Genomic DNA, 57,671 nt, shown 5'->3' on the forward strand with positions numbered 1-57,671 from the left:
ACACACGAAGGAGTCCATCATGAGCACCCTTACCAACAACCTGCTGCGCACCGCCGCCATCGTTTTCGCCATCGCCGCCGGCAGCGCCGCCGTCGCCCAGACCACGTCGTCGGCCACCAGCCCGACCAGCACCGCTTCTGCCGCCACCAGCGCCAGCACCACCAAGGCCGCGACCAGCAGCACCGCCGCGCAAAACGCCGTCGCCGCGACCGCGGTCTCTGCGAGCAAAGCCCAACAACCGACCGGCCTGACCCGCGCCCAGGTGCAAGCCGAATTCCTCGAAGCGCGCAAGAACGGCACGCTGCTGCAAACGGAAGCGGACTTCGACGTCGCGCAAACCCGTAAGCACGTCGCCAACTAAGCGCGCGTCGAGATCACCATGACCACGCATCCAGCGCCACGCCCCCTCGCAGCCGCCATGCTGGCGTGCGCGATGGCGGTGTTGGCCGGATGCGCGGACATGGGCCACATCGAGCCGCAAGCGACCGCGCTCCAGCCCGCGCAACTGAATCCCGGCAAAGCCATTGCCGCCGCAAGCGCCGACGTGACGTGGCCCGCGCAGCATTGGTGGGAAGCGCTGCATGACGAACAGTTGAACAAGCTTGTGAGCGCTGCGCTGGTCGACAATCCGGGCCTGCGCGCCACACAAGCGCGCGTGCGCCAGGCCGAGTCGCTGGCCGGCGTCGCCAAAGCCGGCACTTTGCCGCGTATCGACGCCTCGGCCAGCATCGACCGCGAACTGTATTCCGCGCACAGCACCGTACCCGCTCCACTGGCCGGCAACTACGCGTGGAAGAACACCGCCACCCTGTCCGGCTCCTACGACCTGGATCTGTGGGGCCGCAACCGCGACGCGCTGGCCGCAGCGCTCGACGAGGTGCGCCTGGCGTCGGCCGAAGCGCAGATGGCGCGCCTGACGCTGGAGACGGCCATCGTGCGCAGTTACATCCAACTGTCGCTCGACTACGCGTTGCGCGACAGCGTGGCCGACAACCTGGCGCAGCGCCAGCGCATCCTCGAGATCACGCGCAAGCGCCACGCGGCGGGACTGGTGAGCGACATCGACGTCACGAACATTGAAACGACACTGCCGGCGGGACGGCGCGACCATGAGCAGATCGACGAATCGATCGCCCTGTTGCGCAACCAGCTGGCGGCACTGATCGGCAAAGGACCGGGCGACGGTGAAACCATCGCCCGGCCGAAGCTGGCCCTTGAAGCGGGACACGGCGAAGCGGTGCCCGACACGCTGCCGGCGGAACTGGTGGGCCGGCGTCCCGACATCGTCGCGCAGCGCTGGCGCGTGGAAGCGGCCGGCGCGCGCATCGCCGACGCCAAGGCCGACTTCTACCCGAACATCAATCTGGCGGCCTTCGTCGGCGTGCAGTCGCTGGGCTTCTCGCGCTTCCTCGACAGCCACTCGCAGATGCGCGGCATCACGCCGGCCATCAGCCTGCCGATCTTCGACGGCGGCCGGCTGCGCGCGCAGCTGGGCAACCAGACCGCGCTCTACGACGGTGCGGTCGAACAGTACAACGCCACCGTGGTGCAGGCGATGGCCGATGTGGCCAACGCGCTGGTGCGCATCGCTTCCGTCAAGCAGCAGGACCTGCTGGCGCAGCGCGCGCTGGCGTCGGCGCGCCGCCAGCAGCAGCTGGCCGAACGGGCCTACGACGCCGGCATAACCGACTCGCTCAACGTCATCAACGCGCAGCTGACTTTGTTAAACGAGCAGCAGCAAATGGCACAAGTGGCGAGCAAACAACTGGATAACTACGCTTTGTTGATGTCGGCGCTTGGCGGGGGTATAAAAGTGGATTAAGCGGGGAGCTTCCAAGTACAATCAATCCTTCAAAAATTATAAGAGGAGCAAGGCAATGAGCAGTTTTGAAGCGACTAAAAAACGCCTGAAAAACATCCATGCCCGCATGCCGGACTTCCCCGAGGATCTGATGCGCCTGATGCGCATGACCTACCACATCCAAAAACGGATGAAAGATTTGAGCAACGCCGCGCTGCGCAAATATGACCTGGTGGACGCCAGCTACATGGTGCTGGCGGTGTTGTATGGTTCGGACGACGAGACCTCCACCGCCTCCACCCTGGGCGAGGCTTGCATGGAGAAGCCCGCCAACCTGACGCGCGTGTGCAACGACCTGGAAGCGCAGGGACTGATCACGCGCGGCAACCGCCCGGGCGACCGCCGCTGCGTGATGATCTCGCTGACCGACACCGGACGCGCGCTGATCGCCAAGGTGCTGCCGGAGGTATGGGCCGCGACCACCCACGCCTACGACGGCTACAACGCGGAAGAAGTCAAACAACTGGAAGCCCTGCTGAAACGGCAGTTGAACAACCTCGAAGCACTTACATAGACGAACCCACACCATGAACCCTCCCTCCGCCGCCTCCCCCACAAAGGAAAACCAAGCGGCGCGGGGAGCGGTGAACAAGGGAGCGGCGTGGTTGCGCTCTGAAACCGCCGACTGGTTCAACACCGAAGGCCAGCGCTGGGTCTTCGTCGCCAAGGCCATGCTGGCCGCCTTCTCCGCCCTGTGGCTGGCCTTTCGCCTCGGCCTAGACTCTCCCTCCACCGCGCTTGCCACCACCGTCATCCTCGCGCTTCCCAGCAGCGGCATGGTGCTGGAAAAGGCCTTCTACCGTTTTCTCGGCACCTTGGTCGGCTGCGCGGCCTCGCTGCTGCTGGTGGCGCTGTTCCCTCAATCGCCGCCGGTGCTGTTCGTCGGCGTGGCGCTGTGGGTAGCGCTGTGCACCGGCGGCGCCGCCATGCACCGCAACCAGCAATCGTATAGCTTCGTGCTGGCCGGCTATACCGCCTGCATGATCGTCGTTCCCGCCATCGACGCGCCGGCCCACGTGTTCACGCTGGCCGTCACCCGCGTGACCGAGGTCGGACTGGGCATCATCTGCGCCGCCGTGGTGCATGACGTGATTTTCCCGCGCCGCCATTCGCACGCCGTCATGCGCACCGTGCAGACGCGCTACGCCGGCTTCATCACCTTCTGCCAGCAGGTACTGGAGCGGCGCCTGTCGCCGGCGGAAGCGGAGTTGAACCACTTGAGGTTCGCCGCCGATATCGCCGCGCTGGAATCGGGCCGCGCCGCCGCCTTCTTCGAAGCCGACCACGCCCGCTCCCATACGCGCCAGCTGCACGCCTTCAACGCGGCTTTCATGACGGTGCTGACCACTTTCTATACGCTGCACCGCCTGACCCACCGCTTGCGCATCAACGCCACCGGCCCGGTGCTGGAGCTGGTGGAGCCGATGCACGCGCATCTGGCGCGGGCGATGAAGCCCGACCTGACCGCCGGCCAACTGGCACGCATGCGCGTGGAACTGGCGGAAGACATCGCGACGGCACACGCGCGGCTGGCGGGCGAGCCGCTGGACGGGCGCCCGCGGCAGATCGACTTCGACACGGCGGTCGAACTGCTGGATCGCTTCGTGCGCGATCTGGAGGAGTTCGCGGCGCTGTATCACGGCCTGACGCGGGAAAAACGCCAACAGGTCAGCGATCCCGGCGCCTACACGCCGAAGACGCCGCCCGCCATCGTCGTCGCCAGCGGCTTGCGGGCCGGGGCCACCCTGCTGATCGCGGCTGCCGCATGGTACTGGCTGGCCTGGCCCTACGCCGCCAACGCCATCCTGATGGCGACCATCTTCTGCGCGCTGGCGTCGTCGTCGCCGCGACCGACGGCGCTGGTGCAGCAGGTGCTGACCGGCTTCCTGATCGCCGCGCCCCTGGCCTTCCTCACCGAGTTCCTGCTGATGACGCGGGCCGACGACTTCGGCCCGATGGTGCTGGTGGCCCTGCCGCTGCTGGCGCTGGGCTCCTATTTGAGCACCGGTCCCAAATGGGCCGGCGTGGGGATCGGTATCGGCATGTTCTCCGCCACCCTGCTGGTACCGGCCAACCAGATGCGCTACGACGTCGAAGCCTTCATCAGCAGCGAGCTGTCGCTGACGATGGGCGTGGTGGTCGCCTATGTGATGTTCAAGGTGGTGCTGCCCGAGCACACGATGGGCCACAAGCGCCATGTCGCCGCCGCGCTGTGGCGCGAAGCGCTGAACGCCTGCACGGCGCCGTTGCACCGGCTCAAGCGCCGTTTCGACAATCGTGTGCGCGATCTTCTGAGCCAGTTGAACGCCGCTTCTGGGCCGGCGCCGGGCGAAGCGGCGCGCTCGGTGGTGCGCCAGGGCCTGACCTTGCTGGAGCTGGGCCACGCCGTCATCGAACTACGGCAGTTGATCGCCGCTTCGCAACCCGGTCCCGCGCGCCACGGCCTGCAGCAAGTGGTGCTGCACCTGGCCGACTACATGCGCGCGCCCACACCGGCGCACGGCGCGACCGCGCTGGAATCGCTGCTGCACGCCGGTACGGCCGTGCGCGCGGTGCTGGCCGACGCGGCGCCCGAACGCCGCCTGCCGCTGCGCACCGCGCTAACCGACCTGCATTCCATTTACACGTCCTTGCTGGACCAGCTATCAACAGGAGAACCCCATCATGCCGCGTGAGATCGACTTTTTCGGCGTACTGCTGCCCGGCGTACTGCCGCTGTTCCTCGTCAGCCTGCTGCTGCAGGTCGCGCTGGACAGTGTTTTGAGCCACGTCGGCGCGTACCGCCAAAGCTGGCATCCGGCGCTGGTGCGCCTATGCCTGTTCGTCTGCATCTTCGGCGCCCTGCTGCTGACCCTATACAAATAATCCAAACCATCTTCGAGAGCTAATGTGAGCGCATCTAAAATCTTCCGCTTTTTCCTGACCATGCTGTTATTGGCGGCGGCCCTGTGGGTCGGCCGCACCGCCTGGGACCAGTACATGGAATCGGCATGGACCCGGGACGGCCGCATCAAGGCCGACGTGGTCACCATCAGCGCCGATGTCGCCGGCACCGTAACCGACGTAATGGTGCGCGATAACCAGATGGTCAAACAAGGCGACGTGCTGTTCGTCGTCGACAAGGCGCGCTACCAGAACGCGCTGGCGCAGGCCAACGCCATGCTGGCGTCGCAGCAGGTCGAAAAGGGCCGGCGCAGCAAGGAGGCCAGCCGCCGCGCGGCGCTGGACAGCTCCATCATCTCCGCCGAGAGCATGGAGACGGCCCAATTCGCGGTCGGCACCGCGTCGGCGCAATACCAGGCGGCGCTGGCCGCGCGCAACCTGGCGCAGCTCAATCTGGAGCGCACCGTGGTGCGGGCGCCGGTGGCCGGCTATGTCACCAACCTGAATGTGCACGCGGGCGATTTCGCCGCCGTCGGCGCGGCCAGGCTGGCCGTCATCGGCAGCGAGTCGTTCTACGTGGTCGGCTATTTCGAGGAAACCAAACTGCCGCTATTGAAGGTGAACGACCCGGTGCAAGTGCGCCTGATGAGCGGCGCGGCGCAGCTGAGCGGCCATATCGAGAGCATCGCCCACGGCATCACGGATCGCGACGCCAGCGTGGGACGTGAGCTGCTGGCCGACGTCAACCCGACCTTCAACTGGGTGCGTCTGGCGCAGCGGGTGCCGGTACGCATCCATATCGACCAAAAGCCCAAGGACCTGGCGCTGGTGGCCGGCACCACCTGCACGGTGGTGATTCACGGCTAAGGAAGACTAGCGCGAACCGGCGACGTCCAGGATCGCGCCGCTGACGTAGGACGACTGCGGCGACAACAGCCACAAAACGGACTCTGCGACTTCCTCCGACCGGGCCGCGCGCCCCAACGGCAAGCTCGAAGCCGTCCGCGCCACGCGATCGGGCATGCCGCCGCTGGCGTGGATCTCGGTGTCGGTGACGCCGGGCCGCACGCAATTGACACGGATGCCCTCCTCCGCCACTTCCTTCGACAGGCCCAGTGTCATCACATCAATGGCGCCCTTTGAGGACGCGTAGTCGATGTAAGTATTGGCGCCGCCATGCCGTGCCGCGCCCGAGGAGATGTTGACGATGCCGCCACCCTGCCCGCCACTGCGCGTCGACATGCGCTTGACCGCCTCGCGCGCGCACAAGAAGGCGCTCATGATGTTGGTGGTGAAAACGCGCTGCATCCGCTCGGCCGGCATCTCCGTCAGCTTGCACTGCTGTTCCAGCACGCCGACGTTGTTGACCAGCGCGGTGATCGGCCCCAGTTGGGCGTCGACCGCCGCGAACAGGCGCAGCACGTGGGCTTCGACGCTCATATCGCCCTGCACCACGATCGCCTCGCCGCCCTCGCCTGCGATCTGCGCGCGCAGCTGTTTGGCCGCCTCGCCGTTGCTGACGTAGTTGATGCAGACGGCGTAGCCACGCCGGCTCGCCATCAAGGCCGTCGCCGCGCCTATGCCCCGGCTGCTGCCGGTCACCACCATCACCTGTTTCATCGCTCGCCTTGTAAAAAAGCCCGCTGTCGCGGGCTTGTGGTCTGGGTTACTTCTCCGGACTGGTGTTTTTCAGCGCGTAGGTCACGTGCTGCCACCAGTGATCGCGCGAATCGACGGTCCGCAGGCATTTTTTGTCGATCTCGCCCTTGAACATCGGGTCTTCGCACTTTTTGGTCATCAACGCATAGCGCTGATTTTCCGCATTGGCCAAGGCGACCACCAGCCAGAAGACGAGGCCCGCCAACACCACCACCAGGCTCCATGCGACATGGTTGATATACGCCCACTCGAACAGCGTCTCGATGGCCGGTGACGATTCCTTGTAGAGATGCATCACCTTGCCTTCGGCGGCCTTCCGTTCGTCGCTAATTTCTTTCATTTTCTTACCCGTTCCAAATTAAAGCGCATCTTTGCGCGGCGGGTGACACGTCAAACCACGCCACGAGCGGAGATTACCACTTTTCAGGCGCGAGGTGGCCGTTCGCGCCTGATCGGCGATTAAAACCCGCTTAAAACTCGTAGCGCGCCGAGAGTTTCAATTGGCGGCCGTCGGCGGCATAAATGCCGCCGTGGATGCCGTTCACGCAGGAATACGCCTGCGAGTAGTAGTGCTTATCGGTCAGGTTCAGGCCGGCCAGCGCAAACTCCCATTGGCCTAACTTGCGGGCATAGCGGGCGTCGACGGTGGCAAAGCCGGGAATTTTTCCGGCGCAGCTGTTATCGAAGTCAGAGCCGTAACGCTGGCTGGCGACCCACTGCGTGCCGATATCGGCGGATTGACCATCCGCCGGCGTCCAGCTCAGGCGCGCGCTCAGCGTATTCTTCGGTACCAGCACCATTTGCTTGCCGCTGTTGACGCCCTCGCGGAACTTGGCGTCGACGTACTGGTAGTGCCCGTTAACGGTCCAGTCGGTGGCGATGCGCTGTTCCGCATCCAGCTCGAAGCCCCGGCGTTTGGTCGGGTCGAGGTTGACGTTGGCGAACGTCGTCGGATCGAAGAATATCTCGTTGCTCAGGTTATGGCGGAACACGCGCGCCGTCACCTTGCGCGACGTGTCGGCATAGCTGGCGCCCAGCTCCACATCGCGCGATTTTTGCGGCAGCAGTACCTCGTTGAACCTCGGCGTGAAGGCGTTTTCGTCGGAATTGGCCAGGCGGTAGCTCTGCCCCGCCTTGCCAAACACGGTCAGGCCGCGCAATGGCATATAACTCGCTTGCAGCTCCCATGCGTTGACGCCTTGCGTGACGTCGTAAGCACCGCCGCCGAAGTCGATCGGCGTGCTGTAGCTCTTGTCGAACAATTCACGCCGCACGCCAGCGGAGATTCGGCCCTCGTGGGCGGGGTCGAAACGCAGCTCGTCGCGCAGGTAGATGGCCTTCGATTTTTGATCCGCGTCGGCCATCGACGAGCCGCGTGTGTCGCGCTCCCATTTGGTTAGGTCGACACCAGCCACCACTTCATTCAGCATGCCGCCGATCTGGGCCAGGCGGCGCACGCGCGGCGAAAATTGGGTCTGCTTGCTGTCGTAGCTGCTGATGAAAGGCCTGCCTGACAAATAAGCCGATTCAACGGTCTTCTTGCGATACGACAGATCGGCCGCCAGGTCGTAGCCGGCGATACGGTACTGGCTGAAAACGGTGAAGCGGTCGCTGTCGAGCGAACCGTAGTCGTCGGGCGTGGTCGCCTGGCGCGGATTGGCGTTGAATTGCGCCTCGGTCAGCGCACCTGGCAGGCGCATGTCCTGGCGCGCGCCTTCGTAGCGGAAGCCCACGCGGCCGGCGTCGTTGAACCACTGTGCGCCGCCGCTGAACTGCGTTTGCTTGAATTCGTTGTTGTTGCGGTAGTTGTCGGTGCGCTGATGGCCCAGGGTGGCATCAGCCGCGAAACCGTCCCACGCCTGCGCCGCAGACACGCGCGCTTCGCCGGCGTTGAACCGTCCGCTCTCGACAAAAACGCTGCCACGGCGGGTGTTTTTACCCGGATTCTTGGTGACGATGTTGATCACGCCACCGGTGGCGCCATCGCCGTACAACACGCTGGCGCCGCCGCGCGTGATTTCGATACGGTCCACCGTATCGACCGGAATGGTCGACAGGATGGCGGTGCTCAGTTCATTCTCCGACAAACGCACGCCATCGAGGACGATCACCACGTTCTGGCTGCTGTTGGTGCCGAAGCCGCGCAGATCGAGATCGAAGTCCGGGCTGCCGTTCAGGCTTTGACGGCCGTAGACGCCGCCGATCTTGCGGATCGCCGAATTGACGTCGCTGACACCGGCGCGGCGGATATCCTCGGCCGAGATCACCGTGGCGCCGATCGGCGCCAAGGCCGGATCGGCGTCGAAGCGGGAACCGGTGATGACGACCGGCGCCAGCACCTGGGCGACTTGCGCGCCGATGGCTTCCTGCGCGATGGCGATGGCCGGGGCAATGGCGGCGGCGGTGAAGCAAAGGGAGACGGCGGCGGCCAGCAAACGTGGCGCCGAAGGCGGAACAAACGCGAAGGAATTCATGGTAAATCGTTTTCAAAAGAGACATCCGCGCCTGCGTCCCCGCAAGTCGGAAGTGTACGGAAGCCACGCGCCGGTCGACGGCGCGCGCTTCCCCCTGTCTGGCCGATGTCCGGGCTGGCCGGCGCGGTCGTCGGAGCATATCTCGACAAGGCGCAGGCGTTACCGTTGCGGGGGCAGCACACCTTGGCCGGTTCGCGGAGTGCGGAAGCGGCCCTGTGTTTCCCGTTTAACCCGCATGTGAACACATGCGCGGGCACCAGAACCCGGGCATTATACGCCTGTCAACGGCGCCCCTCCTCGATAGGGACCGGCTCCCACGTCATTCAGCAATTCGATATGACCTATCTACATTTCATGCATTGATTGCCAGGCCCACGTCCCAATAGTATAGATATCAACACCATACCCGGAGCAATGCCATGAGCACCACCCAAGCCCTCCCAACCTACTTCCTGTCCCACGGCGGCGGCCCTTGGCCGTTCATGATGGACACGATGGGCCACCTGTACGCAAAACTGGATGCCTCGCTGCGCGACATTCCGCGCCAATTGGGCGTCACGCCGAAAGCGGTGCTGGTCGTCACCTCGCACTGGGAAGGCCGTGACTTCATGCTGTCGTCGTCGGCCAAGCCGCCGATGTTGTACGACTACGGCGGCTTCCCTCCGCACACCTACGAGGTGAAATACAGCGCCCCGGGCGCGCCCGAGCTGGCGGCGCACATCAAGCAATTGCTTGACGCCGGCGGACATCCCACGCAGTTGGATGGGCAGCGCGGATTCGACCACGGCACCTTCAGCGCCATGTACCCGGTGTATCCGAACGCGGATGTGCCGATCGTGCAGTTGTCGCTCAAGCAGGGACTCGATCCGAAGACGCATCTGGAGGTTGGCCGTCTACTGGCGCCGCTGCGCAAGGAGGGGGTGCTGATCATCGGCAGCGGCCTGAGTTACCACAATCTGCGGGCGTTCAACGCGCAGGGCGCGGCGGCGTCGCATCAATTCGACGGCTGGCTGCGGGCGGCGATGGCGTTGCCGCCGGCGGAGCGCACGGCGGCGCTGATCGATTGGGAAAAGGCGCCGGCCGCGCGCATGGCGCATCCGCGCGAGGAGCATTTGCTGCCGTTGATGGTGGCGTTGGGGGCGGCCGAGAGTGAGCCGGCGTCGGTGCCGTATCACGAAGATGCGTTTATGGGGGCGCTGGCGGTGAGTAGCTTCCGCTTCGGCGGCTCGTAGATGGCCGATTACGGCGTTCCGCCTAATCCGCCCTACGTGTCTCCGTGGCCCCCTCGCGGGCGCTGGTCTTAGGTTCCGCGCTTGCCTTTGGCGTATTCGGCGGCCTTGGCTTCGGCGATGGCGGCTTTCTCCGCCGCTTTGGCTGCGGCCTCCACTGCGTAAGTGTCGAGGCGCTCCTTGCGCGACGCCGGCGTCTCCAGCGAGATGCGGCCCAATGTGCCGCTGCGGTAGTCGCCCAGGAAGGTGTGCGACGCCTTCTCGAAATCGAGGTCGCCGCCCTTCTGGCGGAAGCCGCGCTTGGCGGCCACGCCCTCCACCACCGCGATGCCGTCGAACTTTTCGATGTCCTTGAAGCCGTAGCGCGCCACCAGCAGCTGCGGGTAGTACTTCAGCAGCTCATCGGCCAGGAACACCGCCACCTCCTCCTCGATCAAGGCGTTCGAGCCGATGGCGTGGCTGGCGGCCAGCATCAAGCCGTCGCTAGGCAGCGCGATCTTCGGCCACAGCATGCCGGGCGTGTCGACCAGGATGGTGTTCTTGTCCAGATAAAGCTTCTGCTGCTGCTTGGTCACCGCCGGCTCGTCGCCGACCTTTGCCACTTTGCGCTTGAGCAGCGCGTTCATCAGGGTCGACTTGCCGACGTTGGGAATCCCCATAATCATGATGCGCAGCGGCTTGGTTGGCACGCCCCGGTGCGGCGCCAGTTGCTTGGCCAGTTCCGGCACGCGCGTGACGTCGGCCGGCTTCTTGGTCGTCATCGCGAAGGCCGTCACGCCCTCTTGCGCGTTGTAGTACTGTACCCACGCCGCCGTGGCGGCGGGATCGGCCAGGTCGATCTTGTTGAGGATCTTCAGGCACGGACGCTGGCGGAACTTGCGCAGCTCCTCCACCATCGGATTGGTGCTGGCCTCCGGCAGGCGCGCGTCGACCACCTCGATCACCAGATCGGTGTTCTCCATCTGCTCCGCCGCCTTCTTCTTGGCGGCGTTCATGTGCCCCGGGTACCATTGTATCGACATGCTCTGACCTTCAAAATCGTTCTGACAATCCGCTATTTTACCTGCTGGCCCGGCCGGGATTCGGATATCATGGGTCGCTTTTCCTTTTTTCTGACCATATAAACAATATTATTTTCACCGGAGTGCTGAAGATGAGCATAGCTGCACCGTCCAACCCGAGGGAGATCACCCTCCGCGGCATTATCCTGGGCATCCTGATTACGCTGGTATTCACGGCGGCACAGGTCTACCTCGGCCTGAAAGTGGGCCTGACCTTCGCCACGTCGATCCCGGCGGCCGTCATCTCGATGGCGCTGTTGAGCGCCTTCAAGAACGCAACCATCCAGGAAAACAACATTGTCCAAACGATCGCCTCGGCCGCCGGCACCTTGGCGTCGGTGATTTTCGTGCTGCCGGGCCTGCTGATGATCGGCTGGTGGGCGCACGTGCCGTTCTGGCCGACCTTCGGCGCCTGCGCCATCGGCGGCGTGTTGGGCGTGATGTACACGGTGCCGCTGCGCCGCGCGCTGGTGTCGCAATCGAACCTGCCGTATCCGGAGGGCGTCGCCGCCGCCGAGGTGCTCAAGGTCGGCACGGCCTCGCGCGCCGGCGCTGCCGAGGGCAAAGCCGGTCTGCGCGCCGTGGTGCTGGGCGCGGTCAGCTCGGCGCTGTTCGCCGCTGGCGCCGCGGTCAAGGTGATGGCCGGTGAATTGTCGTTCTACTTCCGCACGGGCGCGGGCGCCACCGGCATCGGCGCCTCCGGTTCGCTGGCGCTGATCGGCGCCGGTCACCTGATGGGCATCACGGTCGGCCTGGCGATGCTGGCCGGCCTGGTCATCGCCTGGGGCATCATGGTGCCGCTGATGACGTCCCTGAGCCCTGCCGCCGCCGGCGTTGTAGCCGCCGACCACGCGCTGGGCATCTGGAAAACCGAAGTGCGCATGATGGGCGCGGGCGTGATCGGCATCGCCGCGATCATCACCTTGGCCGGCCTGGCCAAGCCGATCTTCGGCGGCCTGAAATCGGCCATGGACACGGCACGCCGCGCCAAGCTCGATGGCGCCGTACTGGAACGCACCGAGATGGATATGCCGATCTTCATCGTCGGCCTGGTCACGCTGGTGGCGATGGTGCCTGCCGGCTGGCTGCTCACCAGCTTCCTGCAGGGCGGACCGCTGTCATCGATCGCATTCCCGCTGGTGGCCGTCGGCATCGGCTACATCCTGGTCGCGGGTATTCTCGCCGCAGCCGTCTGCGGCTACATGGCGGGCCTGATCGGCTCCTCCAACTCGCCGGTGTCGGGCATCGCCATTTTGACGATCCTGGGCGCCGCGCTGAGCGTGGGCATGGTCGGCCGCAGCATCATGGGACCGGAAGTGGCGCAGGCGCTGATCGCCTTCGCGCTGTTCGTCACCACCGTGGTGCTGGCGGTGGCCGTGATCGGCAACGACAACCTGCAGGATTTGAAAACCGGCCAGTTGGTCGACGCCACGCCGTGGAAGCAGCAGGTCGCGCTGCTGATCGGCGTGTTCGCCGGTTCGTGCGTGGTGCCGCCGGTGCTGGAGCTGCTCAATCACGCCAACGGTTTCGTCGGCGCGCCGAATATCGATTCAATCTCGGACCAGCCGCTGGCCGCGCCGCAGGCGTTGCTGATCTCGACGCTGGCCAAGGGCGTCATCGGTGGCAACCTGCAATGGAACCTGCTCGGCTACGGCGTGATGGTCGGTTTGGTGCTGGTGGCGATCAACTTCGTGCTGAAAAAATCCAGCAACGACAAATACAGCCTGCCGCCGCTGGGCGTGGGCCTGGCGATCTACCTGCCTAGCGCGGTGATCACGCCGGTGGTCATCGGCGCGGTGGCCGGCTACTTCTTCGAGCGCGCGTGCGGCAAATCGGCCGGCGGCGAAACGGCCAAGCGCCTCGCGGTGCTGATCATGTCCGGCTTCATCGTCGGCGAGAGCTTGTTCAACGTCGCGCTGGCCGGCCTGATCGTGCTGTCGGGCGAAGGCGAGCCGCTGGCGATCCATACCTCGCTGAGCGAATCGCACTCGATGATCATCTCGCTGGTCGTCGCCGCGTTCGTGGTCGTGGGCCTGTACCGCTGGTCGTCGAAGAACGGCCACGCGGTCAACGCCAAATAGAAAGTAGCAACCCGCAACTCCGGGGTCAGGTCCTCCATTGCTACACAAGCTGAGCCGTAAGGGGCACATCGCCCGCCCTACGGCACAGGACGTGTAGCAATGGAGGACCTGACCCCGGAGTTGTTTTTGAGAGCTCGGAAAAGTCTTAGCGGGATCTTGCGCCCCGGATAGACGAATTTTCAAGTTGGAACTATAATTAGCAAATTCTTAACGCCAACCGGGCCCTCCGCATGCGCCGCAACCGTCTCCTCCGCCTTACCGCTTCCCTGTGCTTGGCCGCACTGTCGCATGGCGCCGGCGCGGCCGACGACTTGCCCGCCGTCGCCGCCTTCTTCCAGACACCGCAGATCAGCCATGTGAGCCTGTCGCCCAACGGCGCGTATGTGGCGATCACCACCATCCTGGCCGACGGCACGCCGGCGCTGGTCATCCGCGACACGGCCGCCCCCGAGGAAGCCAAGGTCGTCAGCCAGCTCGACCCGACGATGGCGGCGTTCTACGACGTCCACTGGGTCAACGACAAGCGGGTCGGCTACACCGTCAAGAACCTGCACATGGGCGCGCGCACCAATCTCGACGAGTTCGCGGTCGACCGCGACGGCGGCGCCAGGAAGCATCTGATCAACGGCAACTGGGGATTCAAGCCCGAGAAGGCGATCGGCACCTTGATCGCGCCGCGCATGCTCACGGCCGACTACGCCTTCCACAGCGTCACTTATGACGGCTCCGACGACATCATGGTCGAGAAATACACCTGGAACAGTGCCGACCTCGCGCCGGCGTCGTCGCGCCTGTACCGGCTCAATACGCGCAGCGCCTCGCTCAGCTCGGCCTTCGAGGGGCCGCAGCCCGAATCCAGCAAGAGCTGGCTGACCGACGGCAACGCCGTCCCCCGCATCGTCATGTCCGAGGTCAAGGGCCGCTGCATCACCTCCTACCGCCAGCCGGCCGATACCAGCTGGGAGCAAATCGACAGCGGCACGTGCTTCAAATCGAAACGCTTCACGCCCTTGTTCTTCGACGGCGCCGACACGCTGTTCGTGCAGGCGGTCCACAAGGACTTGGCGGCACTGTTCCGCTACGACCTGAAAACCAGGAAGCTGGCCGCCGAGCCGATCATGGAAACCCCGGGCTTCGATTTTTCCGGCTCGCCCGTGATCGACTACGCGTCCAAACGCCTGGTCGGCATCCATTTCACCACCGACGCCGGCGGCACCGTCTGGCTCAATCCGACGCTCAAGGCCGACCAGGCCAAGATCGACGCCGCCCTGCCCGGCTTCATCAATACCGTCGAGTGCGCCCGCCAGTGCCTGGCGTCGCCGGTGCTGCTGGTGAGCTCGACGTCGGATCGCCAGCCGAGGCAGTACGCGCTCTACACCCGCGCCACCGGGCAACTGGTCGGGCTGGGCAGCATCCATCCGGCGCTCAAGGCGGCCCAGTCCGGCGCTCGCACCTTCCAGCGCTACACGGCCCGCGACGGGCGCGCCATCCCGGCCTATGTAACGATGCCGGCGGTTAAGGCGGCCGGTCCGCAAGCGGCCGTGGTGCTGGTGCACGGCGGCCCCGGGGTGCGCGGCAGTTCATGGGAATGGGACAACGAGGCGGCGTTCCTGTCGTCGCGCGGCTACGTTGTCATCCAGCCGGAATTCCGTGGCGGCGCCGGCTTCGGCGCGTCCCACTTCGAGGCCGGCTGGAAGCAATGGGGCGGCGCCATGCAGGACGACCTGGCCGACGCCGCCCGCTGGGCGGTCAAGCAGGGCTGGGCCGATCCCAAGCGCATCGGCATCATGGGCTCCTCCTACGGCGGCTATGCGACGTTGATGGGGCTGATCAAGGACCCTCAGATCTTCCGCGCAGGGGTCGAATGGGCGGGCGTGACCGACCTCAAATTGATGTTCACCTCGTTCGACTCGGACGCCTCGCAGGAGAACCTCGGCTACAGCATGCGCACGCTGATCGGCGATCCGGACACCGAGGCCGAGCTGTTCCAGAAGAACTCGCCGTTGCTGCGGGCGGCCGAACTCAAACAACCGTTGCTGATGGCGCACGGCGGCGACGACCGCCGCGTGCCCGTCGATCACGCCCACCGCTTCGCCGGCGCGGTCCGCAGCCACAACGACAAGGTGACCCAGCTGATCTACGATAACGAGGGTCATGGCTGGCGCACCGAAAAGACCCGGGTCGATTTCTGGGGACGGGTGGAAACCTTCCTCGACAAAAACGTCAAGCAGGCCCAGTAGCAAACCGTCCCGGCCGGGACCGCAAAGAGGACGGTTGCGGCAAGGTGATCTTGCGCCAGCGCACAGACAAATAGTTCCGCACGGCATAGGATCATCAAACCCTCAACCACCTTGGTCATCACATGCGACGCTCCTCTCCCCATCTATTGGCCGCCGCACTGTGCGCAGCCACGCTGCAGCACGCCGCCGCTGCCGACAATGCCCCTGCCGCCGCCAACGACATGCCGGCCGTCGCCAGCTTCTTCCAGACCAGCCAGGTCAGCCACGCCGCACTCTCGCCCAAGGGCGGCTACGTGGCGATGGTCACCATGCTGCCCGACGGCACGCAGGCGCTGGTGATCCGCGACACCGCCGACCTCAAACAGTTCAAAGTCGTCAGCCGGGTCGATCCGGAGACGGCGGTGTTTCACGCCACCCACTGGATCACCGAAAACCGCATCGGCTTCACGCTGAAGAACATGCGCCTGAACTTCGAGACCAATCTGGACGAGTTCGCTATCGACCGCGACGGCGGCAACCACCGGCATCTGATCAACGGCAACTGGTCGCACAACAACGACGCGCCGCCGACCGGTTCGATGCTGACCAGCCGCGTGCTGACCGCCGACTACGCCTTCCACGGCGCCGCCAACGACGGCTCCGACGACATCCTGGTGAAAAAATATCGCTGGAACCATACCGACATCGGCCCCGCCTCGTCGCGCCTGTACCGGCTCAACACCCGCACGCTCAAACTGAGCAGCACGTTCGAGGGCACCCAGCCCGAGGCCAGCGATCAATGGATCACCGACGCCAACGCGGTGCCGCGCGTGGTGCTGTCCGAGGTCAAGGGCCGTTGCATCGCCTCCTACCGCAAGCCGGACGCGACAAGCTGGACCCAGATCGACAACGGCGTTTGTTACGAGAACCGGCGCTTCACGCCGCTGTTTTTCGACGGCGCCGACACGCTCTACGTGCAAGCGTCCCATAAAGGCTATGCCGCGCTGTTCCGCTACGACCTGAAGACCATGGCGATGGACAAGGAGCCGACCGTGGAGGCCGAGGGCTTCGATTTCCGCGGCACCGCCGAGATCGACTACCCGACCAAACGATTGATCGGCATCCACCTGGAAACCGACGCCGACACCACGGTCTGGTTCAACGCGCGCATGAAAGCCGACCAGGCCAGGATCGACGCCGCCCTGCCCGGCACCATCAACACCGTGCTGTGCGGCGCGGACTGCCTCGCGTCGCCCGTGCTGCTGATCCGTTCGGCCTCCGACCGCCAGCCGCCGCAATACGTGCTCTACACCCGCGCCACCGGCGCCGTGATCGGCCTGGGCGGCATCCACCCCGACCTCAAACCGGCGCAGATGGGGCCGCGCAACTTCCACCATTACACGGCGCGCGACGGCAGTTCCATTCCCGCCTATGTGACCATGCCGGCCGTCAAGGCGGCCGGGCCGCGGCCGGCGGTGGTGCTGGTGCACGGCGGCCCGCACGTGCGCGGCGCCACGTGGGAGTGGGACCAGGAGGCCGCCTTCCTGGCCTCGCGCGGCTATGTGGTGATCCAGCCGGAGTTTCGCGGCAGCACAGGCTTCGGCCATGCGCACTTCGAGGCCGGCTGGAAGCAATGGGGCGGCGCGATGCAGGACGATCTGGCCGACGCCGCGCAATGGGCCGTCAAGCAGGGCTGGGCTGATCCCAAACGCATCGGCATCATGGGCGCCAGCTACGGTGGTTACGCCACCTTGATGGGACTGATCAAGGACCCGCAGATCTTTCGCGCCGGCGTGGAATGGGCGGGCGTGACCGATATCAAGCTGATGTTCACGTCGAGCGAGTCGGATGCGTCGCAGGAGGACCTGGGCTACAGCATGCGCACCCTGATCGGCGATCCCGACAGCGCGGCCGACGCCGACATGTTCCGCAAAAATTCGCCGCTGCTGCGCGCGGCCGAACTCAAGCAACCGCTGCTGATGGCCCACGGCGCCGGCGACCTGCGCGTGCCAATCGTCCACGCCAGCCGCTTCCGCGACGCCATCAAGGCGCACAACCCCAACGTCACTTCCCTTATCTACGACGACGAGGGCCACGGCTGGCGCAACGAAAAAACCAATATCGCCTTCTGGCGGCAGGTCGAAGCCTTCCTCGACAAAAACCTCAAGCAAGCCCAGTAAGCGCGAACGCACGGCCGGGACTTAGATCTCGGCCAGCGCCTTCAAGTGCGCGACCACGCTGCGGCCCAGCGCCGACAGGTTGTAGCCCCCCTCCAGGCAGCTGACGATGCGGCCCTTGCCGTACAGGCGCGCCACCTCCATCACCTGTTCCGTCATCCACGCGTAGTCCGCCTCGACCAGCCCCATGCCGCCGATGTCGTCCTCGCGGTGGGCGTCGAAGCCGGCCGAGATGAAGATCATCTCCGGTTTGAACGCGTGCAGCGCCGGCAGCCACTGGTCGGTGACGATCTTGCGCACGGCGTCGCCCTTGGTGGCCAGCGGCACCGGCACGTTGACCAGGTTGGCGGTGATCGGCTCGGGCTCGGTGTACGGATAGAACGGGTGCTGGAAGAAGCTCACCATCAAGGCGCGCGGCTCGTTCAGGAAGGCTTCCTCGGTGCCATTGCCGTGGTGGACGTCGAAGTCGACGATGGCCACCCGCGCCAGGCCGCGCGCATCGAGCGCGTGCTTGGCCGCGACGGCGACGTTGTTGAACAGGCAGAAGCCCATCGGCTCGATCGGGCGCGCGTGGTGGCCGGGCGGACGCACCGAGCAGAAGGCGTTGTCGATCTCGCCATCGATGACGGCGTCGGTCGCGGCCACGGCGGCGCCGGCGGCGCGCTGCGCGGCCAGCCAGCTCCAGGCGTTGAGCGAGGTGTCGCCGTCGATCGGATAGGTGCAGCCCGGCGCCGGCACGTTGTCGCGCACGATGGCGATGGCGTTGCGGCTGTGGTTGCGTTCGAGGTCGGCCAGCGCCACCAGCGGCGCCTCGCGGTGCTCCAGCAGGTCGCTGATGTGCGATCCGATCAGCTGGTCCGCGATGGCTTGCAGGCGCGCCGGGGATTCGGGGTGCCACTCGCCCATGTCGTGGCGCTGGCAATCGGGATGGCTGTAAATGGCTGTGGTCATGTCTATGGTTTTTACGGGGCCGCGAATGCTCTCTCACTACGCTATATCCGCTGCGCGGTTTCTCGCATAGAATCGTTCAAACGCCGCGCCTGATTCTGCTGATCCCAGGCGCTAATCTACCATACATATCATGTACACAAAATTGCACGCGGTGGCACGCCAGGTCGGAGACATCATTGTCGGCAAGGACTTGCAGATACGTCAAGCACTCACTTGCCTGCTGGCCGGCGGCCACCTGCTGGTCGAGGACGTGCCTGGTGTGGGCAAGACCACCTTGGCGCATGCGCTGGCGATCTCGCTGGGGCTGCGCTTCAACCGCATCCAATTCACCAGCGACCTGCTGCCGGCCGACGTCAACGGCATCTCGATCTACGAACGCGAAAAGAACGGCTTCGTGTTCCATCCCGGCCCGATCTTCACCCAGGTGCTGCTGGCCGACGAGATCAACCGCGCCACGCCGAAGACCCAATCGGGCCTGCTCGAGGCGATGGAGGAGCGCCAGGTCAGCGCCGACGGCGTCACCCGGCCGCTGCCGCTGCCGTTCTTCGTCATCGCCACGCAAAATCCCACCCACCAGATCGGCACCTTCCCGCTGCCGGAATCGCAGCTCGACCGCTTCCTGATGTGCCTGTCGCTGGGCTATCCGGACGCCGCCGCCGAGCGCGCGCTGCTGATGGGCGAGGACCGACGCGTGCTGCTCAAGACGCTGCCGGCGGCGATGACGCCGCCCGAGCTGGCCGCCGCCCAGCTATCGCTCAAGCAGATCCACGTGTCGCCGTCGCTGGTCGACTATGTGCAGGCGCTGGCGGCCGCGTCGCGCCAGAACGGCATGTTCGCCGAAGGCATGAGCCCGCGCGCGGCCATCGCGCTGCTGCAAGCGGCGCGCGCCTGGGCCGCGCTGGAAGGACGCAACCACGTACTGCCGGAGGATGTGCAAGCGGTGCTGGTGCCGGTCTGCGCGCACCGCCTGCGCCCGCTCAAGGCGGCGCACGGCGTGGCGCTGGCCAGCCGCGACCTGGTGCTGCAGTTGCAGAAATCGGTGCCACTGTAGTGAATTCCGGCCTGCAAGCGCTGTACCGCAAAGGCCGGAAGGTTAGCAACCGATGGCTGTTCCAGCTGCGCGACAGCGAGCCGGGCGAGGTCACCCTGACGTCGCGCCGCGTCTTCATCCTGCCCACGCGCGCGGGCCTGTCCTTCACCCTGCTGCTGCTGATCATGCTGATCGGCGCCCTGAACTACAACCTCGGCCTGGGCTTCGCGCTGACCTTCTTCACCGGCGCCTGCGCGGTGGCCGACATGTTCCTGACGGCGCGCAACCTTGCATTGCTGAAGCTGGCCCCGGGCCGCGCCCAGCCGGTGTTCGCCGGCGAGGAAGCGCAGTTCGAGCTGCATTTGACCAACCCCACCAAGCTCGACCGCTACGCCATCTGGCTCGGCTTCCAGACGCAGGGCGAGCCGCGCCAGGTGACCGACGTGGCGGCCGGCGGCGCCAGCGCGGTGGTGCTGTCGCTGCCGACGCGCGAGCGCGGCTGGCTGGCCGCGCCGCGCATCCAGCTGACGACACGTTTTCCGCTTGGCCTGTTCAAGGCGTGGAGCTACTGGCAGCCGGAGCTGCGGGTGCTGGTGTATCCGACGCCGGAAGCGCCGGCCCAGCCGCTGCCGTCGCGCGGCGCCGCCAGCGAGGACGGCCATGGCACCGTGGGACTGGATAATTTCGCCGGCATCCGCAGCTACCAGCAGGGCGACCCGATGCGGCACCTGGCGTGGCGCCAGATCGCCCGCCACGATCCGGCGCTGGGCGGGCAGCTGGTGACCAAGCATTTCGAGGGCGGCGCGGTGGCCGAACTGGCGCTGGACTTCGCCGACCTGCCGCTGCAACTGGACCTGGAACTGAAACTGTCGCGCATGACGCAATGGGTGCTGGAGGCGGAGCAGCGCGCCCTGCCCTACACTTTCCGCTTGGCGCAGCACGCCTACGGCCCGGCGCTGGGCGACGCCCACCGCGCCGCCTGCCTGCGCGCGCTGGCGCTGTTCGGCCGGGAGGGCGGCGCATGAGCGAGCGCATGAGCGAAACTCAGCGACGCGGCCCCAAAGTAGAACTCGGGAGGCGCCTGGCGGCCCTGCCGCGCGACAAGGCCGACACCCTGCTGCTGCTCATCGCCGCGCTGATGGTGCTGGCGCCGCACTTCGCCCACCTGCCGCTGTGGGTCAGCCTGGCCGTCTGCGCCACCCTGCTGTGGCGCGCCGCCATCACCTGGCGCGGCAAGCGCATGCCGCCGCTGTGGCTGCTGGTGCCGGTCGCCGTGGCGGCGATGGCCGGCGTCTACCTCACCTACCGCACCCTGCTGGGCCGCGACGCCGGCGTCGCCATGCTGACCCTGCTGCTGGCGTTCAAGCTGCTGGAGATGCGCGCCAAGCGCGACCTGTTCGTCGTGATCTTCCTCAGCTTCTTCGTGCTGCTGACCAGCTTTTTCTATTCGCAGACGATGCCGACGGCGCTGTTCATGGCCGCCACCATCATCGTGCTGCTGACGGCGCAGCAATCGTTCCAGTACACCGGCGCCGTGCCGCCGCTGGCGCGGCGCCTGCGCACCTCGGCCAAGCTGTTCCTGCTGGCCGCGCCGCTGGCGCTGCTGATGTTCGTCGGCTTTCCGCGCGTGCAAGGGCCGCTGTGGGGCATGCCGGGCGACGCCCACAGCGGCCGCAGCGGCATCTCCGACAGCATGGCGCCGGGCACGCTGTCGTCGCTGGCGCAGTCGGACGAGGTGGCCTTCCGCGTGCGCTTCCTCGACCAAGCGCCGTCGCAGAACCAGCTGTACTGGCGCAGCATCGTGCTGGGCGACTACGACGGCCGCACCTGGACCCGCGTGCCGCGCCGGCGCGGCGCGCAAAGAGCGGCCATCGCCATCAGCGTGCGCGGCCAGGCCGTCCGCCACGAGGTGACGATGGAACCGACCGGCAAGCGCTGGCTGGCGCCGCTGGAGTTGACCGGCCCGCGATTCAGCGTACCGGGCTTCAACGTGCGCGAGTCGGACGAGATGGAACAGTTCACGATGGAACCGGTGGCCCGGCGCGTGCGCTACGCCGCCAGCGCCTATGTCGATTTTCAATTGCAAGCCAACGAGCAGCCGGAGAACCTCAAGCGCTGGCTGGAACTGCCGCATGGCTTCAACCCGCGAACCCTGGCGCTGGCGCAACAGCTCAGGCAAGCAGTGCCGCCGACGGCCAACGGCCAGCCGGACGCCCGCCAGCTGTCCCAGCAAGTGCTGTCGATGTTCCGCCGCGACACCTTCAGCTACACCTTGCAGCCGCCGCTGGCAGGGCGCGACATGGTCGACGACTTCCTGTTCACCGGCAAGGCCGGCTTCTGCGAGCACTATTCCGGCGCCTACGTGGTGCTGATGCGCGCGATGGGCGTGCCGGCGCGCGTGGTCACCGGCTACCAGGGCGGCGAGATGAATCCGCTCGACGGCTACCTGACGGTGCGCCAGTCCGACGCCCACGCCTGGGCCGAGATCTGGCTGCCGTCCCACGGCTGGCGCCGGGTCGATCCCACCGGCGCGGTCGCGCCCGAGCGCATCGCCCGCAACCTGGCGCGGGCGCTGCCGGCGCCGTCCGCCTTTGGCTTCGGCCAGTTGATCGAACTGCAAAACGATCCCGGTTCGTGGCTGGCGCAACTCAGATTCCGCTATGCCGCGTTGAATAATTCTTGGAATCAATGGGTCCTGGATTACAATCCAGAGAGGCAGCGAAGTTTCCTTACGGAACTAGGTTCCGTGTTCGGCAACTGGCGCAGCGCAGTCGGCGCGGCGCTGGTCTGCGCGCTGGCCTGGCTGCTGCACTGGCGGCGGCAACGCCGGCCGGCCGCGCCGCTCGACGGACTGTACCAGGCCTTTTGCCGGCTGCAGGCGCGTCACGGTTATGCGCGGCGCCCCGATGAAGGCCCGCTCAGCTATGCTGCCCGTCTGCGGGACATGCCCGCCAGCGCGGACAAACACGCGGCGATGGAGACATTTTTAACCCTGTACGGCGCGCTGAAATACGGCGGCGCCGGGGCCGAACAACGAACGGCGTCGCTCAAGACGCTGAAAACACTGTTACCTTTATGCCGATGAAGACTCTGATTACCCCCCTGCTGGCCGCCGCGCTGCTGACCGCCTCCGGCGCCGGCCACGCCCAGGTCGACCGCTACGGCTACAAACTGCCGCCCAGCATGCAGCAAAAAGCCAAGAAGAAAAAAGCCCCGCCCGTCAAAAAGAAAGCCGTGCCCGCCATCGATTATGTCGGCGAATACGTCAACTTCGGCGAGTGGAAGGAAGTGCGCGCCTTCCTCGACGACGTCGCCAACCGCAACGGCTTCGACCGCAAGGAGCTGGACACCCTGATGGCCCAGGTCCGCTATGTGGACGCGACGGTGCAGCTGGTCAAGCCGGCGCCACCGGGCAAGCCGAAGAACTGGAACGCCTACCGGGCGCTGACGATCGAGTCGACACGGGTCGATGGCGGCGTTAAGTTCTGGAACGACAACGCCGAGGCGCTCAGCCGCGCCGAGGCGCTGTACGGCATCCCGGCCGAAATCATAGTCGGCATCATCGGCGTCGAGACCGTGTACGGCCGCGTCACCGGCCGTTTCCGGGTGGTCGACGCGCTGACCACGCTCGCCTTCTCCTATCCGGAGGCGCCGCAGCGCGCGGCACGCATGGAATTCTTCCGTGGCGAGCTGGAGGCCACCTTGGTGTTCGCGCGCCGGGACGGCATCGACCCGCTGTCGCTGCGCGGCTCGTTCGCCGGCGCCATGGGCATGCCGCAGTTCATGCCGAGCAGCCTGATAAAGTACGCGGTCGACTTCGACGGCAGCGGCCACATCGACCTGCTCGGCTCGAGCACCGACGCCATCGGCAGCGTGGCCGCCTTCCTGGCGGCGCACGGCTGGGAGCGCGAGAACGGCGGACCGCTGGTGTACGCTGCCACGGCATCGCCCGCCAAGGCATGGGAGCCGATGCTGCACCAGGGCCTGACGGCAAAATATCCGCCGCAGGACTTGATAGCTGCGGGGGTCACCACCACTGTACCTGTGCCGGAGCAGCAGACCTATGGTCTGGTGGATCTGCAAAACGGCGCCGACCCAACTGAATACTGGTTGGCCAACAGTAATTTCTTTGCAATTACCCAGTACAACCGCAGCTATTTCTATGCGATGTCGGTGATCGAGCTGGGCCGCGCGGTCCGGCTGGCGCGCGGCGGGCTGTAGAAACGGTACGCAAATCCGGGCGGGCGCGTGTAAGGATGGCGATGAGGGATGTAAGCAACCGTAACGGCTGTTGTTCGCCCAACTTGCACGCGGTATTGTTTAGTTGACACTTGGAAATTATTGATCCAAACTGGCTTCTAAAGCATCAATTCATAAGCATCTATACAACGGAATTGTCTTATAACTAACTTTAGTTGCTAAATAATAGCGTGCACCATAGCGTAGCACAGGAGTCGGTGTATAATTCTCACACAATGTTGCATCGGGACAACAATACTCGACTATGTAGTTTTTTTCTATTGCTGTCGGGTATTACAATGCGAGATGTTGTATAATTGTGTATATATTATGAAACTTGTTATCCCGGAATCGGTCCGTGTGTAAATTCGTTCCTTGGTAAGGATGAACATTAACGCAGCAAAGCGAGCTCCGAGTGTTTTACTTTGCAGGACAACTTTACAGAAGGAAAAGACGAAATCATGACAAACCAAGTCGGCATAGATATGAACAACGATGCGGATGGCGATGACCTGCTGCAATACAATCCCAACCGCCTGCTCGATACCCTGATCGAAAACCTGCGTTTGAAAAACGATGCCGCTCTGTCGCGCGCATTGGAAGTCGCACCGCCGGTGATCAGTAAAATTCGCCACCACCGCCTGCCAGTTGGCGCTTCGCTGCTGATCCGCATGCACGAAGTGAGCGATCTGAGCATCCGTGACCTGCGTTACTTGATGGGCGACCGCCGCAACAAGTTCCGCATCAGCGATAAGCAGTTCAAACCAAAGGAAGGCGAACCAGGCCAGGGCCAGGGTTAAGTTTTACCCCGGCACTGACCTGTAGCGTTTTACCTTGTATCCCTCCCCCCTCTTGCAGGGGCGAGGGATACATCTTTTTGCGCGCCGGTTTTATGCCGGCGAATTTAAGCTGCGAGTTTTAAGCCGGGAATACACCGGTCGACAGATAACGATCGCCCCGGTCGCACACGATGAACACGATGGTCGCGTTCTCGACCGTCTGCGAAATACGCAACGCGATCTCACAGGCGCCCGCCGCCGAAATACCACAGAAAATACCTTCCTCCGCCGCCAACCGGCGCGCCATGCGTTCGGCCGACGCCTGCGACACCGCCTCGACCTTGTCCACGCGCGCGCGGTCGTAGATTTTCGGCAGGTAGGCTTCCGGCCATTTGCGGATGCCGGGAATCGACGAGCCCTCTTCCGGCTCGGCGCCGATGACCTGCACGTTCGGATTCTGTTCCTTCAGAAAACGCGACACGCCCATGATAGTGCCGGTGGTGCCCATGGCGCTGACGAAATGGGTGACGCGGCCGTCGGTGTCGCGCCAGATTTCCGGGCCGGTGCCCTCGTAGTGCGCGCGCGCATTGTCCTGGTTGCCGAACTGGTCGAGGATGATGCCCTTGCCGTCCTTTTGCAGTTGCTCGGCCATGTCGCGCGCGTATTCCATGCCGCCGGTCTTGGGCGTGAGCATGATCTGCGCGCCATAGGCGGCCATGCTCTGGCGCCGCTCGATGCTCAGGTTCTCCGGCATCAGCAACAACATTTTGTAGCCACGCAACGCCGCCGCCATCGCCAGCGCGATGCCGGTGTTGCCGCTGGTCGCTTCGATCAGGGTATCGCCGGGTTTGATGTCGCCGCGCTCCTCGGCGCGCTTGAGCATCGACATGGCGGCGCGGTCCTTGACGGAACCGGCCGGGTTGTTGCCTTCGAGCTTGCCGAGAATAATATTGTTGCGGGCGACCGCGTCCGCGCCGGGCAGGCGGGTCAGCTGCACCAGCGGTGTATTGCCGATCGTATCTTCCAGAGTCTTGTAAGCCATCGTGTTCAATCTTCAGTGGTTTCGCCAAAACATGCATTTTAATCCGAGTTGCCGTTGCGCGTATTGCAAGGGATGGCCCGGCCCCTGCCTGAGGAGGTAAAGTGCCGGAAGTCTTTGGACTGGAGCGGCCGCATGCGCTAGACTTGCATCATCGCTGCATCGCACCACGCCGTGCCGACCACTCTTACGCCCCTGACCGCCATGTCCACCTCCCCGCTTGAAATGCTGCCCGACGCCACCCCTGAAACGCCTGCGGCGCTGCCGGCCGACCTGGAAAGCCGACGCCACCAGATGTTCCCGACGTTGTCTGACAGCGACATCAAGCACATGCTGCGCTTCGGCCATGTGCGCCATTTCAGCGACGGCGAAAAAATCGCCGAGGCGGGCAAGAGCAACTACGGCATGCTGCTGGTGCTCAAGGGCGGCGTCGCCATCACCCGCTTCGACGGCCTGGGCAACACCTCGTACATCACCACGCACATGCCTGGCCAGTTCTCCGGCGAGGTGGCGCAGTTGTCGGGGCGCCCGGCGTTGGGCAACGCCGACGCCGTCGGCGAGGTCGAAGTGCTGGTGATACCGCCCGAATCGCTGCGCGCGCTGCTGGTCGCGCACGCCGACCTGGGCGAACGCATCGTGCGCGCGCTGATCCTGCGTCGCGTCGGCCTGATCGAGCAGAACTCGGGCGGCCCGGTCATCGTCGGCCCGCGCGGCCACGGCCGCATCCATACCCTGCAGAGCTTCCTTGCCGCCAACGGCCATCCCTACAGCGTGCTCGATCCGGAGGTGGACCAGCAGGCGACGGAACTGATGGCCCACTACCAGCCCAAGCCGGACGAACTGCCGCTGGTGGTGTGCCCGGACGGCGTGGTCAAGAAAAATCCAACCACGGTCGATATCGGCCGCTGCCTCGGCATGCTGCCGGAGCTGCCGGCCGACAAGGTGTGGGATGTGATCGTCGTCGGCGCCGGCCCCTCCGGACTGGCGACGGCGGTGTACGCGGCGTCCGAAGGCTTGTCGGTGCTGGCGCTGGAAACCCGCGCCTTCGGCGGCCAGGCGGCGGCCAGCGCCCGCATCGAAAATTACCTCGGCTTCCCGACCGGCGTCTCCGGCCGCGCGCTGGCCGGGCGCGCGTATGTGCAGGCGCAGAAATTCGGCGTCGAGATCGCCATCCCCGCACCCGCCGGGCGGCTGATCTGCGACACCTATCCGCTGCAAGTGGAAATGTGCGGCAGCCTGCAGAAGCTGCAGGCCAAGACCGTGGTGCTGTCGTGCGGCGCGCGCTACCGCCGGCCGTCGCTGGCCAACCTCAAGCAGTTCGAGGGCAAGGGCATTTATTACTGGGCGTCGCCGATCGAGGCCAAGCTGTGCAAGACCGAGGAGATCGTGCTGGTCGGCGGCGGCAACTCGGCCGGGCAAGCGGCGGTGTTCCTGGCGGGGCACGCGTCCAAGGTGCATATGCTGATCCGCAAGGACAGCCTGGCGTCGACGATGTCGAGCTATCTGATCGAACGCATCCAGGCCACGCCGAATATCGAGCTGCACACGCACTCGGAGATCATCGCGCTCGAAGGCGACGAGGATGGCCTGAAGCAGGTGCGCATCCGCAATTCGAAAAGCGAAGAGGAATGCGATTACGACGTTTGCCGCGTGTTCCTGTTCATCGGCGCCGATCCGAACACGGGCTGGCTGGAGGACTGCGGTGTCGATGTCGACGGCCACGGTTTTATCCGCACCGGTTTCGATGTGACCAAGGCGCAGTGCAAGGCCAACTTCGACAAGGGTGTGTACCCGCGCGAGATGCCGGCGCGCGCCGCGCTCGAGACCAGCGTGCCGGGCGTGTTCGCCATCGGCGACGTGCGCGCCAGTTCCACCAAGCGGGTCGCGGCGGCGGTGGGCGAAGGCGCGGCCGTGGTGTCGCAGATTCACGCGTTTTTAGCGAATCTTCCAGCGGATAAACGCTAGCGAACCCGCACGGCCAACCAGGGTCGTACCCCGTACGGGGTACGACCCTTAAACGGCGACGCATGCGTATCGCGAAACGCTTGCCGGGCTTCACTTCAACCAGGCCTTCTCCAGCTGCTCGATTTCGAAATCGCCGTCGTCCACTAGCCGCTCCCACCCTTCGAACTTGGTCATGCCACGCGTGCGGGCGATCGACAGCAGCAGGCTCTGTCCCGGCACCGTGCGCTCCGGCTGCAGCTGATACACCGGATCGGCGAACGCCTGCGCCGGCGTGACGATCGTCCAGCCCATATCGACGAACTGCTGGATCACATCCTTCAACCACAACGCGTTAATCAGGTTGTGATGCTGTAGCAGCACCTGCGGAATATCGCGCCCTTCCAGCTTGCGCGACAAATCGCGATACGCGATCGCCCGCTGTTTGATATGCGCCAGGTACGCCTGTTTGATCGGCTCGATGTTCGCCTTCGGATCGGACCGCAGTACCTCGGTCAGTTTCGCGTCCAGGCGCCAGTCGCTGGTGTCCAGGCTCACATACCCATTGCGATAGCCTTGCTCCTTCAGGAAGCTTCGCATGCCGTCGCGCTTCTCCGGCGTATTCCCCTCGCGCAGGAAGGTAAACCGGAACCACTTTTGATACCCGGGCAAGGTGGACGTGATGCGGTCGCAATCGAGGATCTCCCGCTGGTACTGCGCCAGCGTCACCTTCGCGGAATTCAAATCCGGGTGCGTCATCGTGTGGTTGCCCAGCGCATGGCCGGCATCGCCCCAGGCCTTGGCCAGCGCATAGCCGGCCGGCTTGGTTGCGCCGAAGTCGCAGGTGACGAACAACGCCGCCGACACCTTGTGCGCGGCCAGCGCGTCGAGCATCGCTTGGTTGCGCTGCTGCGGCGACATCAACGGCGTCTGCTCCAGCTGCGGCCCGTCGTCGAAGGTGAAGGCCACCGACTGCGCCTGCGCCACGCCCATGCTCACACCAGCGAGCGTCATCATCGCGGCTATGGCGGTTAAGCGAATACGGCGACCAACCGTTACTAACATATTTCCTCCTTAAGGGCGATCTAATCGAACGCCGAACTCATCCATGCCAGAATGCAAGCAGAGGTAACACGCAAGGCCTCAACGCTCCATTTGTTTCCTCGACATCATACTTCAACCATGCGAGGACAAAATGCGACTTCCACTCATCCCCCCAAACGAACTGAGCCCCGAACAAAAAGAGCTGTACGACAGCATGCGCAAAGGCATCGCCAGCAACTTCAACGCGTTTCAAGTAGAGCGCGAGGACAGCGCCCTGATGGGCCCCTGGAATCCCTGGCTGCACGAGCCTGCCATCGGCAAGGCGATCTGGGACCTGACGCTGGCCATGACCGCCAACGCCGTCTTGCCGGACAACGTACGCCAGATCGCGATTCTCGTCGTCGGCGCCCGCTACAACGCGGCCTATGAACTGTATGCGCACGTCGCGGTGGCGGAGAAAGCCGGCATGTCGGCCGAGCGCCTGGCCGCGCTGGTGGCGGACCTGAAGCCGGTCGACCTGTCGAAGGAGGAGAACGTCGCCTTCGATTTCTCGTACGCGCTCAGTCGCGGCGGCACGTTGCCGGAGCCGTTGTACCGGCTGGCGATCGACACCTTCGGCCAGCATGGCACCAACGAGTTGATCTACCTGGTGGGCTTGTACGCGCTGGTGTCGACCACGTTGAACGGCTTTAACGTGCCGGTGCCAGAGCGTGAATAAGCGCGATACCAGCACCTCGGCCGACGCCCGGCTTAAGCCCGCCGGCGCGGGTCCATCGGAGTTCGGCAGTGTTGCCCTGGTGCTGCAAGGGGGCGGCGCGCTGGGCGCCTACCAGGCCGGCGTCTACGAACGCCTGCTGGAAGGCGACATCGAACCGAACTGGTTGTCGGGGATATCCATTGGCGCCATCAACAGCGCCATCATCGCCGGCAACGCGCGTCAGGACCGGGTCGCGCGGCTGCGCGAATTCTGGGAACTGGTCAGCGATGGCGGCGCCTGCGCGCCCGGCGCCAGCTGGAGCGCCCTGACGCTTGCCGACACGGCCCGCGCCTGGGTCAACCAGCTCGCGGCAGGCAGCGCGTTCGTGCGCGGCGTGCCGGGCTTCTTCGAGCCGCGCATGCCGTCCTTCCCGTTCGGCGGCAGCCAGGCCACCAGTTTCTACGACACCTCGCCGTTGCGCGCCACGCTGGAACGCCTGGTCGATTTCGATCGCATCAACGCGCGCGAGACGCGGCTTAGCGTCGGCGCGGTAAACGTCCGCACCGGGAACTTCGCCTACTTCGACAACGCCACCGAGCGCATACGGGTCGAGCACATCATGGCAAGCGGCGCGTTGCCGCCGGCCTTCGACGCGGTGGAAATCGATGGCGAAAAATACTGGGACGGCGGCATGGTGTCTAACACGCCGCTGGAATGGGTGCTGTCCAACAGCTCGGGCCTCGACACGCTGGTCTGGCAAGTCGATTTGTGGAGCGCCCACGGCGAACTGCCGCGCGACATGGCCAGCGTCGCCACGCGGATGAAGGAGATCCAGTATTCGAGCCGCACGCGCATGGCGACCGACTCCCTGCGCAGGGTGAAGAAGCTGCACACGGCGCTAAGCGAACTGCTGGCGATGATCCCGGCGGACATGGCGGCCAGTCCGCAAGCACAATTGCTGGCGGCGGCGGGCGACCCTGCGCGCTACAACATCGTTGAACTGGTCTACCGTTCGGCGACCTACGAGGGCCAGTACAAGGATGTGGAGTTTTCCCGCAGGACGATGAACGAGCATTGGCAGGCCGGCTACAAGGATGCCAACAGCACGCTCACGCACAAGGAAATTCTCCAGCTGCCCACCATCGACGCCAATCCGGCCGTTTTCGATTTCCTTACGAAGCCAGCCTAGCTTCTTTGAGGCGCCGCAGTTGCGCCGCCTGGTAGGCGCCGAAGGCGTCGTTGAACAGGCAGCGTATCAGCGGATCGTCGACAATGTCGGCGTCGGCCGGCGCGCCGCTGATCCGCATGTACATCGACGTCAGCGACTCCCCCAGCGCCAGGCCCGCGTATAGCTTGGCGATGGGGATTTCGGTCAGCCACGACGGCGCTTCCTCGTCGCCCGCCGCAGCGATGCTATCGCCTTGGATGCGGTAGCGGTACTGCCGCACGCCACCGGCGTGATCGTAGACCGATAACTGCCAGACGCACTGCGTCTCGAAGTAGCTGTCCGGCGGCAGTTCCATCTCCCGGTATTTACCGAGCAAACCCGCACCGCAGTAGTCCAGCACCAGCGAGGTTTGTGACTCTGTCAGCGGCGCGAAATGGCCGGCGATGTCCGAAGTCGGCGGCGGCGTGATGCCGGCGTCATACTCATAATCGACGTCCTGTTCGCCAACCGGCAGCACCCATGGCAGCGGCGCGGCTGGCGTTAGCGCCTGCGACGTCAATTCCATCGCGACGGAGGGATTGAGGCGGACGATGCGCGCATCCGGCAGCCAGGCGCCGACCTCGCGCTCGAACTGTTGATAAGTGATCGGGAACAGCGCGTGGTTGTACCAGGACCATGGCTCCTGCACGAACTGGCAGGAACTGGGGACGACATAACGGGGCTTGAGTGCGCGCAGCTGCTCCGGCCATTCCTCGGGCAGCTCCGGCTGGACGCCCTCGGCGCGCGACGGCGCGATCACGTCGATCTCGCGCATGGTCTGGAAGGGCCACAGCACCATGTCCCACGGCGCGTAGGCTGTGAGCTGTTCCAGCGTCTCCGGGTCCATCCACGAATCGACGACGTTCAGCACATTCAATCCGCCGGCACGAATGTGGAACATCGAGTCGACATCGGCATCGAGCGCCCTGCGCGGAATGACCTCGATCGGGCCAACCAGCACCGGTGAATCGACCGCCAGCGCGCGCACGTCGGTGAAGCCCAACTCACGGATCATGGCGAACAGTTCGTCGAACAGGCAGTAAAGATAGATCGGCGTGGCGCGCGGCAGCAGGTCCAGGCTCTCCATCGAACAATGGTCGTCGTGGAAGTGGGAGATGAAGACCGCGTCCGGCGTCAGCGTCTTGATCTGTTCATGGTCGAAGCGCACGGCGGGAAAGGCGTGGCAGTTGCGGCTAAACGGGTTTTCGAAAATCGGATCGAACAGTATCTGCGTGCCTTCGTGCTCGAAGACATAACCCGCGTGGAGTATCCTGGAAATCTTCAGGGGCGACATGTGCAGACTCCAATCAAAATGTCGCGCTATCTTACCAGACATAAAAACGCAAAAGCCCGCAGCGCGGGGCTGCGGGCTTTTGCTGGAGTACCGGATTTATTTGCCGGTGGCGGCGATTGGCGTGGAGCTCGCTTTGGGAGCGGCTTTGTCGGCCTTGGGCTTGGCTGCGGCCGTTGCGCCCTCTTTCGACTTTCCGTTCACCTGCAGGCCGGCCTCGGACAGCTTGGCGGCGTTCTTGCCGCCGACGCCTTTGACGCGCTGTTCAAAGTCGGCCCAGTCCTTGAACTCGCCTTTTTTTCGTTCTTCGAGGATCGCGGTGGATTTGGCGGGGCCGATGCCCTTGATCGAATCGAGCGCGGCTGCGTCTGCTTTGTTGACATCGACTTGTGCGAACGCGAAGCTCATTGTGGCGGCCAGCGTGGCAATACCCAGCATTAGTTTTTTGAACATGTCTGTCTCCGTGGTTGGTGTCGAGCAAGGGCGAAAATCGCACCTTGAATACCCTTAACGGGTGGGGACCCCAACGTGGTTGACGCTGCCGGTATGAGGTAGATCAAACTCTGACAGGGAGACACGTAGGGCGGATTAGCGTAGCGTAATCGGCCATGCATGCGTTGCGGTGACGCATGCATGGCCGATTACGGCGTTCCGCCTAATCCGCCCTACGTTTACGTGTATCCGTCGTTTAGCCCACCGCGTCGAACAACTCTTCGCGCGTGACTGTTGCCGTGCCGAGCTTGCCTACAACAATGCCGCCGGCGCGGTTGGCCGTCTGCACCGCTTCGTTCCATCCCGCGCCCGCGCCCAGCATGCACGCCATCGTGGCGATGACGGTGTCGCCCGCGCCCGAGACGTCGAACACTTCGCGCGCCTGCGCCGGCATGTGGAACTGGTCGTTCTCGGTGTACAAGGTCATGCCCTCTTCCGAGCGCGTGAGCAGCAAGGCATCCAGCTTCAACTCCGCGCGCAGTTGCTGCGCCTTCGCCGTCAATTGTTCTTCGCTGTTCCAGCTGCCGACGATGCGCTTCATCTCCGACTTGTTCGGCGTGAGCACGGTGGCGCCGCTGTAGCGCGAGAAGTCGTCACCCTTCGGGTCGACCATCACCACCTTGCCTGCGGCGCGCGCGGAGGCGATCATGTCGGCCACGTTCACCAGGCTGCCCTTGGCGTAGTCCGACAGCACGATGACGTCGTAGTCGGCCAGCAGCGCCTTGAACTGCACCAGTTTGTCGCGCAGGACGGTGTCCGTCGGCGCTTCCTCGAAATCGATGCGCACCATTTGCTGCTGGCGGCCGATGACGCGCAGCTTGATGATGGTGGAGATGGCGTCGTCGCGTTTCAGGTAGCTGTGGATGCCGCCGCCTTGCAGCAGCTGTTCCACTTCGGTGCCCGCTTCGTCGGCGCCGACCACGCCCAGCAAGCCGGCGTGCGCGCCCAGCGCGGCGGCGTTACGCGCCACGTTGGCGGCGCCGCCGAGGCGCGCTTCGCGCTTTTCGATGCGCACGATGGGGACCGGCGCCTCCGGCGAGATGCGGCTGACGTCACCGAACCAGTAACGGTCCAGCATGACGTCGCCGACGACCAGGATGCGCACCTTGTCCAGTGCGGGGGATTGAAAAGCGGTGACGGAAGTACTCACATGGTCCTCGTATATTAAATTTAAGCTCGTCTGAATCACGTAGGGCGGATTAGCGAAGCGTAATCGGCCATGTATGCGCCATCGGCGGCACATACATGGCCGATTACGGCGTTCCGCCTAATCCGCCCTACGTGTTAATTCATGACATTCAATTCTTCGGTGCGGCGCGGCGGGTAGGTCTCCCACCTGCTGCATCCAGGGCATTGCCAGTAGAACTGGCGCGCCTTGAAGCCGCAATGGCTGCATTGGTAGCGCGCCAGCTTCTGCGTGTAGCCGTGCACCAGGTTCTTCACCATCGACAGTTCCGATACCACGCTCGCCGGCGCATCGACCAGGCGCGCTTCCAGCAGCTTGTCCAGTCCCAGCAAGGTCGGCGTGCGGCGCAGTTCATCGACCACCAGCTCCTTGGCGGCATCCAGGCCGTCAAGCTCCAGCACCGCCTTGTACACCACCTCCAGCAGGTCGATCGACGAGGCCTGCTCCAGGTAGGACTTGATCAGGTTGACGCCTTCGAGCGGGCGGCCGACCTTGCGGTAGCCGTCCATCATGCGCTGCGCGACCAGCGCGGTGTGCGGCACGCTGATTTGTTCGACGCGGCGCCACGTCATCAACGCGCCTTCGACATCGTCCTTGGCCAGCTGCGCGTCGCCGATCAACAGGGTCGCGCGCACGTTGACGCGGTCGGCCTGCAGCGATTTCTCCAGCAGCGGCAGCGCATCTTCCGGATGCAGGTGCACCAGCGCGTCCTGGGCCAGCTCGCAGTAGAACTGCGCGATTTCCTTCTGGCGGGATCCGGCGCCCGATTCCTGCAGGCCGATGGCCGCTTCGATGGCGCGCGGCCATTCCTTCTCGCGCTGGAAAATCTCCAGCAGCGCGCGCCGCGCCGGCACCGCGTACTGGCTGTGGATCAGGCGATTGAAGGTTTCCTCGGCGCGGTCCAGCAGGCCGGCCTTCAGGTAGTCCATGCCCAGTTCATATTCGGCGTGCTCCTTCTGCTCCTGCGGCAGGTCGGGACGCGACAGCAAATTCTGGTGGACGCGGATGGCGCGTTCGGTCTCGCCACGGCGGCGGAACAGGTTACCGAGCGCGAAGTGCATGTCGGCCGTCTCCGGGTCCATGCGCACGATCTCGATGAAGGCGTCGACCGCCTTGTCCGGCTGGTCGTTGAGCAGGAAGTTCAGGCCCTTGAAATAACCGCGCGGCAGCGTGCGCGATTCGGACACCAGCTGGCGGATGTCGACGCGCGCGGCGATCCATCCCATGCCGAAGAAGAGCGGGATGCCCAATAACATCCAGAGTTCAAATTCCATGCTTGTTCTTGTAGTTGGTAGTGGTGCTTATTGTGTGGTGACGCCATCGGGCTGCGGCTGCGCGTTGACCTGCTGCGCCGACGATTGCAGCGTCGTGATGGTGGTTTTGTGTTTGTTCGTTTCGCGGCGGTGGCGGAACACGGTCGGCGTGAGCGCCAGCACGCCCAGGACGGCGCCGGCGACGAAGAAGCCGAGCAGCATCAGCACCAGGGGTCCGCGCAGGTCATAGTGGAGGAAAAAGTGCAGATCGACTTCCTGCGTATTTTTCAGGGCAAAGCCAAAAAACAAGACGAATAGGACGATTCCAATGAGGGTGGATACGAATTTCATCAGCCTGGTTCCTGTTCTGGATTTCTAAGAGCGCCAGTATGGCACTAGATACCGTTTCTATCAAACTGCGGAGCGCTTGCTATTAACCCGCACGGCGCGAACCACCGGGGTCGTACCCCACTGGGTACGACCCCTCTGTCACGGGTGCGGGTTAAAAGCTCGCACAACCATAAAAAAAGCGGCATCCGAGGACGCCGCTTTCTTGTCAAACCATCAGACGCTTCAGTCCTCGATGATCGGTTGCCCGACCATCGCGTCGACCCGCTCGCGCAATTGCTTGCCCGGCTTGAAGTGGGGTACCCGTTTTTCGGGCACCATCACTTTGTCGCCCGACTTCGGATTACGTCCGATACGCGGTGGCCGGCTATTCAGAGCAAAGCTGCCAAAACCGCGGATCTCGATGCGTTGACCGGTCGCCAGGGCGTTGGTCATCGCATCCAGAATGGTCTTGACGGCATACTCCGCATCTTTGGCCACCAGCTGAGAATAACGCTCAGCCAGGCGGTTGATCAACTCGGACTTAGTCATCGACTAGTTCTTAGTTCTTGTTATCGAACTTGGCTTTCAACAGCGCGCCCAGGCTGGTGGTGCCCGAAGCTGCGTTGTTGTCGGTAGCGGCCATTTTCTGCATCGCTTCCTGGGTCTCGACGTTGTCTTTCGCTTTGATCGACAGCTGGATCGAACGCGCTTTGCGGTCGATGTTGATGACCAGGGCTTCGACGGAGTCGCCAACCTTCAGGTGCGTACCGGCATCTTCCACGCGGTCGCGGGAGATTTCGGAAGCGCGCAGGTAGCCTTCGACTTCTTCGGACAGTTGGATCACGGCGCCTTTAGGCTCAACCGATTTCACGGTGCCGGTAACCAGCGCGCCCTTGTCGTTCATGGCTGCGAAGTTGTTGAACGGGTCGCCTTCCAGTTGCTTGACGCCCAGGGAAACGCGCTCGCGCTCGACGTCGATGGCCAGAACGATGGCTTCCAGTTCGTCGCCTTTCTTGAAGCGACGAACAGCTTCTTCGCCGGTTTCGGTCCAGGACAGGTCCGACAGGTGTACCAGGCCGTCGATGTTGCCGGCCAGGCCGATGAACACGCCGAAGTCGGTGATCGATTTGATCGCGCCACGGACTTTGTCGCCCTTCTTGTGGGTCACGCCGAAGTCATCCCATGGGTTCGCTTTGCACTGCTTCATGCCCAGCGAAATACGGCGACGCTCTTCGTCGATTTCCAGAACCATGACTTCAACTTCGTCGCCCAGCTGGACAACTTTGTTTGGAGCGACGTTCTTGTTGGTCCAGTCCATTTCCGACACGTGGACCAGGCCTTCGATACCCTGCTCGACTTCAACGAACGCGCCGTAGTCGGTGAGGTTGGTGACTTTACCGAACAGACGGGTGCTTTGTGGGTAACGACGGGACAGACCGGTCCATGGGTCGTCGCCCAGTTGCTTCACGCCCAGCGAAACGCGGTTCTTTTCCTGATCGTACTTCAGGACTTTGGCGGTGATTTCCTGGCCAACGGTCAGCACTTCCGATGGGTGACGCACACGACGCCATGCCAGGTCGGTGATGTGCAGCAGGCCGTCGATACCGCCCAGATCCACGAACGCGCCGTAGTCGGTGATGTTTTTGACGACGCCGGTCACGACCGTGCCTTCTTTCAGCGTTTCCATCAGCTTCTGACGCTCTTCGCCCATCGAAGCTTCGATGACGGCGCGGCGGGACAGAACGACGTTGTTACGCTTGCGGTCCAGTTTGATGACCTTGAATTCGAGGGTCTTGCCTTCGAATGGGGTGGTGTCCTTGACTGGACGGGTGTCGACCAGCGAACCCGGCAGGAACGCGCGGATGCCGTTGGTCAGAACGGTCAGGCCGCCCTTGACTTTGCCGTTGACGGTACCGACGACGATTTCGCCCGATTCCATCGCTTTTTCCAGTGCCAGCCACGAAGCCAGACGCTTGGCTTTGTCGCGCGACAGGATGGTGTCGCCGAAACCGTTTTCGAGCGATTCGATCGCCACGGAAACGAAGTCGCCTACTTTGACTTCCAGCTCGCCGTGGTCGTTCTTGAATTCTTCAACTGGGATGAATGCTTCCGATTTCAGGCCGGCGTTGACGATCACGAAGTTGTGATCCAGACGAACGACTTCAGCCGAGATCACTTCGCCCGAACGCATGTCTTGACGCGACAGGGATTCTTCGAAGAGGGCTGCAAAACTTTCCATATTAGACATTGTGACTTCCAGGTTGCCAACAAGGCTCGCGATATGCGACTTCAGTTGGGTTAAGGTTGATCAAAGTCCAGCAAGTGATTAGTGAGTAACTACTAACTCGTCCTGCCGGACCCGCCTTTACTACATTTTCAGTGGGGCTTGCCCACTGCCGCATACCACTGCAACACCTGTTCGACCGCTTGATCAGCGGTCATATTGGATGTATCCAGCACATGCGCCCCTTCCGCTGGCACCAGCGGCGCGATGGCCCGGTGGGTATCCCGGTCGTCCCGCGCCTGCAAATCCATCAGTAGGTCTTCCATATTAGCAGAAATTCCCTTGCCAATCAATTGCTTATAACGGCGATCGGCCCGAGCCGCGACGGACGCCGTCAAAAACACCTTCAACACGGCGTGCGGGAAGATCACCGAGCCCATGTCACGCCCGTCCGCCACCACGCCGGGCGCCTTGCGGAAACCCAGTTGCAGCCCCACCAGCGCGTGGCGCACGGTCGGGAACGTTGCAATTTTTGAAGCGGTATTGCCCACCTCTTCCGCGCGGATGGCGTCGGTGACGTTTTCCTGCGACAAAATGATGTCGCCGCCCTGGAAACTGCATTGCAGGTGCTCGGCCAGCTTGGCCAGCGCGTGCTCGTCGTTCAGGTCGGTGCCACGGCGCAGGGCCGACAGCGCCGTCAAGCGGTACAGGGCGCCCGAATCCAGGTAATGGAAGCCGAGCTTATCGGCAACGCGGTGCGCGACGGTGCCCTTGCCGGATGCGGTCGGGCCGTCGATGGTGATGACTGGGATTTGGGATGTGACCATTTTGCTCAGTTATTTATTTAGCAATCGCGGCAAACGCCGCGAAGTATTCAGGGAAGGTCTTGCCGACGCACTTGGGATCGTTGATGCGCATGACGTTGCCCTTGCGCGCGGCCCCGTCCAGCGACACCAGCGAGAAGCACATCGCCATACGGTGGTCGTCGTAGGTGTCGATGGTGGCGGCCGAAATCACGGACGGCGGCGTCACCTTGATATAGTCAGGCCCCTCCTCGACGATGGCGCCGACTTTGCGCAGCTCCGTCGCCATGGCCGCGATGCGGTCGGTCTCCTTCACGCGCCAGCTGGCGATGTTGCGCAAGGTGCTGGTGCCGTCGGCATACAGCGCCGCCACCGCGATGGTCATGGCGGCGTCGGGAATGTGGTTGAAGTCGGCGTCGATGGCTTTGAGCACGCCGTTCGACTTGGCCTCGATCCAGTTGTCGCCCATGGTGATCTGAGCGCCCATCTGCTCCAGCGCGGCGACGAAACGCACGTCACCCTGAATACTATCGCGGCCCACGCCTTCGACGCGCACGGGACCGCCGGCGATGGCGCCCGCCGCCAGGAAGTACGACGCCGACGAGGCGTCGCCCTCGACATGGATGGTGCCGGGCGACTGGTAGACCTGGCCCGGCTGCACGGTGAACGAGCTCCAGCCGTCCTGCTCCACCTTCACGCCGAAGCGGCGCACCAGGTTCAGGGTGATCTCGATGTACGGCTTGGAGATCAACTCACCTTCCACGTCGATGGTGATCGCGTGTTCGGTCGCCATCAACGGCGCCACCATCAGCAGCGCGGTCAGGAACTGGCTCGAGACGTTGCCGCGCACCGACAGGCGCTGCGCGTGGATCTTGCCCTGCTTGATGTGCAGCGGCGGGAAGCCCGGGTTGCCGGTGTATTCGACGTCGGTGCCGGCGGCGTTGAGCGCGTCGACCAGGTCGCCGATCGGGCGCTCGTGCATGCGTGGCACGCCGTGCAGCTTGTAGTCGCCGCCGATGACGGCCAGCGCTGCGGTCAGCGGACGGATCGCGGTGCCGGCGTTGCCCATGAACAGATCGGCCGATTTATTCGGCAGCACGCCCGCCACGCCCTTGACGTGGTGGATGGTGCCGGTGGCGGTTTTCTCTTCGGTCCACTGCACACCGAGCGAGCGCAGGGCCGCCAGCATGACGGCCGTGTCGTCGGAGGCCAGCAGGTCGACGATGGCGACGTCGCCTTGCGACAGCGCCGCCAGCAGCAGGATGCGGTTGGAAATCGACTTCGAGCCTGGCAGGCGCACCGCGCCCTCGACGTGGGGGACGGGTTGAAGATCGATGTACTCGTTACTCATGATGAATCCTTTAAATTACGTGCATGTGCAGCACCTGCAAAACCCGCACTGCGGCGAACCGGGGTCGTACCCAGTCCGGTACGACCCCATCGTCTTAGGGTTACAGCGCCGCCTATTCTGCTTTGTCTTTTGAAGGCGGCGCTTCGGCCGCCTCGATCGCGGTGATCCACTGGTGGCGGGCGCGCTGGGCGTTGCCGTACACGCTCTCCAGCGCGGCGCCGTCGCCAGCGGCCAGACGGGCGCGCAGGCCCGTCAATTGTGCCAGATAGGCGTCCAGCTCCGTCAGCAGCGCCGACTGGTTGGCCAGGCTGATGTCACGCCACATTTCCGGCGACGATCCGGCGATCCTTGTGAAATCGCGAAAACCGCTCGCCGCATACTGGAACAGTAAATCCGCATGCGGCTTGTTGGCGATGTCGTCCACCAGGGCGTATGCCAGCAAATGCGGCAAATGGCTCACGGCGGCGAACACCTTGTCATGTTCTTGCGGCGACAGGCGATGGATGACGGCATCGCAGGCACGCCAGGCGGCGGCCACGCGTTCCACATCTTCTGCCGCGTTCTCGTCGAGCGCCGTCAGCACCACCTTCTTGCCGACGTAAAGATCGTCGATAGCCGCCTCGGGGCCGTTGGTTTCGCGTCCGGCGATGGGATGACCCGGCACGAACTGCGACACCTTGCCACCCAAGGCGCGGCGCGCGGCCGCGACGACGTCGGACTTGGTGCTGCCGGCGTCGGTGACCACGGTGCCCGCCTGCAGGTGCGGCGCGATTGCCGACAGAATCGCCTCGGTCTGCGCCACCGGCGCCGCCAGCAGCACCAGATCGGCGTTTTCCAACGCCTCGGCCATGCCCTCGTCGCCGGCGCCGCCGATGACGTCGATGATGCCCAGCTCTTTGGCGCGCGCCAGCGAGGCCGTAGAACGGCCCATGCCGACCACGCTGCCGACGGCGCCGGCCTTCTTCAGCGAGCGCGCGAACGATCCGCCGATCAGGCCAACGCCAAAAATGACGACTTTGTTCAACATGCCCTACTCCGCCAGCGCCTTGGTCAGCGCGGCGATCAGCACCGCATTTTCCTGCGGCAGGCCGATGGACACGCGCAGCCACTCCGGCAAACCATAGTTACCGACCGGGCGCACGATAACGCCCTGCCTCAGCAACGACAGGTTGACGCGCGAGCCGGCCGCCGGATCGTTGCCGACCTTGACCAGCACGAAGTTACCGTACGACGGCACGAACTCCAGTCCCAGCTGCGTGAACGCCTCGGTGAACTGCAGGTAGCCGGCGGCGTTGTTGGCCGCGCTGCGCTTGAGGAAGTCCTTGTCGTTCAGCGCCGCGATGGCCGCCGCCTGCGCCATCGAGTTGACGTTGAACGGCTGGCGGATGCGGTTCATCAGGTCCGTCAGCGCCGGCTGGGCTATGCCGAAACCGACGCGCAGGCCCGCCAGGCCGTAGGCCTTTGAGAATGTGCGCGACACCAGCAGGTTGGGATACTTCTTGACCCACTCGGCCGATTCGAACTGGTTTTCCTCGGCCAGGAATTCGTTGTAGGCCTCGTCCAGCACTACGACCACATTCGCCGGCACCTTGTCCAGGAAGGCCTGGATGTCTGCGGCCGGGATGAAGGTGCCGGTCGGGTTGTTCGGGTTAGCGATGAAGACCAGGCGCGTATCCGCGTCGATGGCCGCCAGCATGGCCGGCAGGTCGTGGCCGTAGGCCTGGGCCGGCACCACGATATGGCGCGCGCCGACGCCCTGCGTCGCCAGCGCGTACACGGCGAACGAGTACTGCGAGTAGACGATGGCCTGGCCGCGCTCGACGAAGGCGTGGGCGGCGATCTCCAGGATGTCGTTGGAGCCGTTGCCCAGGGTGATCCAGTCGGCCGGCACGTCGTAGCGCTTCGACAGCGCCGCTTTCAGCTCGAAGCCGTTGGCGTCCGGGTAGCGTCCCAGATCGGTGGCGGCGGCGGTCATCGCCTGCACCGCCGATTCCGGCACGCCGAACGGATTTTCGTTCGACGCCAGTTTGACGATCGAGGCTTCATCAAGGCCGAATTCGCGCGCGACTTCGGCGATCGGTTTGCCCGCCTGGTAAGGGGCGATGGCTCTAACGTATTCTGGTCCGTAGTTCTTGGTCATGTTCTGTCTCTGTTTTATTTAGTTAGGTCAGGCTGACGGGATACGATCCCAGCACCTTGAAGAAAGCGGCATTGCTCTGCAACTCGTCCAGCGCCTTGGCCACGGATTCGTTCTGGATGTGGCCTTCCACGTCGACGTAGAAATAGTATTCCCAGTTGCCGTTGCGGGCCGGGCGCGATTCGAAGCGGGTCATCGACACGTTGTTCTGCGCCAGCGATCCAAGCAGGCGATACACCGAACCGGCGCGGTGCGGCGCGGCCAGCGCCATCGAGGTGCGGTCCTTGCCCGACGGGCCGGTTTGCAGATGGCCGATGACGGCGAAGCGCGTGCGGTTGTGCGGATCATCCTGGATGTTGGCCTTGACGGTGCCGAGGCTGTAGCGCACGCCGGCGCGCTCGCCGGCGATGGCGGCGATCGAGTGGTCGTCGCGCGCCATGCGGGCCGCTTCGGCATTGGACGAGACGGCGCGGCGTTCGACGTCCGGGTAGTTATTGTTCAACCAGATCTGGCACTGCGCCAGCGCCTGCGCGTGGGCGCAGATGGCGGTGACGCCGTCCATGTTGCCGGTGCCCGTGAGCAGGCTGTGACGCACGGCGATGGCCACTTCGCCGCTGATCGTCAGCGGCGTATGCAGCAGCAGGTCGAGTGTGCGGCCGATGGCGCCCTCGGTCGAATTCTCGACCGGGACCACGCCGAATTCGGCGGTGCCGGCCTCGGTGGCGCGAAACACTTCATCGATCGACGAGCAGGCCAGCACGTCGACGGCGGTGCCGAACTGCTGGTAGACCGCTTGTTCGCTGTAGGTACCGGCCGGGCCGAGGAAGGCGACGGTGACGCGCTTTTCCAGCGAGCGGCAGGCGGACATGATCTCGCGGAAGATGGTTTGCATCTCCGTGTTTCCCATCGGGCCGGGATTGCGGTCGGCTACGCCGCGCAGCACCTGCGCTTCGCGCTCGGGGCGGAACACGGGGGCGTTGGTTTCGGCTTTGACGTGGCCGACTTCCTGCGCCACCTTGGCGCGGCGGTTCAGCAGGTCGAGGATTTGCGCGTCGATGGCGTCAATCTGCTCGCGTAAAGGGGTAAGTTTATCTGTCATGGTATCGTCAATTCGTCAGCTATCGTCTGCGGCACTGTTCAACCCGCACTGCGGCACACTGGGGTCGTACCCCAAGGGGTACGACCCCGCCTGTCCGGGTTTGGCGTTAGGGCTCAATCATCGGCCCGCGAATTCATTCAAGTAATTCACGAGCGCCTGTACGCCCTCGATCGGCATCGCGTTGTAGATCGATGCGCGCATGCCGCCGACGGACTTGTGGCCCTTGAGCTGCAGCAGGCCGCGCGCCTTGGCGCCGGCCAGGAAGGCTTCGTTCTGGCTTTCGTCCTTCAGGTAGAACGGGATGTTCATGCGCGAGCGGCTTTCCTTGGCCACCTTGGTTTGGTAAAAATCGTCGACGTCGAGCGCCTTGTACAGCAGCTCCGCCTTGGCGATATTGACCTTCTCCATGGCGGCGACGCCGCCGTTCTTCTTCAGCCACTGGAACACCAGGCCGGCGATGTAGATGCCGTAGGTGGGCGGCGTGTTGTACATCGAGTCGTTGTCGGCGACCAGCTTGAAGTCGAACGCCGACGGACACGCCGGCAGCGCCTTGCCCAGCAAATCGTCGCGCACGATGACGATGGTGACGCCGGCCGGGCCGATGTTCTTTTGCGCGCCGGCGAAAATCACGCCGTACTTGGAGACGTCGATCTGGCGGGACAAAATATGCGACGACATGTCGGCCACGAGAAGCACGTCCGGCTGCGACGCCGGCAGGCCGGTGTCGAAGTCGAACTCGATGCCGTCGATGGTCTCGTTGGTGCACATGTGGACGTAGGCCGCGCCGGGGGTGAGCTTCCACTCCGACTGCGGCGGCACGCCGGTGGTCGACGACGCGGCGATATTGACGTTGGCGTATTTGGCCGCTTCCTTGATGGATTTGCCCGACCACGAACCGGTATGGATGAAATCGATGGTTGCTGGTTGCGGCTTGTGGCCGACCAGATTCAACGGAATGATGGCGTTCTGGGACAAGCCCCCGCCCTGCATGAACAAGATCTTGTAATTGTCCGGTACTGCCAGCAGCTCGCGCAGGTCGCGCTCGGCCGCCTTGTAAATCGAGATAAACTCCGGTCCGCGGTGGCTCATCTCCATCACCGACATGCCGCTGCCATGCCAGTCCAGCATTTCGGCGGCGGCTTGCGCCAGCACTTCCTTCGGCAGCACGGCAGGGCCGGCGGAGAAGTTATAGATGTGAGTCACTGTGGATCCTTTGCGTAATTACTGTTTGCCTTCTTGCTGCATTTTCTGCATCACGGGGCCCATGCGGCGGCTCACCACCTGCTGCCCCACCTGCATGCCCTGGGCCATCAACTGCGGCATCGAGGCCAGCATCTTGGCGCCAACCGGCGTGCGATAGAAAGCGGTCATCTGTTTCAGTTCATCCGCGCTGAAAGTGCGCGCGTAGATCGGCACCGTCTCGGCCAGAATCTCGTCGATCAATTTAGGATCGTTCAATACGTCCTGCATGGTCTTGATGACGCCAGGCAGTTCAGCCTCCATCTTGGCCAGCGCCTTGGTTTTCTGATCGGCGTTCAGCTTCGGATTGTTGTTGATGCCCGCCTCGGCGCCGGCGCGCATCGATTGCGCGATCCCCTGCGTCATCTGCCGCATCATCCCGGTCATCATGGCGCGGTGGTTCATCGCCTCGAACAGCTCTTGCGAGGCGGCCAGGGTGGCCGGGTCGATGGCGGCGGCTGGCGCCGGCGCGGCGGTTTGCGCGAACGACGGTGCGGCGCCGGCCAGGGCGAAGGCGGAAACGACGGCTGCTACGATTTTTTTCATGAATTCTCTCTTGAAATGACAACGGGGCCAGTCTTATTGTCGCATTAATCCGCGAAATAAACCCTGGCCCCGCCGGCCCCGGTCCGACACTGCGACCGGGGCTTTGTTTGCTGCGCTTATTCCGCCGGATTGTCGTCCGCTGGAGTGTCGTCCACCTTGTCGTCCGCCGGAGCGTCCGTCACGGGTGCATCGACAGGCTTGCCGTCCGGACCAGGTTCCAGCTCGACTTCGTCGATGTCGGTTTCGACCACGCGCTGCAGGCCGGACAGCTTGGTACCGTCTTCGACCGCGATCAGGGTCACGCCTTGCGTGGCGCGGCCCATTTCGCGGATCTCCGCCACGCGGGTGCGAATCAGCACACCGCCGGTGGTGATCAGCATGATCTCGTCGGTCGGCGTGACCAGGGTCGCCGCCACCACCTTGCCGTTACGCTCGGAGGTCTGGATCGCGATCATGCCCTTGGTGCCGCGGCCGTGACGGGTGTACTCGATGATCGGCGTACGCTTGCCGAAGCCGTTCTCGGTTGCCGTCAGCACCGACTGCTGCTCGTTTTCCGCCACCAGCAGCGCGATCACGCGCTGGCCTTCGTCGAGGTTCATACCGCGCACGCCACGGGCGTTGCGGCCCATCGGACGCACGTCGTTCTCGTCGAAGCGCACCGCCTTGCCGGAGTCGGAGAACAGCATGACATCGTGCTCGCCGTCGGTCAGCGCGGCGCCGATCAGGAAGTCGCCCTCGTCCAGGTCGACCGCGATGATGCCGGCCTTGCGTGGATTGCTGAAGTCCTTCAGCGGCGTTTTCTTCACGGTACCGAGGCTGGTCGACATGAAGACGTAGTGGTCTTCCGGGAAGGTCCGGTTCTCGCCCGACAGCGGCAGGATGACGGTGATCTTCTCGTTGTCGGCCAACGGGAACATGTTGACGATCGGCTTGCCGCGCGAGTTGCGCGAGCCTTGCGGCACTTCCCACACCTTGAGCCAGTACATGCGGCCACGGTTGGAGAAGCACAGGATGTAATCGTGCGTGTTGGCGATGAACAGCTGGTCGATCCAGTCTTCCTCTTTGGTCGCCATGGCCTGCTTGCCGCGTCCACCGCGCTTTTGCGCGCGGTATTCGGTGATCGGCTGCGCCTTCATATAGCCGGTGTGCGACAGGGTCACCACCATGTCCTGCGGCGTGATCAGGTCTTCGGTGCCCAGATCGGTGGCGTTATGCTCGATGTTCGAACGGCGTGGATCCTTGGCGCGGTCGCCGAATTCGTTGACCACGTGGGTCATCTCGTCGGTGATGATGGTGGTGACGCGTTCCGGCTTGGCCAGGATGTCCAGCAAGTCGGCGATTTCGGCCATCACGTCTTTGTATTCGTTGACGATCTTGTCCTGTTCCAGGCCGGTCAGGCGCTGCAGGCGCATTTGCAGAATTTCCTGCGCCTGGTCGTCGGACAGCTTGTACATGCCGTCGGCCTGCATGCCGTAGTGCTTGGGCAGGTGCTCCGGACGGAAGGCGTCGATACCGCCGATGGTGTCGCCTTCGCCGGTACGGGCCAGCATCTCGCGCACCAGCGACGAATCCCACGAACGTTCCATCAGGCCCGTTTTCGCGACCGGCGGGGTTGGCGCGGCCTTGATGATGGCGATGAAATCGTCGATGTTCGCCAGCGCGACCGCCAAGCCTTCCAGCACGTGGCCGCGTTCGCGCGCCTTGCGCAGTTCGAACACGGTGCGGCGGGTGACCACTTCGCGGCGGTGCGACAGGAAGCACTGCAGCATTTCTTTCAGGTTCAGCAGGCGCGGCTGGCCGTCGACCAGCGCCACCATGTTCATGCCGAACGTGTCCTGCAACTGGGTCTGCTTGTACAGGTTGTTGAGCACCACTTCCGGCACTTCGCCGCGTTTCAGCTCGATGACCACGCGCATGCCCGACTTGTCGGACTCGTCGCGGATGTCGGAAATGCCTTCGAGCTTCTTGTCGCGCACGTTCTCGGCGATACGCTCGAGCAGCGACTTCTTGTTGACCTGGTACGGCAGCTCGTCGACGATGATGGCCGTGCGGCCGCCGTCCTTGCCGTACTCTTCATAGTGGGTCTTGGCGCGCATGACCACGCGGCCACGGCCGGTGCGATAACCGTCGCGCACGCCCGAGACGCCATAAATGGTGCCGCCGGTCGGGAAGTCCGGCGCCGGGATCAGCTCGATCAGCTCGTCGATGGTGCAGGTCGGATTGCGCAGCACATGCAGTGCGCCGGCGATCACTTCGTGCAGATTGTGCGGCGGGATGTTGGTCGCCATACCGACCGCGATACCGGACGAGCCGTTGATCAGCAGGTTGGGGATGCGGGTCGGCAGAACCGTCGGCTCTTTTTCCTTGCCGTCGTAGTTGGGCTGGAAGTCGACGGTGTCCTTGTCGATATCGGCCAGCAACTCGGCGGAAATCTTGTCGAGGCGGCACTCGGTGTATCGCATCGCCGCCGCGCCGTCGCCGTCGACCGAGCCGAAGTTACCCTGGCCGTCGACCAGCATATAGCGCAGCGAGAAGTCCTGCGCCATGCGGACCAGCGTGTCGTAAATCGAGGCGTCGCCGTGCGGGTGGTACTTACCCATCGTCTCGCCGACCACGCGGGCGCACTTGACGTAGGGACGGTTCCACACGTTGTTCATTTCATGCATCGCGAACAGAACCCGGCGGTGCACCGGCTTCAAGCCGTCGCGCACGTCAGGCAAGGCGCGGCCCACGATCACGCTCATCGCGTAATCGAGGTAGCTCTTGCGCATCTCTTCTTCGAGGGAAATAGGGATTGTTTCTTTTGCGAATTGATCCATTGGCGGGTCGACTGATCTTTGACTGTGGGTTATCTTTTAAGCAATGTATGCCGCACTTACTGCACTCCTGCCCTTCCTATCCTAATTGGAAGGGCAAGCGTGCGATTTTAGCATGCGGGCCGCGCAACTAACACAAATTGGCCGGCAGCCCAGCACCCATGCCTTGTGTGCGCTGCCTCACGCGTTGTAACACCATGTAATATTGATGACACATTACTCAATTATTATCGACAATCACGTTGCAACAAAACAACATTTTGGTCGGACGCGAATCAGCGCCATGTTGGCGCCCTTTCACGCCGCCGGATCGCTTGTGGCAAAATGGTTCAGAAGTTAATTGCTCGTTTCGCAATCGGGAGACAGGCGTGACGCCCCTGCGTGGTAGAATTCGGCCCACGTAATATACGTCGCGCAGTTTTTCTGCGGATATCACCCCCGAAAGGAAGAAAAATATGAAAAAACTTATTTCGATGTTGGCCGTGTCGGCAGCTTTCGCCGGCTCGGCAATCGCCCAGACCCCTACCCCTACCGCTCCACCGTACGCTCCAGTCACCCAAGACATCAAGGCCGCTACTCCTAAGAGCGCCTACGTTCAGGATTCGCGCGGCGTGATCGCCCGTGACCCGTTCGGCCTGTGCTGGCGCACCGGCTACTGGACCCCGGCCGATGCCGTTCCAGGTTGCGACCTGCCACTGTGCGTTGAGCCAGAAAAACTGGAAAACGGCAAATGCGTAGCACCGCCGCCACCACCGCCAGCCGCTCCAGCGCCTACCGCACCGACCCCGGCCCCAGCGCCAGCGCCAGTGCCAACCGCGCAAAAAGTGAGCTTCGCCGCTGACGCGTTCTTCGATTTCGACAAGGCCGTGCTGAAGCCAGAAGGCAAAGCCAAGCTGGACGACGTGACCTCGAAACTGGGTTCGATCAACCTGGAAGTCATCATCGCCGTCGGTCACACCGACTCGGTCGGTTCGGATGAGTACAACCAGAAGCTGTCGATCCGCCGCGCTGAAGCCGTCAAAGCCTACATCATCTCCAAAGGCGTCGACGCTAACCGCGTGTACACCGAAGGCAAAGGCGAGAAACAGCCAGTTGCAGACAACAAAACTGCAGAAGGCCGCGCTAAAAACCGTCGCGTAGAGATCGAAGTCGTCGGTACCAGCAAGTAATCCGCACGCTTCACACGAAACCCCGCCACGGCGGGGTTTTTTTACGCCTGTCGCCGGCGTGGCACGACAGCCGGAGGCGACGCTACGATGTGGAGTGGAAGGAAAAAGAGCGGCCGGGCGGGGTTTGGGCCTGGCGGGCGCTGGGGCGCCGGGGAAGTCAGCGCCGCACGATGGGCGCGAGATTGTCCTGCAATTGGCGTTCGATGTCCTGGCGGACGAGGTCGCGCTGCGCGCGGCGTTGACGGGCGCGGGCGCGATGCTTGGCCGATACCGCCTCGATAGGCTTGACCGGGAACGGCAGCGGCATGTGGTAAAAATCGCGGCTTTCGGTCGCGTCCAGCGCGGCCATCCAGAAGCCGTCGTAATCGAAGCTAAAGCCCTCGCACTCGCCCGGTTTTGGGGTAGACATGTGGTTCTGGCCAATGCCGATGACGGCACAGATACCCAGCGCTGCGGCTAACGCCTCGGCGGCCATGAGCAACATGCGCACCGGCGCCACATTGTTGCAGGTGTCGGTGACGCGGCGGATCTGCTCGATCCTCCCGGGGGCGCCCTGGATGCCGGAAACGAGCAACACTTGGCATTCGGACGCGCCCACCACGGCGCCCGGGGCGATCGAAAACGTCATTTGATACACATGGTCGCCGTCCGCGCGCAGGATCAGGCACAGGTCGCCATCGTGGTTGAATACATAGGGAAAGCGCAGTTCGATTCCGACATGCAGACCGTCATATTCGGCGCGCCACAGGTGCAGTCCGCGTTGCGCGAGCGGCAGGAAGCCGGGCTGGAAATGCCGCGCCAGCGCCTTGTAGTGATTGATCGCCACCCGCAACCGGCCCGGGACGCAGAAGCCGCCGCCCAGATAATAATTGCGCAGATAACGATAACGGATGCCGGTGTAAAACAGCTTGGTATCGAACGCGCCGGCGCGGCCCAGCAAGCGCGATAATAAGATGTGCTGGCGCAAATTGAGCGTCAGCCCAAGCGCGCGCGACAGCGTCCGCCGGGCCGGGCCGAAGGCCGACACACGGGCGCCTGGCAACCTGCCGAGACTTCCGCCAATAAAACTTTGCAGCATAAACAGTCCTTACTTGATGAGTGGTTGCGAATTATAAATAATGATATGCATTTTAACAATCATAAATGACAACAACGTTACAAATAGGAAAGGAAGGGGAGATTGCCGGGCCGACATGGACACGCCGCTTTCGGGTCGGCTGCTTTAAAATAGCGGTACGATTCCCTCTATGACGCCATCCATGAACGCCGATCCATTAGAACTACAGAAATTCTCCGACCTGGCCCATCGCTGGTGGGACCCGACCTCGGAGTTCCGCCCGCTGCACGAGATCAACCCGCTGCGCCTGGAATGGATCAACGCGCGCGTGCCGCTGGCCGGCAAGAACGTCATCGACATCGGCTGCGGCGGCGGCATCCTGAGCGAATCGATGGCGCGCAAGGGCGCCACCGTCACCGGCATCGACCTGTCGGAAAAAGCGCTCAAGGTGGCCGACCTGCACAGCCTGGAGTCCGGCGTGCAGGTGCGCTACAAGCTGGTCGCGGCCGAAGAGATGGCGGCGCAGGAGCCGGGCCAGTTCGATGTGGTCACCTGCATGGAGATGCTCGAGCACGTGCCGGACCCGGCGGCCATCGTGCGCGCCGCCGCCACCCTGGTCAAACCGGGCGGCCACGTGTTCTTCTCGACGTTGAACCGCAATCCGAAGTCGTATCTGTTTGCCATCATCGGCGCCGAATACGTGCTGCGCATGCTGCCGCGCGGCACCCACGACTACGATAAATTCATCACGCCGTCCGAACTGTCGCAATTCGTCCGCAGCGCCGGTCTCGATCTCAAGGGTTTCAAGGGCATGGGCTACAATCCGCTGACCAAGATTTATTCCCTGAACGAAGACACCAGCGTCAACTATCTGGTTGCCACCACCCGTCCGCTCTGATCGACCCGCCCATGACTACCGCACTCCCGGCGCCGCGCGCCATCCTGTTCGACCTCGACGGCACCCTGGCCGACACCGCGCCCGACCTGGCCGCCGCCGTCAACCTGCTGCGCACGGTGCGCGGGCTGGAACCGACCGCCTATGAACTGTTGCGCCCGACCGCCTCGGCCGGCGCGCGCGGCATGATCGGCGCCGCCTTCGGCCTGAAGCCGGGCGACGAGGGTTTCGTCGAACTGCGCGAAGGTTTTTTTGACAACTACCAGGCGGCGATGGCGGTGCACAGCACGCTATTCCCCGGCATCGTCGAACTACTGGCCGGCATCGAGGAGGCGGGGCTGCAGTGGGGCATCGTCACCAACAAGCCGGCGCGTTTCACCGATCCGCTGCTGCCGCAGATCGGGCTCGGGCATGCGGCCTGCATCATTTCCGGCGACACCACGGCGCACGCCAAGCCGCATCCGGCGCCGTTGCTGGAAGCGGCCACGCGCCTGGGACTGCCGCCGCAGCAATGCTGGTATGTGGGCGACGACCTGCGCGATATCCAGGCCGGACAAGCGGCCGGCATGCCGAGCATCGGCTGCGGCTGGGGTTATTGCGGCCCGGTCGAGCCGCTCGGCTGGCAGGCCGACCTGGTGCTCGACACGCCGGAACAGCTGCTGGCGTTGATGCGCTCGGCGGTGGCGGACAAGGCCGAATTGGCGGCATAACCGCCGGGCCAATGATTGCGCGGCCCACATCCTCTGATCCAATCTAAAACACGTAGGGCGGATTAGCGAAGCGTAATCGGCCATGCATGCGCCTCGGTAGCGCATGCATGGCCGATTACGGCGTTCCGCCTAATCCGCCCTACGTGCATCCACGGTATTCCATACGCCCGGGCCCCATGTGAATTCCAACCCCTTGGCACCGCTTCCATGAATCCATCTGAATAAATTTGTTGCTCAAACCGGCCGACAGGTATAGTCTCCGAATTACTGCGTAGAAATACTTATTTCCATTAAAACAATCAACGCTTGATGGAAACAGGAGCAGCGGACACTTCTCCACTCTTCGTCAGGCCATCATGATCATCCCTGCCAAGGCTGCCCCGTACCCGCAGCCCTACCCCGAACAGTTCGCCGATTTCGACGCCCTCCAGTTGCCGGAACACACCAACGCCCCGCAAAGCTGGATGGTCACCGTGGCCGACGCCCGCTACCACTGGTACGATCTGATCGCCGGCTTCCCCGAGCGCCCGGACATCCGCGACCCGGTCGGCCGCTACCAGCGCCGCATGCAATTTGAGCTGGAGGCGGTGGCCGAAAAGCACCATCTGTTCTTCGCCGTCACCCGCCCGCGCGTGCGCTTCGATACCGCAGTCGCGGTGCAATGGGGATTCTTCTCGCTCAAACTGACCTTGCCGCTGCTGGTCGGCGGCGAGCAGGCCAGCGACAGCCTGACCATCGAGCTGACAGTGCCGTTCGCGGCCACGCTGAAAAAGCCGACCGTCACCTTGACGCCGACCTTCGTCACCCTCAACTGGGGCGGCCTGATCGAGGCGTTCTCCATCCACGACATCCTGCAGACCTACCCCAACCACCTGGACGCGCCCTGCCGCGTGATCCACGTCGGCCAGACCCGCGACCCCGATGCCCGCCTGTCCAGGGCCAGGTTGCCGGCGCTGCAAAAACTGCACGCGCAGCTCGGCGACGATGTCGACACCCTGCTGCTGGTGCAAAGCATGAACGTGCACGTGATCTGCGACGAGGGCGACGCCGCCGACTTGCCGCGCAACGCCGATCCCCGCGCTGCCGAGGCGCTGCGGGCCGAACGCATGGACATCGTCGAGGCGGCGCTGATCCGCCATTTCGAGGACGGCGGCGCGCGCGGTCTCACGCTGGAGGAGCGCAAGCTGGGCCGCGCGCGGGTGGCCGAGGTGCAGCAGGCGAACAATCTTGTGCAATTCACCATCGACCTCGAACTGCCCGAGGCCGGCAATTTCGACACGCTGTGCTCGGACCAGGTGGCGCCGGCGCCGTCCCACCTGCTGAGCTGCTTCATCGCCGATGGCGAGGCCAGGGTGGCCGCACTGCCCGTTCCGCCGGCGGCGGATGGCAAACGCTAGGCCGCCACCCTCGCGCGCGCGCCAGCCTGGAGTGTGAGAATGTGTGACTAATTAGCCGCTTTCCACCATTGCCGAGTGGAAATATCACAAGGAAGGACTATACTGTGGTCAATAATAGTCCCAATAAACAGACCAATTAAACGAGACCCTGGAGTGCGCATCATGACGAGCGATTACCCACCCCTAATCGCCGATGACTATCCCGATCCCAGCCCCGAAGAACTGGGCATAGGCGAGCTGTTTGCCGAATCGCCGGAGCCATTCCACGATCTCCTGGCACCGCCGGCCGAACCATTGGACGACCTGTTGCCGCTGCTGCCCCAGCGCGGCACGGCGCCGCAAACCTGGGTGGTCACTGTCGCCGACGCAAAATATCACTGGTACGACCTGGTGGCCGGCTTCCCCGAGCGGCCCGATATCCGCGATCCGGTCGGACGCCAGCTGCGCCGCATCCAGTTCGACCTGGAAGCGACGATGGAAAAGCGGCTGATCTATTTCGCCATCAACCGGCCGCGCGTGCGCTTCGATGTCAACGGCAAGACCAGCTGGGGTTTCTTCTCCCTCAAGCTGACGGTGCCGATCGTCATCGGCGCCGAGGAAAAACGCGACAGCATCACGATCGAGCTGACGGTGCCGTTCGCGGCCACGCTCAAGAAGCCGTCCGTGGTCATGACCGACCGCTTCATCACGCTCAATTGGGGCGGCCTGATCGAGGCGCTGTCGATCCACGATGTGCTGCAGCAATATGAGAACGACCTGCGCTTCCAGAGCAAGGTGCAATACGTCGGCCAGACCAAGGACGCGGCCGGACGGCTGGCGCGCGGGCGCCTGCCGGCGGTGCAGAAGATCCACCAGATCCATAACGAAGACAACGACATGCTGCTGCTGATACAGCGCATGAACGTCGAAGTGATCTCCGACGACGGCGATCCGGTGGACATGCCGGTCAACCAGAACGCCATCGCGGCCGACCTGCTGCTCAAGGACCGCATCGACATCATCGAGTGCGCGCTGATCCGCTATTTCGAGGGGCCGCAGATGCACGGCCGCAGCGACAAGGAGGCCGAGGTGCGCAAGCAGCGGGTGCGCGAGGTGCACGCGATCAATCATCTGGAGAGCTTCCGCATCGACCTGCACCTGGAGGAGACCGGGCCTTACCACGACCTGTTCTCGCAGCACGCGCCCGCTTCCCGCAGCCATGTCATCGACTGCACCATCGTCGACGGCGAGGTGATCGTCACGCGGGTGCCCGACAAGGTCAAGCCGGACAAGAAGTAAGCCCCGGCCCGACTCCTTAGACGGCGGCCAGAGCCTGCTCCAGATCGGCCAGCAGATCGTCGATGTGCTCGATGCCGATCGACAATCGCACCGTGTCCACCGTCACGCCGGCCTTGGCCAGTTCCGCCTCGTTGAGCTGGCGGTGCGTGGTCGAGGCCGGATGACAGGCCAGCGATTTGGCGTCGCCGATGTTAACCAGGCGCGTGAACAATTGCAGCGCATCCTGGAAGCGGGCCCCGCCCTCCACCCCGCCCTCGACCCCGAAGGTCAGCACCCCGGACGGCCTGCCGCCCAGATACTTGAGCGCCAGCGCGTGGTCGCGATGCTGCTCAAGCCCGGCGTAATTGACCCACTTGACCTTGGCGTGGCCACTGAGGAATTCGGCCACCGCGCGCGCGTTGTCGACGATGCGCTCCATGCGCAGCGCCAGCGTCTCTATCCCTTGCAATATCAAGAACGCGTTGAACGGCGAAATGGCCGCGCCGGTGTTGCGCAGCGGGACCACGCGCGCGCGGCCGATATAGGCGGCCGGCCCCAGCGCCTCGGTGTAGACCACGCCGTGGTAGGACACGTCCGGCTCGTTGAGCCGGCGGAAGCGCTGCTTGTGCTCGGCCCACGGGAACTTGCCGGAATCAACGATGGCGCCGCCGATCGAATTGCCGTGCCCGCCCAGATACTTGGTCAGCGAGTGGATCACGATGTCGGCGCCGTGTTCGAACGGGCGCAGCAGATACGGCGTGGCCACGGTGTTGTCGACGATCAGCGGCACGCCGTGCTTGTGGGCGATCGCGGCGATCTGTTCGATATCGGTGATGTTGCCCAGCGGGTTGCCGATCGACTCGATGAACACGGCCTTGGTGCGCTCGTCGATCAAGCCCTCGAACGAGGCCGGGTCGCGCGCGTCGGCGAAGCGGGTGGTGATGCCGAACTGGGGCAAGGTGTGCGCGAACAGGTTATAGGTGCCGCCGTACAAGGTGGCGGCCGAGACGATGTTGTCGCCGGCCTCGGCGATGGTCTGGATCGCATACGTGACGGCGGCCTGCCCGGAGGCCAGCGCCAGCGCCGCCACGCCGCCCTCGAGCGCGGCGATGCGCTGCTCAAGCACGTCCTGGGTCGGATTCATGATGCGCGTGTAGATATTGCCGGGCACCTTCAGGTCGAACAGGTCGGCGCCGTGCTGGGTGTCGTCGAACGCGTAGGCGACGGTTTGATAGATGGGCACCGCCACCGCGCGCGTGGTGGGGTCCGGTTTGTAGCCGCCGTGGACGGCCAGGGTTTCCAGTTTCATCGCTCCTCCAGTGATTGATCGCACAAGCCTAAGTTGAATAGAGTGCCACGCCCACGAATCATTCCGTATTTATAAATGCATATTTTGCATGTTTGTCCGGGAAGGGCATCCGTTAAGGGACCATCTTCTGCTACACATTTTGTCATATAGCAATTAAAGTATCTTTACAGCAGCTAATCGTGATATGCTTTATCCCATCGCACGACCCCTTGCTCAAAGAAACCCAACCAATTGTTTCCGGCGCGCAATCACACCGTAATCATTTACTCTTTTTTGGGATACTTTGACATGAAATTCAAGACTTTTTCGACCGCCGCAACCTTGGTACTCTTGATGTCCGGAGGCGCCGCCATGGCTGCCGCCGGCGGCAACGGCCAAGGCAACAATGGCAACGGTAAAGGGAACGGCGGTAGCACCACGCCGGTGATTACCCTTCCGGCCCCAACCACTTCATGCGCCGGCGCCAGCATTTCCGTGGCAGGCGCCAGCTGCATCGGCTTCATCAGCGGCAACCTCAACGGCAACAAGCCGAGCCTGACCGAGATCAATAACAACCTGGGCGTATGGGGCGTGCACCTGACGGCAGCCGTGGCGTCTACGTCGATGCTGTCCGGCCTGACCGGCAACACCATCAACTTCGGCCAGCAGTTGTACGGCGATACTATCGTCAGCATCCACTACGGCAATGTGACCGACGTGCTGGGTAACAAACAAAACAACGTCACCGCCTTCTACCGCTTCGACGCAGGCCAGGGCGCAGGCGTGGACAGCTTCACGACCGCATTCAGCTCCTTGTCGAACGCCACGCTGTACTCGACCGGCACGGCGGTGACGGCGGTTCCGGAAGCGGAAACCTACGCGATGATGATCGCCGGTTTGGGCCTGATGGGCCTGATCGCCCGCCGCCGCAAGCAAAAATAACTGCGCGCCTTCCGCGCAAGAACAGGGCCCGGTGCTAGCGCACCGGGCCTTTTTTATTGCCGATTCGCGAAATTACAACATAAGTTACCCCAGGGAAACCACGTGTGTCAAAAAATAAATAAACATGTCTTTTAGATAGCAAGTCATGATATGCTTCAACCCATCACATCGAATTGCACAATGAAACCCAAAACACTGTTTCAGGCGCGCAATTTATTAACGTAGCCTTCCACAACCTTGGGATAATAATATGAACTTTAAGAAACTTTCGACCGCCGCCGCACTGGCAACGCTGATGTTCGCAGGCAACGCAATGGCAGCAACCGCCCTGTGCGATGGTTCCGATATCGACGTGGCCGGCGCCAGCTGCATCGGCTTCATCGATGGCAACCTGAACGGCAACAACCCGAGCCTCGCCGAGATCAACCTGAACCTGGCGGTATGGGGTGTGAACCTGACCTCGGCCGTGCCATCGACCTCGATGCTGTCGGGCCTGACCGGCACCACCATCAACTTCAGCCAAATGCTGTACGGCGACACCATCGTCGGCATGCACTTTGGTAATGTAAAAGACGCCGCCGGCACCAAGTCGAACAACGTCACCGCCTTCTACCGCTTTGACGCCGGCATGGGCCTGGACAGCTTCACCACCAAGTACGGCTCGTTGTCGAACGCCACCCTGTACTCGACCGGCACCGCCGTCACGCCGGTTCCGGAAGCGGAAACCTACGCGATGATGCTCGCCGGCCTGGGCCTGATGGGCGCGGTCGCCCGCCGCCGCAAGCAAAAGTAATCCGGCGTTTCGAGCGCTGAAAAACAAGGCCCGGTGCTAGCGCACCGGGCCTTTTTCATTGGTTGTTCGGATCGTTGCGCTTGTTGGGACCGTCCCAACCCAACACAGTGATGATCGCGCCCTTGCTGCCGGTTTTAAAACTGTGGTCGTAATTGGCCGACTCGTAATAATAGTCGTTCGGCTTGTCCATGACGTGCGCTTCGGCCGCGCCGTTGGGACCGTCGTAGGTGGTCGATGTCCAATTGCCGCTCTGCAGGATCACCACGCGGTCGATCGGATGGTTATGGCGGTCGCCCACGTAGTTCGGCGGGAACTTCAGCATTTGTACGAAGGGTTTTCCGGGGGTCTTGGCGTCGCCGCAGACCATGTTCTCCTCGGCTTTCAGCGCCGCATTCCACACCCATTTAACGTCCTTCGCCTTCTGGAAGAATGGCGCCTTGACGCCGACGCAATCGGGCGCGGCCTGGGCGGTCATTGCGAACAGGCATGCCATTAATGCGGACAATACTATTAGTCTATTTTTCATTGTAATTACCCGGTTAGATGTGGACGCACGTTTCGTCGAAACGTGCGATCGATAATACACCGGGTATTTGACCAGGCAATGCTGGTGGTTCTGCAATAAATTTTTGAAACACTTGCTAACACAATGCTGCCGGGACCGCTTTGAGCCTGGGTTACCATCCTCAAAACGAATCAAGGGGAACGCCATGAACAACTTCGCAAAACTGCTGATGCCGCTGACATTGTTGACGCTCAGCGCCGGCGCCTACGCCGACGACTGGAAAGACGAAAGCGGCAAGGGAAAACGGCATGACCGGCGCG

General features: G+C 63.6%; 51 protein-coding genes and 1 riboswitch (1 of these 52 running past the window's edge). Of the genes, 26 read left to right on the top strand and 25 right to left on the bottom strand.

The genetic code is table 11. From position 1 onward, the window contains the following. The first annotated feature begins 19 nt into the window (after nt 1-19). Genes NHH88_25745 through NHH88_25770 form a run of 6 tightly spaced genes read left to right on the top strand, consistent with a single transcriptional unit; the run spans nt 20 to nt 5,611 of the window. Nucleotides 20-361 carry a DUF4148 domain-containing protein gene (locus NHH88_25745; protein USX13034.1) on the top strand — a complete coding sequence of 114 codons (342 nt, stop codon included), beginning with the start codon at nt 20-22 and terminating at the stop codon, nt 359-361. 18 nt (nt 362-379) lie between these two features. After that, a complete protein-coding gene (locus NHH88_25750) occupies nt 380-1,822 on the top strand; it encodes an efflux transporter outer membrane subunit (GenBank protein ID USX13035.1) in 1,443 nt (480 codons plus the stop codon). 55 nt (nt 1,823-1,877) lie between these two features. After that, complete coding sequence (locus NHH88_25755) at nt 1,878-2,375, top strand: MarR family transcriptional regulator (GenBank protein USX13036.1); 498 nt, start codon at nt 1,878-1,880, stop codon at nt 2,373-2,375. A gap of 13 nt (nt 2,376-2,388) precedes the next feature. Next, a complete protein-coding gene (locus tag NHH88_25760; GenBank protein USX13037.1) occupies nt 2,389-4,536 on the top strand; it encodes an FUSC family protein in 2,148 nt (715 codons plus the stop codon). After that, the gene (locus tag NHH88_25765) at nt 4,526-4,726 is read left to right on the top strand and encodes a DUF1656 domain-containing protein (protein ID USX13038.1); all 201 of its coding nucleotides are present in this window, start codon (nt 4,526-4,528) and stop codon (nt 4,724-4,726) included. Before NHH88_25760 ends, NHH88_25765 begins: the two co-directional genes overlap by 11 nt. Nucleotides 4,727-4,750: 24 nt before the next feature. Continuing rightward, nucleotides 4,751-5,611 (top strand): efflux RND transporter periplasmic adaptor subunit, encoded by an 861-nt coding sequence (locus NHH88_25770; protein ID USX13039.1) that lies wholly within the window; start codon nt 4,751-4,753, stop codon nt 5,609-5,611. Nucleotides 5,612-5,617: 6 nt separating this feature from the next. Here the strand turns inward: NHH88_25770 and NHH88_25775 are convergent, their stop codons facing one another. The 3 genes from NHH88_25775 to NHH88_25785 form a co-directional block, all read right to left on the bottom strand. Continuing rightward, complete coding sequence (locus NHH88_25775; GenBank protein ID USX13040.1) at nt 5,618-6,364, bottom strand: SDR family oxidoreductase; 747 nt, start codon at nt 6,362-6,364, stop codon at nt 5,618-5,620. Between the two features lie 46 nt (nt 6,365-6,410). Then, nucleotides 6,411-6,743 (bottom strand): hypothetical protein, encoded by a 333-nt coding sequence (locus NHH88_25780; GenBank protein USX13041.1) that lies wholly within the window; start codon nt 6,741-6,743, stop codon nt 6,411-6,413. 130 nt (nt 6,744-6,873) lie between these two features. Beyond that, nucleotides 6,874-8,877 (bottom strand): TonB-dependent receptor, encoded by a 2,004-nt coding sequence (locus tag NHH88_25785; GenBank protein ID USX13042.1) that lies wholly within the window; start codon nt 8,875-8,877, stop codon nt 6,874-6,876. A gap of 82 nt (nt 8,878-8,959) precedes the next feature. Beyond that, a riboswitch (cobalamin riboswitch) is annotated at nt 8,960-9,153 on the bottom strand. Nucleotides 9,154-9,296: 143 nt separating this feature from the next. Here NHH88_25785 and NHH88_25790 point away from each other — a divergent pair. After that, the gene (locus NHH88_25790) at nt 9,297-10,109 is read left to right on the top strand and encodes a dioxygenase (protein USX13043.1); all 813 of its coding nucleotides are present in this window, start codon (nt 9,297-9,299) and stop codon (nt 10,107-10,109) included. 68 nt (nt 10,110-10,177) lie between these two features. On the opposite strand, the gene ylqF is transcribed toward NHH88_25790, so the two are convergent. Beyond that, the gene (gene ylqF / locus NHH88_25795) at nt 10,178-11,128 is read right to left on the bottom strand and encodes a ribosome biogenesis GTPase YlqF (GenBank protein USX13044.1); all 951 of its coding nucleotides are present in this window, start codon (nt 11,126-11,128) and stop codon (nt 10,178-10,180) included. Nucleotides 11,129-11,259: 131 nt separating this feature from the next. Here ylqF and NHH88_25800 point away from each other — a divergent pair, with 131 nt between their 5' ends. From NHH88_25800 to NHH88_25810, 3 genes are all read left to right on the top strand, one after another. Next, a complete protein-coding gene (locus NHH88_25800) occupies nt 11,260-13,248 on the top strand; it encodes an oligopeptide transporter, OPT family (protein USX13045.1) in 1,989 nt (662 codons plus the stop codon). A gap of 272 nt (nt 13,249-13,520) precedes the next feature. Continuing rightward, entirely contained in the window at nt 13,521-15,488 is a 1,968-nt protein-coding gene (locus NHH88_25805; protein ID USX13046.1) for a prolyl oligopeptidase family serine peptidase, read from the top strand. Between the two features lie 122 nt (nt 15,489-15,610). After that, nucleotides 15,611-17,647, top strand: coding sequence for a prolyl oligopeptidase family serine peptidase (locus tag NHH88_25810; GenBank protein USX13047.1), 2,037 nt, complete (start codon nt 15,611-15,613; stop codon nt 17,645-17,647). A 21-nt stretch (nt 17,648-17,668) separates the two neighbouring features. On the opposite strand, the gene NHH88_25815 is transcribed toward NHH88_25810, so the two are convergent. Next, complete coding sequence (locus NHH88_25815) at nt 17,669-18,595, bottom strand: histone deacetylase family protein (GenBank protein ID USX13048.1); 927 nt, start codon at nt 18,593-18,595, stop codon at nt 17,669-17,671. Between the two features lie 130 nt (nt 18,596-18,725). Between NHH88_25815 and NHH88_25820 the strand changes: the two genes are divergently transcribed. The 5 genes from NHH88_25820 (at nt 18,726) to NHH88_25840 (ending at nt 24,664) form a co-directional block, all read left to right on the top strand. Next, complete coding sequence (locus NHH88_25820) at nt 18,726-19,646, top strand: MoxR family ATPase (GenBank protein USX13049.1); 921 nt, start codon at nt 18,726-18,728, stop codon at nt 19,644-19,646. Further along, the gene (locus NHH88_25825; protein ID USX13050.1) at nt 19,646-20,650 is read left to right on the top strand and encodes a DUF58 domain-containing protein; all 1,005 of its coding nucleotides are present in this window, start codon (nt 19,646-19,648) and stop codon (nt 20,648-20,650) included. Before NHH88_25820 ends, NHH88_25825 begins: the two co-directional genes overlap by 1 nt. Before the next feature lie 8 nt (nt 20,651-20,658). Next, complete coding sequence (locus NHH88_25830) at nt 20,659-22,710, top strand: DUF3488 and transglutaminase-like domain-containing protein (GenBank protein USX13051.1); 2,052 nt, start codon at nt 20,659-20,661, stop codon at nt 22,708-22,710. Then, nucleotides 22,701-23,846, top strand: a complete 1,146-nt coding sequence (gene mltB / locus NHH88_25835; protein ID USX13052.1) for a lytic murein transglycosylase B — start codon at nt 22,701-22,703, stop codon at nt 23,844-23,846. Before NHH88_25830 ends, mltB begins: the two co-directional genes overlap by 10 nt. A 479-nt stretch (nt 23,847-24,325) precedes the next feature. Beyond that, nucleotides 24,326-24,664, top strand: a complete 339-nt coding sequence (locus tag NHH88_25840) for a hypothetical protein (GenBank protein USX17436.1) — start codon at nt 24,326-24,328, stop codon at nt 24,662-24,664. A 118-nt stretch (nt 24,665-24,782) separates the two neighbouring features. Here the strand turns inward: NHH88_25840 and cysM are convergent, their stop codons facing one another. Then, nucleotides 24,783-25,685: a cysteine synthase CysM gene (gene cysM, locus NHH88_25845; protein ID USX13053.1), complete on the bottom strand. Its 903-nt coding sequence runs from the start codon at nt 25,683-25,685 to the stop codon at nt 24,783-24,785. A gap of 201 nt (nt 25,686-25,886) precedes the next feature. Here cysM and NHH88_25850 point away from each other — a divergent pair, with 201 nt between their 5' ends. Continuing rightward, entirely contained in the window at nt 25,887-27,647 is a 1,761-nt protein-coding gene (locus NHH88_25850) for an FAD-dependent oxidoreductase (protein USX13054.1), read from the top strand. A 90-nt stretch (nt 27,648-27,737) separates the two neighbouring features. Here the strand turns inward: NHH88_25850 and NHH88_25855 are convergent, their stop codons facing one another. Then, a complete protein-coding gene (locus tag NHH88_25855; protein USX13055.1) occupies nt 27,738-28,637 on the bottom strand; it encodes a polysaccharide deacetylase family protein in 900 nt (299 codons plus the stop codon). Nucleotides 28,638-28,818: 181 nt separating this feature from the next. Between NHH88_25855 and NHH88_25860 the strand changes: the two genes are divergently transcribed. Then, nucleotides 28,819-29,385: a carboxymuconolactone decarboxylase family protein gene (locus tag NHH88_25860; protein USX13056.1), complete on the top strand. Its 567-nt coding sequence runs from the start codon at nt 28,819-28,821 to the stop codon at nt 29,383-29,385. Further along, a complete protein-coding gene (locus NHH88_25865; protein ID USX13057.1) occupies nt 29,378-30,553 on the top strand; it encodes a patatin-like phospholipase family protein in 1,176 nt (391 codons plus the stop codon). Before NHH88_25860 ends, NHH88_25865 begins: the two co-directional genes overlap by 8 nt. Here NHH88_25865 and NHH88_25870 read toward each other — a convergent pair. From NHH88_25870 to gyrA, 15 genes are all read right to left on the bottom strand, one after another. Further along, nucleotides 30,537-31,865 carry an MBL fold metallo-hydrolase gene (locus NHH88_25870; GenBank protein USX13058.1) on the bottom strand — a complete coding sequence of 443 codons (1,329 nt, stop codon included), beginning with the start codon at nt 31,863-31,865 and terminating at the stop codon, nt 30,537-30,539. The genes NHH88_25865 and NHH88_25870 overlap by 17 nt on opposite strands. Nucleotides 31,866-31,961: 96 nt before the next feature. Next, the gene (locus NHH88_25875) at nt 31,962-32,315 is read right to left on the bottom strand and encodes a helix-hairpin-helix domain-containing protein (protein USX13059.1); all 354 of its coding nucleotides are present in this window, start codon (nt 32,313-32,315) and stop codon (nt 31,962-31,964) included. Nucleotides 32,316-32,550: 235 nt separating this feature from the next. Then, nucleotides 32,551-33,432 (bottom strand): D-glycero-beta-D-manno-heptose-7-phosphate kinase, encoded by an 882-nt coding sequence (rfaE1, locus tag NHH88_25880; GenBank protein ID USX17437.1) that lies wholly within the window; start codon nt 33,430-33,432, stop codon nt 32,551-32,553. A 206-nt stretch (nt 33,433-33,638) separates the two neighbouring features. Then, nucleotides 33,639-34,814 carry a lipopolysaccharide assembly protein LapB gene (gene lapB, locus NHH88_25885; GenBank protein ID USX13060.1) on the bottom strand — a complete coding sequence of 392 codons (1,176 nt, stop codon included), beginning with the start codon at nt 34,812-34,814 and terminating at the stop codon, nt 33,639-33,641. 27 nt (nt 34,815-34,841) lie between these two features. Continuing rightward, nucleotides 34,842-35,144: a LapA family protein gene (locus tag NHH88_25890; GenBank protein ID USX13061.1), complete on the bottom strand. Its 303-nt coding sequence runs from the start codon at nt 35,142-35,144 to the stop codon at nt 34,842-34,844. 222 nt (nt 35,145-35,366) lie between these two features. Beyond that, nucleotides 35,367-35,672, bottom strand: coding sequence for an integration host factor subunit beta (locus NHH88_25895; GenBank protein ID USX13062.1), 306 nt, complete (start codon nt 35,670-35,672; stop codon nt 35,367-35,369). Nucleotides 35,673-35,682: 10 nt separating this feature from the next. Further along, nucleotides 35,683-37,362 carry a 30S ribosomal protein S1 gene (gene rpsA / locus NHH88_25900; protein ID USX17438.1) on the bottom strand — a complete coding sequence of 560 codons (1,680 nt, stop codon included), beginning with the start codon at nt 37,360-37,362 and terminating at the stop codon, nt 35,683-35,685. A 137-nt stretch (nt 37,363-37,499) separates the two neighbouring features. Then, on the bottom strand, nt 37,500-38,174 hold the full coding sequence (gene cmk / locus NHH88_25905) for a (d)CMP kinase (protein ID USX13063.1): 675 nt from the start codon (nt 38,172-38,174) through the stop codon (nt 37,500-37,502). Nucleotides 38,175-38,187: 13 nt separating this feature from the next. Then, a complete protein-coding gene (gene aroA, locus NHH88_25910) occupies nt 38,188-39,501 on the bottom strand; it encodes a 3-phosphoshikimate 1-carboxyvinyltransferase (protein ID USX13064.1) in 1,314 nt (437 codons plus the stop codon). A gap of 112 nt (nt 39,502-39,613) precedes the next feature. Continuing rightward, nucleotides 39,614-40,528, bottom strand: a complete 915-nt coding sequence (locus tag NHH88_25915; GenBank protein ID USX13065.1) for a prephenate dehydrogenase/arogenate dehydrogenase family protein — start codon at nt 40,526-40,528, stop codon at nt 39,614-39,616. A gap of 3 nt (nt 40,529-40,531) precedes the next feature. Further along, entirely contained in the window at nt 40,532-41,641 is a 1,110-nt protein-coding gene (gene hisC / locus NHH88_25920) for a histidinol-phosphate transaminase (protein USX13066.1), read from the bottom strand. A gap of 22 nt (nt 41,642-41,663) precedes the next feature. Continuing rightward, on the bottom strand, nt 41,664-42,737 hold the full coding sequence (gene pheA, locus NHH88_25925) for a prephenate dehydratase (protein USX13067.1): 1,074 nt from the start codon (nt 42,735-42,737) through the stop codon (nt 41,664-41,666). A gap of 117 nt (nt 42,738-42,854) precedes the next feature. Continuing rightward, on the bottom strand, nt 42,855-43,940 hold the full coding sequence (gene serC / locus NHH88_25930) for a 3-phosphoserine/phosphohydroxythreonine transaminase (GenBank protein ID USX13068.1): 1,086 nt from the start codon (nt 43,938-43,940) through the stop codon (nt 42,855-42,857). Between the two features lie 18 nt (nt 43,941-43,958). After that, nucleotides 43,959-44,522, bottom strand: coding sequence for a DUF2059 domain-containing protein (locus tag NHH88_25935; GenBank protein USX13069.1), 564 nt, complete (start codon nt 44,520-44,522; stop codon nt 43,959-43,961). A gap of 116 nt (nt 44,523-44,638) precedes the next feature. Beyond that, the gene (gene gyrA / locus NHH88_25940; protein ID USX13070.1) at nt 44,639-47,341 is read right to left on the bottom strand and encodes a DNA gyrase subunit A; all 2,703 of its coding nucleotides are present in this window, start codon (nt 47,339-47,341) and stop codon (nt 44,639-44,641) included. 452 nt (nt 47,342-47,793) lie between these two features. Between gyrA and NHH88_25945 the strand changes: the two genes are divergently transcribed. Further along, entirely contained in the window at nt 47,794-48,507 is a 714-nt protein-coding gene (locus NHH88_25945; protein USX13071.1) for an OmpA family protein, read from the top strand. Nucleotides 48,508-48,664: 157 nt separating this feature from the next. On the opposite strand, the gene NHH88_25950 is transcribed toward NHH88_25945, so the two are convergent. Further along, a complete protein-coding gene (locus tag NHH88_25950; GenBank protein ID USX13072.1) occupies nt 48,665-49,585 on the bottom strand; it encodes a VirK/YbjX family protein in 921 nt (306 codons plus the stop codon). Nucleotides 49,586-49,766: 181 nt separating this feature from the next. Between NHH88_25950 and ubiG the strand changes: the two genes are divergently transcribed. From ubiG to NHH88_25970, 4 genes are all read left to right on the top strand, one after another. Further along, on the top strand, nt 49,767-50,462 hold the full coding sequence (ubiG, locus tag NHH88_25955; protein ID USX17439.1) for a bifunctional 2-polyprenyl-6-hydroxyphenol methylase/3-demethylubiquinol 3-O-methyltransferase UbiG: 696 nt from the start codon (nt 49,767-49,769) through the stop codon (nt 50,460-50,462). Between the two features lie 11 nt (nt 50,463-50,473). Then, nucleotides 50,474-51,169: an HAD-IA family hydrolase gene (locus tag NHH88_25960; GenBank protein USX13073.1), complete on the top strand. Its 696-nt coding sequence runs from the start codon at nt 50,474-50,476 to the stop codon at nt 51,167-51,169. 356 nt (nt 51,170-51,525) lie between these two features. Then, nucleotides 51,526-52,566 (top strand): hypothetical protein, encoded by a 1,041-nt coding sequence (locus NHH88_25965; protein ID USX13074.1) that lies wholly within the window; start codon nt 51,526-51,528, stop codon nt 52,564-52,566. A gap of 162 nt (nt 52,567-52,728) precedes the next feature. Continuing rightward, nucleotides 52,729-53,844, top strand: a complete 1,116-nt coding sequence (locus tag NHH88_25970) for a hypothetical protein (GenBank protein ID USX13075.1) — start codon at nt 52,729-52,731, stop codon at nt 53,842-53,844. 16 nt (nt 53,845-53,860) lie between these two features. Here the strand turns inward: NHH88_25970 and NHH88_25975 are convergent, their stop codons facing one another. Next, nucleotides 53,861-55,132 (bottom strand): aminotransferase class I/II-fold pyridoxal phosphate-dependent enzyme, encoded by a 1,272-nt coding sequence (locus NHH88_25975; protein USX13076.1) that lies wholly within the window; start codon nt 55,130-55,132, stop codon nt 53,861-53,863. Between the two features lie 288 nt (nt 55,133-55,420). Here NHH88_25975 and NHH88_25980 point away from each other — a divergent pair, with 288 nt between their 5' ends. After that, nucleotides 55,421-56,053 carry a PEP-CTERM sorting domain-containing protein gene (locus NHH88_25980; protein ID USX13077.1) on the top strand — a complete coding sequence of 211 codons (633 nt, stop codon included), beginning with the start codon at nt 55,421-55,423 and terminating at the stop codon, nt 56,051-56,053. A 250-nt stretch (nt 56,054-56,303) separates the two neighbouring features. Continuing rightward, nucleotides 56,304-56,846 carry a PEP-CTERM sorting domain-containing protein gene (locus tag NHH88_25985; protein ID USX13078.1) on the top strand — a complete coding sequence of 181 codons (543 nt, stop codon included), beginning with the start codon at nt 56,304-56,306 and terminating at the stop codon, nt 56,844-56,846. A gap of 55 nt (nt 56,847-56,901) precedes the next feature. Here the strand turns inward: NHH88_25985 and NHH88_25990 are convergent, their stop codons facing one another. Further along, nucleotides 56,902-57,321 carry a hypothetical protein gene (locus NHH88_25990; GenBank protein ID USX13079.1) on the bottom strand — a complete coding sequence of 140 codons (420 nt, stop codon included), beginning with the start codon at nt 57,319-57,321 and terminating at the stop codon, nt 56,902-56,904. A 235-nt stretch (nt 57,322-57,556) separates the two neighbouring features. On the opposite strand from NHH88_25990, the gene NHH88_25995 reads away from it, so the two are divergent. Beyond that, on the top strand, nt 57,557-57,671 hold the start of the coding sequence (locus NHH88_25995; protein ID USX13080.1) for a hypothetical protein. 242 nt of this gene lie beyond the right edge of the window; 115 of the gene's 357 nt are visible here — the first part of the coding sequence; its start codon is at nt 57,557-57,559; its stop codon lies off the right edge, out of view.

The organism is Oxalobacteraceae bacterium OTU3CAMAD1, assembly GCA_024123915.1.
Lineage (GTDB): Bacteria > Pseudomonadota > Gammaproteobacteria > Burkholderiales > Burkholderiaceae_D > Rugamonas.

Coding starts and splice junctions, on each gene's coding strand:
- NHH88_25750 (USX13035.1), top strand. CDS start 380: ATGACCACGCATCCAGCGCCACGCCCCCTCGCAGCCGCCATGCTGGCG.
- NHH88_25790 (USX13043.1), top strand. CDS start 9,297: ATGAGCACCACCCAAGCCCTCCCAACCTACTTCCTGTCCCACGGCGGC.
- NHH88_25765 (USX13038.1), top strand. CDS start 4,526: ATGCCGCGTGAGATCGACTTTTTCGGCGTACTGCTGCCCGGCGTACTG.
- NHH88_25850 (USX13054.1), top strand. CDS start 25,887: ATGTCCACCTCCCCGCTTGAAATGCTGCCCGACGCCACCCCTGAAACG.
- gyrA (USX13070.1), bottom strand. CDS start 47,341: ATGGATCAATTCGCAAAAGAAACAATCCCTATTTCCCTCGAAGAAGAG.
- NHH88_25755 (USX13036.1), top strand. CDS start 1,878: ATGAGCAGTTTTGAAGCGACTAAAAAACGCCTGAAAAACATCCATGCC.
- NHH88_25970 (USX13075.1), top strand. CDS start 52,729: ATGACGAGCGATTACCCACCCCTAATCGCCGATGACTATCCCGATCCC.
- NHH88_25980 (USX13077.1), top strand. CDS start 55,421: ATGAAATTCAAGACTTTTTCGACCGCCGCAACCTTGGTACTCTTGATG.
- NHH88_25945 (USX13071.1), top strand. CDS start 47,794: ATGAAAAAACTTATTTCGATGTTGGCCGTGTCGGCAGCTTTCGCCGGC.
- NHH88_25890 (USX13061.1), bottom strand. CDS start 35,144: ATGAAATTCGTATCCACCCTCATTGGAATCGTCCTATTCGTCTTGTTT.
- NHH88_25810 (USX13047.1), top strand. CDS start 15,611: ATGCGACGCTCCTCTCCCCATCTATTGGCCGCCGCACTGTGCGCAGCC.
- NHH88_25800 (USX13045.1), top strand. CDS start 11,260: ATGAGCATAGCTGCACCGTCCAACCCGAGGGAGATCACCCTCCGCGGC.
- aroA (USX13064.1), bottom strand. CDS start 39,501: ATGAGTAACGAGTACATCGATCTTCAACCCGTCCCCCACGTCGAGGGC.
- cmk (USX13063.1), bottom strand. CDS start 38,174: ATGGTCACATCCCAAATCCCAGTCATCACCATCGACGGCCCGACCGCA.
- NHH88_25815 (USX13048.1), bottom strand. CDS start 18,595: ATGACCACAGCCATTTACAGCCATCCCGATTGCCAGCGCCACGACATG.
- NHH88_25895 (USX13062.1), bottom strand. CDS start 35,672: ATGACTAAGTCCGAGTTGATCAACCGCCTGGCTGAGCGTTATTCTCAG.
- NHH88_25820 (USX13049.1), top strand. CDS start 18,726: ATGTACACAAAATTGCACGCGGTGGCACGCCAGGTCGGAGACATCATT.
- NHH88_25855 (USX13055.1), bottom strand. CDS start 28,637: ATGACGCTCGCTGGTGTGAGCATGGGCGTGGCGCAGGCGCAGTCGGTG.
- NHH88_25915 (USX13065.1), bottom strand. CDS start 40,528: ATGTTGAACAAAGTCGTCATTTTTGGCGTTGGCCTGATCGGCGGATCG.
- NHH88_25745 (USX13034.1), top strand. CDS start 20: ATGAGCACCCTTACCAACAACCTGCTGCGCACCGCCGCCATCGTTTTC.
- ubiG (USX17439.1), top strand. CDS start 49,767: ATGAACGCCGATCCATTAGAACTACAGAAATTCTCCGACCTGGCCCAT.
- NHH88_25870 (USX13058.1), bottom strand. CDS start 31,865: ATGTCGCCCCTGAAGATTTCCAGGATACTCCACGCGGGTTATGTCTTC.
- rpsA (USX17438.1), bottom strand. CDS start 37,362: ATGGAAAGTTTTGCAGCCCTCTTCGAAGAATCCCTGTCGCGTCAAGAC.
- NHH88_25860 (USX13056.1), top strand. CDS start 28,819: ATGCGACTTCCACTCATCCCCCCAAACGAACTGAGCCCCGAACAAAAA.
- cysM (USX13053.1), bottom strand. CDS start 25,685: ATGGCTTACAAGACTCTGGAAGATACGATCGGCAATACACCGCTGGTG.
- lapB (USX13060.1), bottom strand. CDS start 34,814: ATGGAATTTGAACTCTGGATGTTATTGGGCATCCCGCTCTTCTTCGGC.
- NHH88_25875 (USX13059.1), bottom strand. CDS start 32,315: ATGTTCAAAAAACTAATGCTGGGTATTGCCACGCTGGCCGCCACAATG.
- ylqF (USX13044.1), bottom strand. CDS start 11,128: ATGTCGATACAATGGTACCCGGGGCACATGAACGCCGCCAAGAAGAAG.
- mltB (USX13052.1), top strand. CDS start 22,701: ATGCCGATGAAGACTCTGATTACCCCCCTGCTGGCCGCCGCGCTGCTG.
- hisC (USX13066.1), bottom strand. CDS start 41,641: ATGACCAAGAACTACGGACCAGAATACGTTAGAGCCATCGCCCCTTAC.
- NHH88_25785 (USX13042.1), bottom strand. CDS start 8,877: ATGAATTCCTTCGCGTTTGTTCCGCCTTCGGCGCCACGTTTGCTGGCC.
- NHH88_25780 (USX13041.1), bottom strand. CDS start 6,743: ATGAAAGAAATTAGCGACGAACGGAAGGCCGCCGAAGGCAAGGTGATG.
- NHH88_25960 (USX13073.1), top strand. CDS start 50,474: ATGACTACCGCACTCCCGGCGCCGCGCGCCATCCTGTTCGACCTCGAC.
- NHH88_25840 (USX17436.1), top strand. CDS start 24,326: ATGACAAACCAAGTCGGCATAGATATGAACAACGATGCGGATGGCGAT.
- pheA (USX13067.1), bottom strand. CDS start 42,737: ATGACAGATAAACTTACCCCTTTACGCGAGCAGATTGACGCCATCGAC.
- NHH88_25950 (USX13072.1), bottom strand. CDS start 49,585: ATGCTGCAAAGTTTTATTGGCGGAAGTCTCGGCAGGTTGCCAGGCGCC.
- NHH88_25985 (USX13078.1), top strand. CDS start 56,304: ATGAACTTTAAGAAACTTTCGACCGCCGCCGCACTGGCAACGCTGATG.
- NHH88_25935 (USX13069.1), bottom strand. CDS start 44,522: ATGAAAAAAATCGTAGCAGCCGTCGTTTCCGCCTTCGCCCTGGCCGGC.
- NHH88_25830 (USX13051.1), top strand. CDS start 20,659: ATGAGCGAAACTCAGCGACGCGGCCCCAAAGTAGAACTCGGGAGGCGC.
- NHH88_25975 (USX13076.1), bottom strand. CDS start 55,132: ATGAAACTGGAAACCCTGGCCGTCCACGGCGGCTACAAACCGGACCCC.
- rfaE1 (USX17437.1), bottom strand. CDS start 33,432: ATGCTGGACCGTTACTGGTTCGGTGACGTCAGCCGCATCTCGCCGGAG.
- NHH88_25775 (USX13040.1), bottom strand. CDS start 6,364: ATGAAACAGGTGATGGTGGTGACCGGCAGCAGCCGGGGCATAGGCGCG.
- NHH88_25760 (USX13037.1), top strand. CDS start 2,389: ATGAACCCTCCCTCCGCCGCCTCCCCCACAAAGGAAAACCAAGCGGCG.
- NHH88_25990 (USX13079.1), bottom strand. CDS start 57,321: ATGACCGCCCAGGCCGCGCCCGATTGCGTCGGCGTCAAGGCGCCATTC.
- NHH88_25965 (USX13074.1), top strand. CDS start 51,526: ATGATCATCCCTGCCAAGGCTGCCCCGTACCCGCAGCCCTACCCCGAA.